This is a genomic window from Candidatus Nanopelagicales bacterium, from assembly GCA_030700225.1.
Taxonomy (GTDB): Bacteria; Actinomycetota; Actinomycetes; order S36-B12.
In genome coordinates, this window is record JAUYJT010000084.1 from 1 (window position 1) to 51,002 (window position 51,002).

Here is a 51,002-nt window from a genome sequence, read left to right on the forward strand (position 1 = left end):
CAGATCACTCCCGTGATCGCTGAGCCTCGCGAACCAGTGGATCCACGCTCGTTGTTGAACCGTTTCGGTTTGACTCAACTACAGCCTGTGGCGGTGGGGCGTTCGGTACGTCTTGCGACCCCAGCGCAGCGCAGGGCCTTAGCTGTGCGAGACGGGGGGTGTGTGATCCCGGGCTGTGATGTGGGACCTGAACACACCCAGCCGCATCACGTCACCGCGTGGTCCCTGGGAGGCGCGACCGACCTGGATTCGTTGGCCAGCGTTTGTTGGCCGCATCATCGTCAACTCGACCTCGGCCGGTGGGAACTGACACGCGACACCGATCCAGGCCAACCCGAGGCGGGCCAACCCGAGGCGGGCCAACCCGAGGCGGGCCAACCCGAGGCGGGCCAACCCGAGGCGGGCCAACCCGAGGTCGGGGAACCCTCTGCGGGCGATCCATCCCAGCCGTGGTGGACCGTCACCCCAACACCGCGACACCGATGGCGAAGACCCCCGCCCTAGCCGCGCGCGGGCGCGACCCCCGCGGGAACCGGGCACGACCGCGATTCCCTCCGTCGGCCTGACGGCGCTGGTCAGGGGACCGCTGAGGAGGGACTGGCGCCGGACAGGCGCTTGCGCAGTGCCACGACGACTGGCATACCGAACGCCAACGCGATCACGGCCATCAACAAGAACGCCGAAGCGGGTGACTCCACCAACGTTCCGACCAGCGCCGAGACCGCGACCCCGCCGGCGTTACCGGCCAGCCACACCAGGGCTGTGGCTGTAGCGGCCGCCTTGCCCGCACGTTTCTCGACCAGATCCAGCACGATTGGCAGCATCGCGAGCAGGAGGAACCCGATGAGTGCCGAGACCGTGAATCCCGCCCAGACCGTGGGTGAAATGGCCAGCGCGAGGCAGGCCAGCACGACCACGGTGATTGCCAGGAGCATCCACGTTGTCTGATTGCCGCGCTTCGCGGCCATGGGGGGCAGAACAACAGCGCCGACCACTCCCGCCGTCACCATGATGGCCAGCATCAGGTCTGCGGAACTCGCCGCGACTCCGGCCGGGCTGAGCAGCGGCTGAACCCACGTAGTCAGCGCCACGAAGACCCCGTTGCCGACGGCGATCAGCAGCACCAGCAGCCGGATGACCGGATCGGCCCAAGCTGTGCGCAGCGGACGCCCGGCCGCCGACTCGATGCTTCCGATGTCACTAGAGTCGAGTTCCGCAGCGAAACGACCAGGGCGCGACAGCGCGACGACCATGACCGCGACCGCCACTACGGCGAAGGCGGCCTGTATCCCGAGCAGCAGCGGGATGTCGGTTCCCCAAACCGCTCCGCACACGAAAGCGAGCAGCATGCCGACGAAGAGCGCAGCCGAACCCACCGCTATACCAGTCGCGCGCTGCCGACGGGGCAGGTAGCTGATGCTGAGTTTGGCAACCGCGTTCAGCACCAGCGGTTGTCCGAGCGAAACGGCCACTTGGCCCAACATGGCGAACGCGAAACTTCGAGTGTCCAGAACGCGGATCAACCCACCACCCGCCGTGAGTAAGCCGCCCGCGATTAGGGCGGGCCGAAGCCATCGATCCAGCAGCAGCCCGGATGGGATCGCGACTACCACGTACACCAGCGGGAAGATGATCGACAAGAACCCCACGGCGTCTGTGCTTACCCCGTAGAAACTCGCCGACTGAGTTGTCACGGGCGCGAAGGACAGCCACAGCATCTGGGTCGACGCGGCAACCATCGCGTAGCCACCGATGGCGAACCAGTCGCCACGAGCAGTCAGCCCTGCCCTGGGCGTCACAGCGCCCCCGTCGCGTTCATGGTCGCTCAGGATAGCCGCAGGAGGTGCGCCAAAGGCGGTTCTCTAGGGCCTGCCCCCATCTGGACGAAAAGCTCGCATCAGCAACTCGGCGCCGCGCCCCGGAGCAACCGCCCCAGACGCGACTTGAGCCTCCACGTCGCCGAGCAAGCCCCGGACAGCTGGATCGGCGTGGAAGTCGCTGTCCAGTCGGTCGCGGATCGTCGCCCACATCCACGACACGGCCTGCTCGCGGCGCTTGATATCCAGGAGGCCTTCGGCCTGCATGTAGCTTCGATGCTCCAGGACGGCCTGCCAGACTTCCGCGAGCCCGCGCTCCTTGAGGGCACTGCATGTCAGGACCGGGATCCGCCATCCACTCCCCGGGCCTCCCAGAATGCGTAGCGCACCGGAAAGTTCGCCCGCGGCGTGCCGGGCTTCGGCCTCATGAGCGCCGTCGGCCTTGTTGACCGCGATGACATCGGCCAACTCGATGATCCCGCGCTTGATCCCCTGGAGCTGATCACCCATGCGTGACATTGCCAGCAGCAGGAACGTGTCGACCATCCGCGACACAGCGACCTCGGACTGGCCCACTCCAACCGTCTCAACAAGAACCACATCGAAACCGGCCGCCTCCAGCACAACAATCGACTCTCTCGTCGCTCTGGCAACTCCCCCGAGGGTCCCAGCGCTGGGTGACGGCCGGATGAAGGCGCCCGGGTCAGCGGCTAACCGATCCATCCGCGTCTTGTCACCGAGCACGCTGCCGAATGTCCGAGCGCTGGACGGATCCACGGCCAGCACGCCCACCCGCTGGCCCTCCGCGGTCAACAACACGCCCATCGCGTCGATGAACGTCGACTTGCCAACTCCTGGCACTCCCGAAATGCCCACTCGGATCGCGCTACCGGACGAAGGCAGCAGGGCCGCGAGCAGCTCCTGACCGGCCAACTTGTCATCGCGCTGGGTCGATTCGAGAAGAGTGATCGAGCGTGCGATGCAATTGCGGTCGCCGCCACGCACGCCCGCGACCAACTCGTCGAGCGGCGGCCGCTCACGCGCACCCGAAGGACTGCCGGTCACTCGGGGGCCCGGCTATCCAAGTCTGAGAGCAGTTCCTCGGCCGCCTTCGGAACGACGGTCCCAGGAGGGAAGATCGCGGCCGCACCCGCCTCCTTCAGCGCCTCGAAGTCGCCCGCCGGAATCACTCCCCCGACGACGATCAAGATGTCGGGCCTGCCCAGCTCCTTCAGCGCATCTCGCAGTTCGGGAACCAAGGTCAGGTGGCCAGCCGCCAATGATGAGACGCCTACCACGTGGACGTCAGCTTCGATGGCCTGGCGGGCGACCTCGGCTGGCGTCGCGAACAACGGCCCGACATCGACATCGAAGCCTAGGTCGGCGAACGCGGCTGCGATGACCTTCTGCCCCCTGTCATGGCCGTCCTGCCCGATCTTCGCGACCAGGATCCGTGGCTGGCGCCCTTCCCTCTCAGCGAATTCGGCCACTTCATCACGCACACGCTCGATGTCAGCCGTGCGGCCAGCCTCTTCTCGGTACACGCCCGTGATAGTACGGATGCTGGCGCGGTGACGACCAAACACACGCTCGAGCGCGTCGGACATTTCCCCCACAGTCGCACCGCCGCGTGCGGCCACGACCGACAATGCCAGCAGATTCTGGTCGAGCCCAGACCCTCTAGTGCCGTCCTTGACGGCCTGCGCCCCGGCCGTGAGCGCGTCGAGCGACACCGCCAGCCCCGCCTGGTCCCGATCCGATCGCAACCGCTCCAGCTTAGCCAGCTGCTCCGCCCGGACCGCGGTGTTGTCGACCTTCAGAACCTCCACTGGACGGTCATGCTCAGAGCGGTAAAGATTCACGCCGATGACCGGCTGCTTCCCGGAGTCGATCCGGGCTTGAGTCCTGGCCGCGGCTTCCTCGATACGCAACTTCGGCGTACCCTCGGCGATCGCCTTGGCCATACCGCCGACCGCCTCAACTTCCTCGATGTGGTGTAGTGCCCGCACCGCCAGGTCGTACGTGAGCCGCTCCACGCAGTACGACCCCGCCCATGGGTCGATCACCCGCGTCGTGCCCGACTCCTCCTGGAGTAGCAGCTGGGTGTTCCTGGCGATCCGCGCCGAGAAGTCCGTAGGCAGAGCCAGCGCTTCGTCCAGCGCATTGGTATGCAAAGACTGTGTCAGCCCCTGCGTGGCGGCCATAGCTTCGATCGTCGTGCGCCCGATGTTGTTGAACACGTCCTGAGCCGTGAGCGACCATCCCGAGGTCTGGCAGTGCGTACGCAGCGACAACGACCGGGGGTCCTTCGGCTCGAAACCCCGCATGAGCCTTGCCCACAGCATCCGCGCGGCACGCAGCTTGGCAACCTCCATGAAGAAGTTCATCCCGACACCCCAGAAGAACGAGAGCCGAGGGGCGAACTTGTCGATCGGAAGTCCGGCAGCCAGGCCGGCCCTGACGTACTCAACCCCGTCGGCCAGCGTGTACGCCAGCTCGAGATCAGCGGTAGCACCAGCTTCCTGAATGTGATAGCCCGAGATCGATATGGAGTTGAAGCGCGGCATCTTCGCCGAGGCGTACGCGAAGATGTCGGAGATGATCCTCATGCTGGGGTCAGGCGGATAGATGTAGGTGTTCCGGACCATGAACTCCTTGAGGATGTCGTTCTGGATCGTGCCGGCCAGCTGCTCCGGCTTCACCCCCTGCTCCTCGGCCGCGACGATGTACAGCGCCATGATGGGAAGGACCGCGCCGTTCATCGTCATCGACACGCTCATCTTGTCCAGTGGGATCGCTTCGAACAGCTGCCTCATGTCCAGGATCGAGTCGATGGCGACCCCTGCCATGCCAACGTCACCGGCAACCCGTGGGTGATCGCTGTCGTATCCCCGGTGCGTCGGCAGATCGAACGCAACCGACAGCCCCTTCTGCCCCGCGGCCAGGTTGCGGCGGTAGAAGGCGTTGGATTCCTCAGCCGTGGAGAAGCCCGAGTACTGTCGAATCGTCCACGGGCGCGTGACGTACATGGTCGGATACGGACCGCGCAAGAACGGGGGCAGCCCCGGATAGGTGTCTAGGAAGTCCAAGCCTTCAACGTCCTGCGGGCCGTATTCGGACTTGACATCGATCCTCTCGGGCGTCTGCCACACTGCGCGCGAGTCGCCAGAGGCATCGGTTCGGCTTCCGGAATCTGTCCACAGCGGGACATTCGAAAACGATGGGATCGTGGCCATCACCGCACCCCCAGCGCTGACATCGCACGTCGCAGAGTCGCGACGCCGTCACAGTGCGCGAACACGTAGGCGTCGATACCCGCAGCGCCGTCCACTTCCACCCGGTCTCCGGGTTGACCGGTCAACCAAACCAGCCTTGCCCCAGCCTCCCGGCAAGCCAGCGCCGCCGCCGTGACCTGTTCCTGATAGACGGTGTCGGACCCGCACAAGCACGCGACGACAGGAGAACGCCGGGGGAATCCCAGCCGTCTGCCGGGTGCGAAGGGGACTACTACGCACTCGATCCCGCCCGCGACGAATAGGTTCGCGGCGAACGACTGCCGGGCCTTGTGAGAGGCTCGCGACCCGAGCGTGACTAGGTGGACCTTCGGCCGAGAGCCTCGCGCGGCAGCCGCGTCGCTGCGGTCCCTCAACTCTTCCCACTCCTGCGAATACCGAGTCTGCGGCAGCCCACCCGATGGGCGCCTCAAAGCTGGGCCTGGTGACTTCGGCACAAGATCATCGCCAGGAAACTCGCTCACGCCGGTGATAGGTGACCGACGCTGCGCGACCCGATCGGCGCGCAACCCTCTAGTCCTGGAGATCCGCGAAGCGACAAGACCAGACTCGATGGCGGCGCGCAGCCCGCCGACTCCTTCGACGTCCTGCAAGATCGCCCAGGCGGCTTCAGCCATCTGCCTCGTGCGGCTCTCCACGTACCAGGAGCCAGCGGCGGGATCCGAGACGAACCCGACTCGGGATTCGCAGAGCAGAAGATGTTGAGTGTTCCTGGCAACGCGCCGTGCGAACTCGTCAGGCCTGCCCACCGCTGTGGTGTGGGGCAGCACCGTCACCGCGTCGGCGTTTCCGACGCCCGCGGCGAAGGCGGCTACGCAATTCCGAACCACGTTCACCCATGGATCCCGCTTCGTCAGCATCGCCCACGACGTCACAGCGTGGAGACGCAGTCTTGAGCTGCCCCCCGCCCCAAGGACCTGCAGGACCCGATTCCAAATCAAGCGCGCGGCGCGCAGCTTGGCGATCGTGGCGAACTGGTCGTCGGTGGCGGCTACTCGAAATTCCAGGAGCTTGGCCGCATCGTCAACCTTGAGCCCGGAGGCCAGCATGAGTCGCATAGCCTCCAGACCCGCCGCACACGTTAGGCCCAACTCGTCCCCAAACGACGCACCCGCGTCGTGGTAGACGGTGCCGTCGATCGAGAACGCCAGGATCCCGCGAGCTTCCGCCTCTCGCGCGAGATCCGCCACCCTATCGAGGTCGCCCGTCCGTCCGGTCCCCGCCAGCAGACCATAGGGATCGAGCCCCAGTGACGTGCCGTCAGCGAAGTCACCGCCTGCCGGAACCGCGCCTAGCAACTGGCGGGCCGCCTGCTCCCCACGGTCGAACCCCTCCAGAGTCACGGCCGTCCGGCTCAAGTCAATCTCACGCAGGATCTTGCGGAGTCTTCGCGGAGTCGGCCCGGCGCCTGACAAGGTCAGCCAGATCTGCTGCACACCGTTGGACAAGTCGTCAGCGACCGCTTCCGCCACTTCCGAGCTGCCCCAGTGACGCTGCCTGATAGTCCAGCGCGATCGGCCGGACGACAGCCGCTGCGGGGGTGGAGCGGGTCGGAGGGTCAAGGGCGCGAGGTCAGCGGCGGTGTAGAGAGCTTGGACGACGTAGCCGTCATCAGTGGGCGTCATCATTAGGCGCTCGACTTCGTCGGCGTCGACCGGGCCACCGTCCCCGCTCAGCGTGGCCGCAGCCAACTCCCGCCAGTCAGCTCTGCCGAACCTCGGGAACCCCGCCAGCAGCGGGATTCGGTCCGATGTCATACCCACACTCTAGAACCGCGACCCGGCGCGGAGCATCACGGATCAGACCCTGCCCCAAGCGGTGCGAAGAACATCGCGCCATGCCGTTGACGGGAATGCGACCGGCACGTGGCTACGATGGCGGCGATACTTCTAGTCATTTCGCGAGTGGAGGCGCCCGTGGCATTCGCCAATTCCGGCACGTTATATAGGGGCGGACCTGGCATGTGGTCGTGGGTCGCCCACCGCATCACGGGCGTCGCAGTCTTCCTGTTCCTTCTGGTTCACGTGCTTGACGCGGCGCTGCTGCGTGTGTCTGCGAACTCCTACGACGATGTAATCGCCACATACAAGACGCCCATCGTCAACCTCCTGGAAGTCGGGCTAGTGGCGGCCGTGCTGTTCCACGCGCTCAACGGCCTGAGGATCATCACGATTGACTTCTGGTCAAAGGGCCCCCGATATCAACGTCCAATGCTGTGGTCGATCGTGACGATCTGGGTTTTGGTCATGGCGCCCGCCGCGTACTTCATGCTCCGGCACACCGTTGAGACTTTGTTCGGGAGTGTTTCATGAGCGTCCAAGCTGCTTCAGGGCTTTCAAAGAGCAACCGCGAGATGACCTCCTGGGTCTTCATGAGGATCTCGGGGATCGTCCTGGTGTTCCTCGTGCTGGGACACCTGCTGATCATGAACGTCCTCGACGGAGGGGTTCAAAGAATCAACTTCGCTTTCGTGGCGGGGCGCTGGTCCAACCCGTTCTGGCAAATGTGGGATGTGACGATGCTCTGGCTCGCCATGCTCCACGGCAGCAACGGAATGCGAGTCATCATCAATGACTACGCCACCAGCGGCAGGGTCCGCTTCTGGCTACGAACCGTGCTGTACGTCGCCGCGATCGCGACAGTCGCGCTCGGGACGCTTGTGATCTTCACTTTCGACCCGAACCTGGCCTGAGGGAGCTCGCATGCAGATCCACAAGTATGACGTTGTCATCGTCGGCGCCGGCGGCGCCGGGATGCGCGCGGCCCTTGAGTCATCACAGCGCACTCGCACCGCGGTACTAACGAAGCTGTACCCGACCCGGTCGCACACTGGTGCGGCCCAGGGAGGGATGTGCGCGGCGCTGGCCAATGTCGAGGAGGACAACTGGGAGTGGCACACCTTCGACACGGTCAAAGGCGGTGACTACCTAGTAGACCAGGACGCCGCCGAGACGATGTGCCGAGAGGCGATCGACGCGGTACTCGACCTGGAGAAGATGGGCCTTCCCTTCAACCGCACCCCGGAGGGACGCATCGATCAGCGCCGGTTTGGCGGCCACACCCGCGGACACGGAGAGGCCGCCGTGCGCCGGGCCTGCTACGCGGCAGACCGGACGGGTCACATGATCCTGCAGACCTTGTTCCAGAACTGCGTCAAGCAGGGAGTCAAGTTCTTCGACGAGTATTACGTGCTGGATCTGTTGCTCTCAGAGGGGCGTTGCGCCGGTGTCGTCGCCTATGAACTGGCCACAGGCGAGCTGCACGTCTTCCAGGCCAAGAGCGTCATCTTCGCCACAGGCGGATTCGGCAAGGTCTACAACGTCACGTCCAACGCGCACACGCTCACCGGAGATGGAATGGCCATCGTCTACCGGCGCGGGCTTCCACTGGAAGACATGGAGTTCTTCCAGTTCCACCCAACGGGCTTGGCCGGGCTCGGAGTCCTGCTGACCGAAGGCGCGCGCGGCGAAGGCGGCATCCTTCGTAACTCAACCGGTGAACGGTTCATGGAGCGCTACGCGCCGACGATCAAGGACCTGGCCCCAAGGGACATGGTTTCCAGGGCGATGGTGCAGGAACTGCGCGCGGGACGCGGTGCCGGCCCGCACAAGAACTACGTGTTCCTGGATCTGACGCACCTGGACAAGGACCTGATCGAGGAGAAACTGCCCGACATCACCGAGTTCGCCCGGACATACCTGGGCGTTGACCCTGTGACCGAGCTCGTGCCGGTGTGCCCAACCGCTCACTACGCCATGGGCGGTATCCCAACCAACGTCGAGGCGCAGATCCTCAGCGACAACACCAGCGTTGTTCCCGGGCTCTTCGCCGCCGGGGAGTGCGCGTGCGTCTCGGTACACGGCGCCAACCGCCTTGGCACCAACTCGCTGCTCGATATCAACGTCTTCGGCCGCAGGGCCGGGATCGCCGCGGCAGAGCATGCCCTGGCGAGCGACTGGGTTGCTCTGCCTGACGACCCCGCGTCAGCGGTTGAATCGATGCTGGATCATCTTCTGAACGGTGGCGGCTCCGAACGCGTCGGCGAGCTGCGCCACGCGATGCAGACAACGATGGACCTCAACGCCGCGGTCTACAGAACCGAGGAAACCCTGCGACTTGCCCTCGCGGAGATCGATGAGATCAAGAGCAGGTACCGCAACGCCACGGTGGACGACAAGGGCAAGCGCTACAACACGGACCTACTGGAGGCTGTCGAGCTCGGCTTCCTGCTCGACCTGGCCCAGGTGCTGGTCACCGGGGCGCTGGCCCGGAAGGAGAGCCGCGGCGGTCACGCCCGCGAGGACTACCGGTCACGCGATGATGTGAACTTCATGCGGCACACCATGGCCTACCGGGATACCTCGGAAGGCGAGGCGGCATGTGTTCGCCTGGACTACAAGCCCGTGACCGTGACCCGCTACCAGCCGATGGAGCGTAAGTACTGATGACAACACAAACACCCGCACCAGCCGAGGAAGCCGAAGAGGCCCAGAGCCTGCACGAGACAAACATTCCGGACCAGGTCGCCTACGACGTGCGATTCCGGATCCGCAGGTTCGACCCAGACGTGTCGGACAGTCACTTCTGGCAGGACTTCACAGTTTCGGTCTTCCCGACGGACCGGATCCTCGACGCACTGAACAAGATCAAGTGGGAGCAGGACGGCACGCTCACGTTCCGCAGATCATGTGCCCATGGGATCTGCGGATCCGACGCGATCCGAATCAACGGCCGCAACCGCCTGGCGTGTAAGACGCTCGTGAAGGACCTCAACACGGGCAAGCCAATCAAGATCGAGGCAATCAAGGGCCTGACTGTCCTGAAGGACTTGATCGTTGACATGGAGCCGTTCCTGGCCGCCTACCGTTCCGTGAAGCCCTTCCTGATCACGACTGGGGAAGAGCCGACTATGGAACGCCTGCAGTCGGTGGAGCAGCGCGCTGTCTTTGACGACACGACCAAGTGCATCTTGTGTGCGGCGTGCACCACGTCCTGCCCCGTCTATTGGCTCGACGATCAGTACTTCGGTCCCGCCGCCATCGTCAACGCCCACCGCTTCATATTCGACAGCCGCGATGAGGCTGGCGCCGAACGCCTGCGGATTCTCAACAGCTCCGAAGGCGCCTGGCGCTGCCGGACTACCTTCAACTGCACAGACGCGTGCCCCCGTGGCATCGAAGTCACCACAGCGATCCAACAGGTCAAACGCGCCCTGATGTTCAGCGATTAGCCACTGGGACTACTCGGCCGGTGGAAGAAGTCCAATCCTGACGTAGGCCTGCCGAACTGTCGGTCCGGCCACGGTCCGTGCCCGGCTGGCGCCTCGCAGCATCATCCGATCAAGCTCGGCCGGATCCTCTAGGTATCCGGCAACGCGCTGCGCGAACGGCTCCGCGAACCCGATCACGGCTTCAGCCGCGGCTCGTTTGAGCTGGCCATAGCCCAAGTCCGCGTACTCAGCCGCCACCGCGGCGACCGTACGACCCGAGAACGCCGCAAGTATGGTCAGCAAGTTGGCCACGCCAGGCTGATTGACAGGGTCGAGGTTCACCACGCCAACGGAATCGGTCACAGCGCGCTTGATCTTCTTCTCAATCGTCCCTGGCGGATCGAGTAAGAACAGGCACCCAGAAGGCAATGACTTGCTCATCTTCGATGTCGGATCTTGCAGGTCCAGGATGCGAGCGGCGTGCTTGGCGATGTGTGGCTTCGGCACCACGAACAGCTCGCCGTACCTGGAGTTAAACCGCTGCGCGAGGGTTCTGGTCAACTCCAGGTGCTGCCGCTGGTCCTCGCCCACGGGGACGTACTGGGCCTTGTAGGCGAGGATGTCAGCCGCTTGAAGGATCGGGTAGGTGAAAAGGCCGACTGTGGCCCGGTCCAGACCGCCCCTGCGCGACTTGTCCTTGAACTGGGTCATCCGCGCCGCTTCGCCATGCCCCGTCAGGCATTGCAGCACCCAGCTCAATTCCGTGTGCTCGGGCACCTGGCTCTGCGCGAAAACAGTCGAGACGCCCGGATCCAGTCCCAGAGCCAACAGCTGCGCATAGGCACCACGTGTGCGACGACGTAGGACATCGGGCTCATGCGGCATCGTTATCGCGTGCAGGTCAACCACGCAGTAGAAGGCCTCATGGTCGTCCTGCATGCTGACCCAGTTAGCCAGCGCCCCAAGGTAGTTGCCGACGTGGAACGAGTCAGCGGTCGGTTGAATCCCTGACAGCACGCGTGCTCGCTCCCCTGCCGCTGGCGGAGGCGGACCGGGGCTCATGACGGCCATTCTGCCGAACCGCCGCCTGGGTCAGGTTCGGGCCCTTCCAGGTCATCGGACTCGACCGGCTCCACGAGCACCAAGTCCACTCGGCGGCCGTCAAGACTCTCGACAGTGAACTTGTGGCCAAGCTCCTGGACCGAATCACCCACCTGGGGCACGTGCCCAAGGCGAGCGACCAGGAAGCCCGCCAGCGTCTCGAAGGGTCCTTCGAGAAGCTCGATGCCTGAGGCTTCTTCGAACTCGTCCAGGTTCATCAGTCCATCGAACTGCCGCGCGCCCCCTGCTTGACTCGGCGCCGAGTATGCGGCTTCGTCGTACTCGTCGTGGATCTCCCCGACAAGTTCCTCTACAAGGTCCTCCAGAGTGACGATTCCGTCTGTGCCCCCGTATTCGTCTACGACGATGGCCATGTGGTGTCCGGCGGTGCGCATTTCGTTGAGAGCCGGGATCACACGCTTGCTGGAGGGGAACCTCATGACCTCTCGGACCAACCCGCCAATGCGCTTCGACTGTGTCGTCAAGGCGGGATCCAACAGGTCCCTGACGTGAATGAACCCGACGATGTCGTCCGCGGATCCCCGGATGATCGGGTAACGAGAATGCGGCATGCGCGCGGCCATCTTCGCCGCCTCGCCGATCAGCGTTGTCTCGGGCAGGAACGTGGCCTCCGTCCTTGGGACCATCACTTCCCTGAGCTCACGATCACCCGCCGCGAAGACGTCGTCGATGAGCTCGCGCTCCTGGTCAGTCAGATCAGTGTGCGCGGCCACCAACCCGCGCAGTTCCTCTTCTGTTATCAGCGCTTTGCTGGCCTTGGGATCGCCCCCCGCCAGTCGGACCAAGCCATCCGTTGACACCGACACCAGCCAAATGAACGGCCGCGCGATCCGGGCCACCCAGTCGATAGCGCCGGCTACTCGCAGGGCGACCCGTTCAGCGTTCTGAAGGGCGATCCTCTTAGGCACGAGCTCGCCCAGGACCATCGACAAGTACACGATCAGGATCGTCACAGCGACGAAGGCGACCGTGCGAGCCACCGTGTCAGCCATTCCGAGGTTCTCAAGGACCGGACTGATAGCGGGCGAGATCTGAGATGCTCCGAACCCCGCCGACAGGAAGCCCGCCATCGTTACGCCGACTTGAACGGCTGCCAGGAACCTGTTGGGATCATGCACGAGACGCTGAAGGCGCGCACCCCGGCGCGGGTCCTTTTCAGCGAGTCTGGGGATCTGCCCCTCGCGCAGTGACACCAGCGCCATTTCCGACATGGCGAAGAAACCGCCGACCAGGACGAAGACCATGACGACAGCGATATCGCCCAGAACGTCAGACATCGCCCGCAGCGCCTCTCATGAGTCCGACCCTAGTGCGGCGGGCGCGTGCAGTGGCTGCGATCCGCGCGTCCGACTACGTCCGTGCCATAGCCTTCCGCAAGTTGGAGTCGATGGAGGCCAGGAACTCCTGCGTAGTCTGGTAGGGCTGATCGGGGCCGATCAACAGGGCCAGGTCCTTGGTCATCTTCCCGCTCTCCACGGTTTCCACGCAGACCCGCTCGAGTGTCTCCGCGAACGCCGTGACCTCCGGGGTACCGTCCATGCGGCCCCTGTGGGCCAGGCCCCGGGTCCAGGCGAAGATCGACGCGATGGGGTTAGTCGATGTCGGGTTCCCGAGCTGGTGCTGCCGGTAGTGGCGGGTAACCGTGCCGTGAGCGGCCTCGGCCTCAACAGTCTTGCCGTCTGGAGTCATGAGAACACTGGTCATCAGCCCGAGGGAACCGAATCCCTGCGCGATGGTGTCAGACTGCACGTCTCCGTCGTAGTTCTTGCACGCCCAGACGTAGCCCCCTTCCCACTTCATCGCGGCAGCCACCATGTCGTCGATCAACCGGTGCTCGTACGTGAGTCCAGCGGCACCGAACTCTTCCTTGAATTCCGTGTCGAACACCTCGGCGAAGATGTCCTTGAACCGTCCGTCGTACGCCTTGAGGATCGTGTTCTTGGTGGACATGTACACCGGGTAACCCCGGGTCAGCCCGTAACGCATGGACGCTCGCGCGAAATCCCGGATCGAGTCATCCAAGTTGTACATGCCCATGGCTACTCCAGAACTGGGGTAGTCGAACACGTCGAACACCATCGGCTCGGACTCATCCGCCGGCGTGAATGTCATCGTCAACTTGCCAGCCGAAGGAACCCTGAAATCCGTCGCCTTGTACTGGTCACCGAACGCGTGACGGCCGACAACGATCGGCTTTGTCCACCCTGGAACGAGCCGCGGAATGTTGCTGATCAGAATCGGCTCACGGAAGATCACGCCGCCCAGGATGTTCCGGACGGTGCCGTTTGGTGAACGCCACATCTTCTTCAGTCCGAACTCGGCCACTCGTGCTTCGTCAGGAGTAATGGTCGCGCACTTGACGCCGACCCCGTACTCCTTGATGGCGTTGGCGGCGTCGACGGTGACTTGGTCTTCCGTGGCGTCGCGACTCTGAATCGACAGGTCGTAGTACTTCAGGTCGATGTCCAGGTACGGGAGCACGAGTTGCTCCTTGATGAACGACCAGATGATTCGAGTCATCTCGTCCCCGTCCAGTTCAACGACTGGGTTGGCGACCCTTATCTTCTCCACGAACCTACTCAGCTCCCTACAGATCTTTCACATCGGCTTGCTTGGCGCGAACGGCCTCGGCCGCGGCTAGTAACCCAGCGCGCTCCGAGTCCGTCAACTCCGTTTCAACGACGCTTCGGACCCCCACCCGACCGATCTCGGCCTGCACTCCCAGGTACACCCCGGAAATCCCGTATTCGCCATCCACCCACGCGCACGCGGGCATCACATCCCCTGAGTCTTCGATAACGGCGCGCGCCATGCGGGCAGCCGCCGCGGACGGCGCGTAGAACGCCGACCCGCTCTTAAGTAGCGCGACAACTTCGGCGCCGCCATTGCGGGTCCGAACCACGATGTCCTCAATCTCGTCGGCGCTGAGGCATTCGCTCAGCGGGCGACCATCTACCGAGCACGCCGAGGGCACTGGCACCATTGTGTCTCCGTGCGACCCGAGGGTAAGAGTACGAACCGCGGCGACAGGAACACCCAGCCTCTCGGCCACGAAGTTCGAGAACCGGGCCGTGTCGAGCATGCCCGCCTGGCCCATGATCCGGTTCTTTTCGAAGCCTGTGACCATCTGAGCCAGCGCGGTCATCTCATCGAGCGGGTTGGCCACGTTGACCACAACGGCGTCCGGAGCGTGGGCCGCGACGTTTTCCGCGACACTTCGCATGATGCGCGCGTTGGTTTCGATCAAGTCCATGCGGCTCATGCCCGGCTTGCGGGGCAGCCCCGCCGTGATCACGACGATGTCGGAGCCCTCAATGGCCTCATATCCCTCGCCGTTCGGCCCGGTGCTGGCGCCGATGACCCTCGTCTCGAAGCCCTCGATCGGCCGCGATTGGTTCATGTCGAGCGCTAGGCCCTGCGGCCGACCCTCAATGATGTCCGTGAGCACGACTTCCTCGAATATGTCGTACTCCGCGAGTCGTTGGGCCGTCGTGGACCCGTAGAACCCAGCTCCAACAACAGTGACCTTGCCCTGTCGGGACATCCGCTCACCTCCGGTTCGGCAACGGCCCAACCTTACCGAGGTGCCCGAGCCCGCACGCCGATGGGGATGCGGTCGCTAGGGCGCGGGAACGATCACAGCCAGCACCAGCAGTGAACCAGCGAGCACCGCGAGAATGACGAGATCAACTCTGGAGGATCGGACCACGAGCAGCCCAGCATCGGAGTCGGACATCACCATGCGCAAGATGAACGCGACCAACACGGATGCGGCAAGCCCCACTACGCCAAGCCGGAAGTCCACGAGCAGTAGGCCCAAACTCACGGCGGCTCCGGCCACGACTAGCGTCAGCGGCAGGTACTTGGGCACGACACGCTTGCGCCGGAAGTCCACGAGTGTGGGCTCAGAGGCCTGTCCTGACCGCGCGGACGAGCTCACGGCAACCGCAGCTCAGCGGACTCGACGACGTTCCGCAGAAGCATCGCCCGTGTCATCGGCCCGATACCACCCGGCATGGGCGCGATCCACCCAGCGGCCTCCCTCACGTCGGGACTGACGTCGCCGACCAGGCCAGCGTCGGTACGCGTTATCCCAACATCCAGGACGACCGCACCTGGGCGCACCAGATCCCGAGTGATCAGCCCGGGAACCCCCGCAGCCGACACGACGATGTCAGCGTCGCGGACGTGTCTGCCCAGATCGCGAGTACCTGTGTGGCACAGGGTCACGGTCGCACTCTCCGAACGCCTCGTCAGCAGCAGCCCCAGGGGACGCCCCACCGTGACTCCCCGCCCAACGATGCACACTTCCGCCCCACGGATCTCGATGTCATGCCTGCGCAAGATCTCCACGATTCCGTTGGGCGTGCACGGCAGGGGGCCCGCTATCCCAAGGACGAGACGACCTAGGTTCACCGGATGCAACCCGTCCGCGTCCTTCGCCGGACTCATGCGCTCCAACGCCCTCCCCTCATCGAGGTGACTCGGAAGCGGAAGCTGGACGATGTACCCGGTACAGGCAGGATCGCCGTTCAAAGCGTCGAGCTTGGACTCGAGCTGGTCCTGCGTCGTGTCGCCGGGCAGATCAACTCGAATCGACCTGATACCGACCTCCGCGCAGTCGCGGTGCTTGCCTGCCACGTAGGCGGAACTGCCGGGATCGTCGCCAACCAGAACGGTCGCCAGACCGGGCGTGATTCCCAATGCCGCGAGCTTGGCCACGCGTTCCCGGATCTCACCTTTGATCGCAGCCGCGGTCGCCTTGCCGTCGAGGATCTTGGCCGTCACAGCCGGATTGTGTCACGCCCGCTCACCGGCGCGGAAGACTCCCGCGAGACTCGGCTACTCCCACTCGATTGTCGCCGGCGGCTTGCTCGTCAGATCCAGGACCACACGGTTGACTTCCGATATCTCGTTCGTGATCCTGCCCGAGATCTTCGCCAGCACATCGTTTGGCAAGCGCGCCCAGTCGGCCGTCATCGCGTCGCTTCCCGCCACGGGGCGCAGGACTATCGGATGCCCGTAGGAACGCCCATCGCCTTGGACGCCGACCGAGCGCACGTCCGCGAGCAGCACAACTGGGAACTGCCAGATCGCGCGGTCCAGCCCAGCCTGAGTGATTTCCGCCCTAACGATCGCGTCGGCCGCTCTGAGTATCCGCAGGCGGTCTGGGTCGACTGTACCGACTATACGGATCGCGAGCCCTGGGCCGGGGAATGGATGCCGCCACACGATGTCACTCGGCAAGCCCATGCTCTCGCCGATGCTGCGGACCTCATCCTTGAAGAGTCGCCTCAGAGGCTCGATGAGGGTGAACGCCAGATCCTCGGGCAGTCCCCCGACGTTGTGATGACTCTTGATGGTCGCCGCTCCAGCACCGCCCCCGGATTCCACGACGTCTGGGTACAACGTTCCCTGCACTAGGAACTGGATCGGAGCCTCGCCTTCACCCGACGCGGCCACGAGGTCCCGCTCGGCGGCCTCGAAGACGCGGATGAACTCGCGGCCGACTATCTTCCGCTTCTTCTCCGGATCGCTGACCCCGGCCAACGCGGCCAGGAACTGCTCGGCGGCGTCCACTACGACCAGCCGGACGCCCGTCGCGGCTACGTAATCCTGGACGACCTGCTCGCGCTCTCCCTCGCGCAGAAGACCGTGGTCCACGAAGACGCAAGTGAGCTGGGAGCCGATCGCGCGCTGGACCAAGGCCGCGGCCACAGCGGAGTCCACACCACCTGACAATCCGCAGATAGCCCGGGCGCCGCCGACCTGGTCGACGATCGCAGCCACTTGTTCCTCAACGAATCCGACAGTGGTCCAGTTCTGCTCCAGGCCCGCGACTTTGAATAGGAAGCGCTCCAGCATCTCCTGGCCGTACCGCGTGTGGCCCACCTCTGGGTGGAACTGGACTCCAGCGATCCGGCGCTTTGGATCTTCAAACGCGGCCACGGGCGAACCATCCGAATGAGCCGTTACCACGACCCCGTCGGGAGCACGCGTGACCGCGTCGCCATGGGACATCCATACCGTTTGCTGGTCGGGCAGTCCCCGCAGGAGCACCGAGTCGGCTTCGGTGACGAACAACAACGTGGCACCGTACTCACGCCCGCCCGTCTTCCCCACCTCGCCGCCGAGGGATCTTGCCATTAGCTGGAATCCGTAACAGATCCCCAGCACGGGCACGCCCATGTCCAAGATGGTGGGATCGAAGTCGGGTGCCCCAGGCTCGTAGATGCTGGCGGGGCCGCCGGACAGGACGAGCGCCAACGGATCCAGCTCTGCCAGGTCCCTCGCCGACATCGTCCCGGGCACGATCTCGGAGTAGATGCCCGCCTCCCGCACGCGCCGGGCGATGAGTTGCGCGTATTGGGCGCCAAAGTCCAGCACGAGGACAGGACGCGGGTCGAGTCGGGTCATTTGGTTCCCTGCGGCTATGTAACTCCGAGGCTATCCAACCGCCATGTCCGTCCGCTAGGACGCACGACACGGAGGCTTCATGGAGATCGGCTCAGTGTCAGCACGGCTCAGTGTCAGCACAGTCCGACAGCGGGCAACCGCGCACCCGTCAGCCTTCGCCCATGGTCGCTACGAAGGCCTACTCATGGCGTCCGTGACTCGCACAGATAACGCAACCCGATGCCTGGCAGCGTCACGGCAAGCCGATCGGCGCCACATGCCCTCTCGGAAGAGAGCGGTGGGGGGGACCCCAGAAGTGGATCTCCCCCCGCCGAGTCGTCAGGCCTTGCCGAGAATCCGGGCGATCGTAGTCCCGCATTCGGGGCACTTGCCCTTTGCCATGCGTGTGCCCTTGGCGTTGACCGATACCTCGCCAGTGAACGAACGCTTGTTCTTGCACTTGACGCAGTACCCCTCGCCGCTGTACTCCTCCGCCACGCGAACCTCCTCGATATGCCGCCGACTTCTCGCCGACTGCCTTGGCCCGCACAGCGTAGTTCCGAGATCCGAAGGCCCCGCAGGCGGGTCACCCCCTGTCACCTTCAGATCCGCCGCGACTGTCCTCGGCAGCTTGACGGCTTGGGCGCGGGCCTGTGGATACCCGACTTCACAAATCCGCGAAATCGGGCACGATCGCGGGATGAGACCACGATTGCACCCCTGGATACCACTGTTGCGCCTTCACGACGGGGCAGTCCAGGTTGGTACCGACCCACAGCGCCGCGTGAGGCTCGCAAGTGAGGCCGCAGCCGCAGTCCTCGCCGCCGCTGCAGCCATGGACGGGCGACTCCTCCGTGAGGACCTTGACCAAGATCCGCTCGTCGCCAGGGGTCTAGCGCTGCTGTGCGAGTCTGGAGCGCTGATGGATGCCGATGAGCACCCGCGAGGATGGCAAGCGCTCCATCACCGTACGCGCCAGGATCTGACGCGCGGTGCCCTTACGAGGGCCGTGAGCACCCAGGGCCGACTGTCCAGCGGGACTGTCACCGCACGAACCAGCGTCGAGGTCACCGTTTGGGGCCCGCGACCCCTGGCCGCGGCTGTCACGACCGCCCTAGCGTCCGCTGGCTTCAACAGGACCGTCTGCATCGACGCCGAGGCGGCTGCCATCGGCCAAACAGATCGCGTGATCCTGATCGGGCGCCCCAAGTGGGCAGTAGTTTCCGGCCTGATGCGGAACTCGATCCCGCACGTGGCACTGTCTCCCCGGGCCGCGTCCATCCGGATCGGCCCATTCGTCGAACCGGGTCGCTCGGCGTGCCTTAGGTGCCTGCATCTGGCTCGGGGGGACCGAGATCCTAACTGGCCACTAATCAGCGAGCAACTCGACCGGCTCGTTGTTCCTGAGCCGGATCCAGCGCTGGTGACACTAGCCACTGGGCTCTTCGCGTTGTTGTTCACCGAGTGGGCGGACTCAGCGCCACCACGCGTGCTGAATCGTGTTGTGGAGGTCAGCGCTCCGCTGGGGCTGCGGGCTGAACGCGAGATCGCCGTTCATCCAGCCTGCGGATGCACTTGGCCGGAAGCGCTGCCAGACTCGGGTTGATTCGATCCGGCTACTCCCAACGTCAGAAACCATATTCACTCTCCTGCCCGAATTCCCGCCAGTCACGCGCGACAATGAGACATGCCGGATCTGCCGTACCACGCCGCTTCCCGGGGAGCGCGACTCGCGACCCTCCCGCTCGGGCACGCCGGGCGGGCAGCGTGGGGACTGGGGAAGAGGTTGGGGGGAAAGCCCGCCGAGGCAGTGACACTGGAACTGCAGCAGCGCACCGCTGAGAGCTTGTTCAGGGTTCTTGGGGAACTCAAGGGCGGCGCCATGAAGGCTGGGCAGGCCATGAGTGTCTTCGAGGCGGCTCTGCCCGAGGACCTCGCCGGTCCATACCGGGCGACGCTGACGAAGTTGCAGGAGGCCGCTCCCCCGCTGCCCGCTCAGACCGTCCACGCCGTGCTTGAACAGGATCTCGGCGCCGATTGGCGAACCCGGTTCCGGTCCTTCGACGATGTCCCGGCTGCCGCCGCGTCGATTGGACAAGTCCACCGCGCGGTCTCGGCGGACGGCCGAGTCGTCGCCGTGAAGATCCAGTACCCCGGAGCGGCCCATGCGCTGCGATCCGACCTAAATCAGATGGTGCGCATGGGACGACTGTTCGGTTCGTGGCTGCCGGGCCTGGACGTCAAGTCACTACTCAATGAACTTCGCGACCGGGTTATCGACGAACTCGACTATCTGGCTGAGTCGGATTCCCAGCGTAAGTTCGCCGCGGCCTACGAGGGCGACCCGGAGTTTCTCGTGCCGCACGTTCTGGCCGCGTCGCCCCGCGTACTTGTCAGCGAGTGGGTGGATGGTACCCCTCTGTCTTCCATCATCGTGAACGGAAGCCCTGCTGAGCGGGACCGCGCGGGCCTGCTCTACCAAAGGTTCCTTCTGTCAGGGCCAGCGCGAGCGGGCCTGCTGCACGGAGACCCGCATCCGGGCAACTTCCGGATCACACCCGACGGACGCCTGGCTGTCGTGGACTTTGGCGCGGTCGCGCATCTGCCGGACGGCATGCCCTCCGCCGTAGGGAGTCTGATGCGCATCGCCCTCGCCGGGGACGCCGAGACAGTAATGGAGGGCCTGGAGGCCGAGGGATTCATCAAGCCTCACATGACGCTCGACGCACAAAGGCTTCTGGACTACATGCTGCCGTTCATCGAACCGGCGAGCGTGGAGCGATTCCACTACTCACGAGCGTGGATGCGCAGCCTGTTCATGCGCGTCAAAGACCCCCGCAGCCCCGACTTCACCATTGGCCTCAAGCTCAATCTCCCCCCGTCCTACGCGCTCATCCACCGCGTCTGGGTTGGCGCGATCGGAGTCACGTGCCAGCTGGACGCGACCGTTCCTATCAGGGCTGAGCTGATCCGCTGGATTCCGGGGTTCGCTGACGAAGCTGGGTGATCTCGGCTTCGCCGGCGAAAGGCTCATCCGGTCCGCTACTAGCTAGGACCCGCAGAAGGTCCGGGCCGAAGTCTTCGATCTTATGGCGGGCCATCCCGGGCAGGGCCTCCAGATCAACCAGAGTCGCGGGCATCGCTTCGGCGACACGCACGATGCTGGCGTTCGTCATCACGACATGCGGGGGCACACCACGAGACTCGGCGCAATCGTCACGCCACTGCGTCAGCCGGGCCAGGACTTCACCGTCCCCGTCACCAGGACAATCGCGACACCGACCCAGCACGCGCTCATGCCCGGTCACCAAGCCCTTTCGACAGACCCTGCAAGTCGCGAGCCCGCTTGAACGCTCAGCCTTGCGACGCTCCGGCTGCCCTGGACGCCATGCGGTCGGGGCCGGTTCGACGATCGGAGCACCAGCCCCGGAGAGATCCGCCAGGAAGCGCGACGGTGAACGCACCTGGGAGTGCCTGCCGCCCGCTCCTGGGCGGCGGCGGGACCACGAGACGATCAGCCGGTCACTCGCCCGCGTCACTCCCACATAGAGCAGGCGCAGTTCGTCCAGCAGAGCCGCTTCGTCCGTCGCGTGCGAGATCGGCAACAACCCGTCCGCTGCTCCGATGATGAACACCGTTCCCCATTCGAGCCCCTTGGCCCCATGCAGCGACGCGAGCATCACACCGGCCGGATCCGGGGGGACACGATCCGCGATCCGCGCGTCGAGGTCCGCGACGAGTTCTGAGGCATCCGTTGCGCCCGGATGCTGGGCGGCAAGCTCGCCCAGCGCCGCCAGCGATTCCCAACGGTCTCGGGCAGGCCCCAGGCCGCTCGGCGCATCTGGCGTGTGCCCCATAGCTGTCAGAACCGAGGCCATCGCTTCTGCGGCAGTCGACGCGGGATGTGCCCGAGCTTCACCCCGCAGTCGCGTCACAGCCTCCTTGACCTCGGGGCGGCTGAAGAAGCGATCGGTCCCACGCACCGAGAACACAACGCCTGCTTCGTCCAACGCCTCCTGCAGCGCGATCGATTGGGAGTTGGCCCGGTACAGGCAAGCGATGTCGCGCGGAGCGGTGCCAGCCGCCACCAAGCCGCTGATCTCCTCTGCCACACCTCGCGCTTCGCTGAGATCGTCCGGAAACTGCAGAATGCGCACCGCCGGCCGCCCGACCCCCGGACCTGGGTCCCGGGGTCGGAGCCCGCGGCGTGAGGCTTGAAGCCGCGGGGCCGACCCTGGGACCCGGGACCGGGTCACTAACGCCGCGGTGCGGGCGCTTGTCAGCCTGCGAGCCCCCGGTATCCCGACAGCCAAGCCGTTCGCCGCCGCGACGATGTGCTCCGCGCACCGGTAGGACCGAGTCAGCTCCACAGCGGTCGCACCCGGATACCGCTGCCTGAACCCGGTCAGCAGATCTTGATCGGCCCCGGCGAATCGGTAGATCGTCTGAGCAGGATCCCCGACGACGCACAGGTCGTCACGGTCCCCGAGCCACAAATCCAACAACCTCTGCTGAAGCGGGGAAACATCCTGATACTCATCGACGGTGAACCATCTGTAGGCGCGACGCACCCGGTCCCGGATCTGCGGGCGTGTCTGAAGCATCCCGATCGTGACCAGAAGTACATCTTCGAAGTCCATGACCGCTCGGGAGGTCTTTGCTTCTTCGTAGGCGACCATGACCCTGGCGACTTCAGGCCTGTCCGCCCCTTCTATCGGCGAACGGCCCGCCTGTTCCGCGCGGCTGACGTACCCGTTCGGGTCCACTCCGACGGACTTGGCCCATTCGACTTCGGTCGCGATGTCGCGCACCAGCGAGTCAGCCGCGGCCAGTCCGCACTGCGCGAGGGCCTCCTTGACCAGCGGCGTCTTGCTCGCCTGAATGCGCGGCGGCCTCCCGTCCGCGACGTCCGGCCAGAAGTGGTGCAGCTGCCGCAGGGCCGCGGAGTGGAACGTCCGGGTCGCGACTCCCGGTGCGTCCAGAGCAGCTAGTCTTCGACCCAGCTCCCCGGCAGCCCGGTCGGTGAACGTCAGTGCCATCGTGCGGTGCGGTTGATACGTACCGGTTGCCACACCGTGGGCTATTCGGGCTGTGACGGTCTTTGTCTTGCCCGATCCAGCCCCGGCGAGAATCACGACCGGACCAAGCAAGCTCCGCGCGGCGGCGGCCTGCTGCTCATCCAGTGTCGACAGCGGATCGATCATCGCTCGCGAGTCTCACACGCCCATGTCGGAATCTCCGACGCGGGTGCCCGTCCACCGGCCAGCTGCTCGATGATCTGCTCCGGTCCGGGAAGTCGCTCCGGCCTTTCGACCCTGCCGGCCGGGAGGAACACGAACGCCCCCGAGATTCTGTCCAGCGGCACTTCCTTCGACAAGGACAACGCATACCGGTAGATGGCGAGCTGAAGCGGATCGGCATGCCGGGGGTCGCCGGTCTTCCAGTCGATGACCTCCCAGTCCACATCCGCGCCGGAGCCGGGCGGTACCGGAAACACAGCGTCAATCCGTCCGACGACAACCAGATCGCCCAGCGGAACGGCGAAAGGCACCTCGACGCCCTCCGGTACCCGGTCGGCGAACTCCGTGGCCTCGAAGGCCTTTGCCAACGCTCTGACGTCATCCGGCAAGTCGGGAACCTCCGGCAGCTCACAGAGATCGAAGAGCGCCTGCTGTCCGAACCTTTTCTGGACCCACTCGTGGAACTCGGTACCCAACCGCGCGGACTGGGACGGGCGGCGCGGCATCGGCCGAACCAAGCGTCGGCGAAACTTCGGATCCCTGATGGAACCAACGACCTGGCTAGCGGACAGCAGCCCAGGGCCGTTCCCGACGTCTGTCCCAGCTGTCGCGTCCGCGATGAGTTCGGCGACTCTCATGCTCAGCGCTTGGACCGGGATCCCTTCGGCATGAGGCTCTGTCGGCTCTGACGCATTGCTCCTCAGGCTCGCCACGGCCTGTTCGACGAGGAGCGCGGCAGCCCAGGCATCTGATTTGGCCAGTGGTGGCGGCCAGCAATCGTCAGCTCGCCCCTCCTCCGCTACCGGCTGGCCGTGCCCCGACGGTCCCCCCGGCGAGTCGGGCTCGGCAGCCCATTCCAGAATCTCCTCCGGCGCGCATTCGGCTCTGACTGCCAACAGGTACGGCGACGGTCCCCTCGGGCGCTTCTGAGTGGGTCCAAACCAGTGCCCACTCGCGATCAGGCGCTCCTTCGCACGAGTCACCGCCACGTAGGCGAGGCGGTCTTCGTCCCTGAGGTCCTCGGTCTTGCAGGCCTTCACATACTCGTCATGACGCTTGCGCGTCACCGGGTCATCGGGAAACTCCGCGTCGTGAGCGGGATCGGGTTCGTCAGCGCAGACGGGCGGCAACGCCAAGGAAGTCGTGGGCCACCGCTTGCGGCCCTGCGAGGACGGGAACACCCCGCCGGACAAGAACGGCAGAATGACAGTCGGAAACTCCAGTCCCTTCGAGCTATGGACCGTCATCGCGATTACCGCATCAGCGTCCATAGCCAGCGTCTGAGACTGGGGTTGAACGTCGAACCGGCGGCAGTCGTCCAGGTAGGTGATGAAAGCCGGCAGCCCCCGTCCGCCGGATAGATCCACGAAGTCACTGGCCAGGTCAAGCAGCCCGTCCAGCGACTGCCGCGCGGCCAGGCCCGAAGCGCCACCGGCTTCCCACTCCAGAGCTAAGGCCAGCCGATCTGCCACAGCTTGGATGACCTCGGCGACCGAGCGGTGACGCCAGGTCTTCAAGTCGTCGATGAGCTGCTTGAACTCCCAGAACCGGTCTTTGGCTTCCTGGGAGAACTTGTAGGACGCGGCATCACCGGGGTCACAAACCGCGTCCAGGAGGCTTATCTCGACCGGCGCGCTGCGCTGGTCGGGCTGAGCGGACCGGGCCAGGTCAGCGGCTCGACGACCCAAGATCGCCAGGTCCCTGGGCCCGATTCTCCACCGGGGGCCGACCAAGTGATACAACACGGCCGGGTTCGCCGTCGGATCGACAAGCAGACGCAGCAACGTTGTCACCTCGACGACTTCCGGCGAGTCCAGCAAGTTACGTAACACGGGAAGCTGCACCGGTACGTCCAATCGACGCAAAGACTCCGCGATGGCCGAGACGTCGTCATTCGTGCGGCACAAGACGGCGAAGTCCGACCATCGCTGAGCGCGGCCGGCCTCGGCGACCCGATCGGCTACCCAGGCCAGCTCGTCGTCGTAGGTGCGCAGAAGAGCGCAACTCAGACGCCCGGGACCCGCATCGCCACGCGGTCTAAGCGTCGGCACATCCCTGTGGAACGCGCGCAGATCCGTGGAGATCCTGTTGGCGAGGTTGACCACCGCATGGGATGAACGCCGGTTCACCGACAGCGGGTACACGTCCGCGCGGTCACCCTCCACCGCGGGGAACTGCTCAGCGAACTGGTCAATGTTCGTCACGCTCGCACCCCGCCAGCCGTAGATCGCCTGGCATGGATCCCCGACAGCGGTGACGGCATGTCCGCCCCCGAACAGCGCCTGCATCGTGCGGCGCTGCACCCGGGACGTGTCCTGGTACTCGTCCAGCAACACGACGCGGAAGCGGTTTCGCATGGAAGCCGGGACCGCTGGGACAGTCTGGGCGAGCTGGGCAGACAGGCGGACTTGGTCTGAGAAATCGATGACATCGCGCTTGGACTTGGCTTGCCGGAACTGGTCCACGATGTACGACAGGGCGATCCGTCCGGATGCCGCGCCGATCATCTTGTCGCTGGTGGCGTTGAGCCCCTGGTCCAGCGATGCCACAAGATCCCGATCCCAGTGGCGAAGTGCGTCGGTGGAGATGTCCAGATCAGCTAGGGCGTCGTCCATCTTGAGGATCCGCTCTGCCAGGTTAGTGGGCAGTACGCGGACGTTCGGAACGTCGCGCTCAGGCACCTCCGGGCCGCAAGCGACCGAGTAGGCCAATCGGCTGCGGTGTGCGTCGCCAATCAGCCGCTCGCCGGAATCCAAGCCGAGCAACAAACCGTACTCAGACAGCAGTCGGCCCGCGAACGCGTTGTACGTCAGAACCGTCGGGTCCCCCGGTTCCGCGTCGTTCCCAGGGAATCGGCGAAGACCGAGTCTTACTCGTGAGCGCAGCTCAGAGGCGGCCTTGTTCGTGAACGTGAGCCCGAGCACCTCATCAGGTCTGACCGAACCGGTCGCGACAAGCCAAACCACTCTGGCGGCCATGACTGTCGTCTTCCCCGATCCAGCCCCAGCGACTATGAGTTGGGGCCGAATCGGGGCCGTCGCGGCGGCGATCTGCTCGTCACTGAGAGGGATACCGACCAATCCGGGCAAGTCAGCGGGCCGCATGGCGCTCATCTGGCGCCGCCGGACTGCTTCGGACACGCGCTGACGAAATCGCAGTACCGGCACCAGGAGCCAAGGCGAGCATCAAACCGCTCCTCGCGCACGACCGCTGCGACTTCGCCGAGCATCTTCCGCGCCCACGAACCGCCGTCGGACTCCCCAAGACTCGGTTGCACGCGAACCGCCGCGCGGTCATCCTTGGTTCCGGTGGCAACGCACAAGTGGACCAGTCCGGCTCCGCCGCAACGCTCGGCTCCAAACTCGGCCGCAGCGCCACTTTGGATCGCGATCTGGTAGACAGCAAGCTGAGCGTGCGATTCAGCTTCCGCGGTTGAAGTCTTGGAGCGCTTGGTCTTGAAGTCCCAGACCAGGGCACAGCCCTGATCATCCACCTCAACGGCGTCGAACGACCCTCGAAGTCGGACTCGCTCCGCCTGTGAGCCGCCGACCCCGGCCGGGGAGCCTTCGAGAGGAACCTCCACCTCGAACTTCAGCTCAGAAGTGACGCCGCCGCCGCGCTCGGACAGCCAGGCCTCCGCCCGGCCGAGTGCCTCCCGCGCGAGCCCGCGTTCTGATGCCGCGCGCCAGGCCGCCTCGTGCCCTCCGTCTATCCATTTGCGCGACAGGAGTTCATCGAGGTCCGTGCGTTTCCCCGCTTGGGAATCGGTGATCATCTCCGCCACAGCTTCATGCACGATGAGACCAAACTCCAACGCCTCTCCCCCCGGCGGAGCCCCTTTCGCTTCCTTTCCCAGGAACCAGCGGAAGGGGCATTCAACTACCGCGGCCACCGCGGACGCAGACAGAGCCAGCGGCTCGTCCGTGGGCCTCATCGGCGCTTCCGCAACCGTCCAATCACGTACCCCAACCCAGTTACGTGGATCCGCTGCCGCGAACACCGCGCGTCCCGCCGGATCGGTCACCTCACGCAGAATCGCTAGCTTGCGCGCGGCCCATGCGCCAGCTTCGGGATCGGTGGCCGCTTCCCGCAGCGCTACAACCACGGACTCCACGGCCGGGCCCTGCTCCGGGTACCCGCGAACCGAGCGGACTTCCATGGGGATGTTGTCGATGAACCTTGATCTGTCGCTGCCATCGGCGCGGTACGCGCACAGAATCGCCCGCCGAGACGCACGCGTCAGCGCCAGGTACAGCAGACGCCGCTCCTCGGCCGCGCCGACGGATGACACGGGCCCGTCCGCGAGGCCGCTGCCCGTGAGGCGTTCCAGCCCGATCAACCCCGAACCCGGCCGTCCCGCGGGCCAGTTGCCCTCTACCAAGCCACACACGACTACAACCGGCCACTGCAGCCCCCGCGACCTAAATACCGACATGACGCGCACGGTGTCCTGGTAACTGGTCGTCTGTACGTCAGGTTCCGCCGGGATCTCCTGGGCGCGCAAGTCGGCGACGAAGCTCCTCAGATCGGCGCCAGTTCCGGTTCGTTCGTCAGCCCGATCCGCCAGCCTGAACAGGCTGACAAGGGAATCCAGGTCGCGGTTGGCGACGGCGCCGAGTGTGCCCGCGCGCTCCGCCTGGCGCTCGAGCCGGTCTGGCCATGAGCCACCGAGCTGGCTGCGTTGTGCCTGCCCGAACCACAAATGCCACAACAGGTCAGACGCGGGACGGCGGTCGGCCACCATCGACAAGGCCCGAGTCAGTGTCTGTCCAACCGCCGCGACCTGCCGAGCCACTTCGCGCAGGTCTCCCGGAACGTCGGCCAGAGCCTGCGGATCGCGCAGCACCTCGCCCCAACACACTGTGGCACCCGGTTCTGCCGACTGCCGATGTGCCAACCAGCGACCCAACCTGCTCAGGTCGGTCTCTAAGACTCCTCCAACTGGGGAAACCAGGATCTGTCGAGCGGCTTCTGAGCCAAGGACCGCGGATTCGGAATCAGCGATCAGCTGGGCAGCGCTAAGAAGCGCGTCGACGGCTGGCTGCTGCGACAACGGCACGTCGTTCGCGGGCACGTTGACCGGTATCCCCGCGCGCGTCAAGTGGCGTACGAGCACAGGGATCTCTCGTGCCGGAGAACGGACCAGCACAACCATGTCTGACCATGCGGCACCGTCGCGCCGCTCCTGCCGCAGCAACGCGGCCACATGCGCTGCCTGGCAGTTCTCATCATCGAATTCAGCCACATCGACACGGCCATCGCCAACCACTGTCGCCGGGACGCGCAACCGCGGGCACGGCGGAATACCGGGGTACCAGCGACCTCCCATCAGCGCTTCGGCAGACCTGCGCACTTCCGCCGGACACCTGTACGTGACGGGCAGGACAAGAGGCGGAACCGCTCCAGCGAGCTCCGCGAACCGACTGAGCACGCTCATGTCCGCCCCACGGAAACCGAACACCGACTGGTCTGGATCAGCCGTGGCTATCAAGAGGCCGCCCTCGGCCACCGCCCCCGCGAACAACCTCAACTGCAGCGGATCAGAGTCGTGCAGATCGTCGACAAGCACCGCGTTCAGACCAGGACCCCCCGCGCCCGCAGCACCCGCCATGACCGCGCCCGGACCGGACGACTCAACGATGGCCACTGCCTTATTGAGCGCCTCGGTGTAGTCCAAGCAGCCTTCCCAGTCCAGAACTCGCAGGTACTCGCCGACGAACTGGCCCACGGCCCGCCAGCCTTGGTCGCCGACCCGGTTGGCTTCCGCGACGATCTCGTCGGGGTGCCACCCCATGCCGCGGACCCTGGCTGCGGCCCTGCGCAGTTGCAGCGCGAAGCCGCGCGTTGTCAGCGCGGGCAGCCACTCCCGTGGCCAATCAACACTTCGAGCTCCGAGTGAGCCGTGGAGCATCTGACGGATGCGAGACTCCTGCTCCGGTGCCGTCAGCAGCCGCGGAGCACCGTGCGGCCCCGGGTGCCGGTCGAGGACCCTCCAGGCCAATCCGTGAGCGGTAGTCACTGGCGGCGCGGCTCCGCCCAACAATCTGGCTGCCGAAGCCTGCCATGACCGAGCCGCCATGCGACCCGTCGTGACACCGAGGACACCGTCGGTCCCCATCCGCCGCGTCAGCCGCACGCTCGCATGAATCAGGCACGCGGTCTTGCCCGTCCCCGGTGCACCCAACGCCAGCAGCGGACCCGAGCTGTGGTCCACGAGCTTGAGCTGAACGGGGTCGAGGAGCTCAAGTGACGCGATCTCGACCATGGGAACATGGAATCACGGCCCTCCGACACAGAACGCGGCGTCCAGGCCCGGGTCGTGGGACGATCACCATGTGGCAGATCCCGATGACGCGAGCCGACACCATGAGTCCGGCTCCAGCAGGGAAATCATCTCGCTGAAGTCGGAGGTGGACCAGCAGACCGTCGTGATTGAGGGCGGAGTAGTCAAGAAGCGCTTACGGCGGCCCCTTGACCTGCTTCGACTCGTTGTCGCCCTGGGATTGATCGTTGTCTTTGGCGGTGCCGCCTACTTCGCCACTGGCACAGCCATAGGAATCGGCGAAGACATAACCGAGGCGTCGCGCAAACTGCCGGACATGATCGTGGCGGTACTCAACGGAGTTGGTGGCCTCGGACTTCTCACGCTGCCCGTCGCGGCCGCGGTCGACTTGCTGATCAGGCACCGGGGTCGGCAGCTACTGGACGCGGTCGTGGCCCTGATCGCCGCGATCGCGGTGCTGACAGCGGTGAAACTGATCCTCGAAGACCAAGCCGGGCAGATGTTGTTGGCGCTGTCGGGTGGCAAGAGCCCACCTGGCACGCCCTTACTGCCGCTACTGGGAGGGCTGGTCGCCTTCATCACGGTCGCCAGGTTGATGGGCAGATCCCGCTGGAACATCGCCGCGGGTGCCGTCGTGATTTCCCTCGTCGTCTTCACGATTATCACTGGCGGCATCGCTATCGCCGGAATCGCCGAGTCGCTCTTGGTCGGCTGGGCGACCGGTCTTGCCATGAGGTATGTCTTCGGCACACCGACTACGCGACCAAGCGGCCTGGAAGTGGCCGCGGCGTTGGCGAAGGCTGGTCATCCGATCAGCCTGCTCCGGGCGCAAGAGATCACTGAGGTGGGTCGCAGGTACTCCGGAGTGGAACCGGACGGCACTGAGCTCGAAGTGTTCGTCTTGGACCGCGATCTTGAGGGGGCGGGGGCAGCGCAGGCCGCATGGCGCTCGCTGCGACTCAGGGACGACGTGACTCGGGGCGCCGTCAACATGCGTCACACACTGGAACACCGAGCCCTGCTGGCCTATGCCGCTGAGGTCGCTCACGCGCCCTCCGCGAAGCTCGTCGCCGCCCGGGAGATCGGACCGGACTCCAGTCTGCTCGCCTATGAGCGGGTCCTGGGTAAGCGCTTCTCCGCCCTGGCGGTCGAGGAAATCACCGATGACATCTTGGACGACACCTGGCGCGTACTGCTGGCCCTCAGAAACGCTGGCATCACTCACCGCCGACTGACTGCCTCCAACCTGGTGCTGACCCCAACCGGCCAGGTTCGGTTGCTCGGGATCGGCAGCGGCTCGGTGGCTTCCAGCGACGTCGCGCTGCGCATCGACCTGGCGGAGATGATGTGCACTCTGGGACTGCTCGTCGGCCCGGACCGCTCGGTTGCCTCCGGTCGGCGCGTGCTGGGAAGCGACACGATGGCCACTGCCCTGCCCGTGCTGCAACCTGTCGCGTTGAGCCCGCAAACCAAGAAGGCGATCCGCAAGAACAAGGACGTGATGATCAGCTTGCGGGACGCCATCGTCGAGATCCGACCAGACGCCGACGCCGAGCACATCGAGCTCGAACGCATCAAGCCTCGCGTGCTCATCATGATCATCCTGGGGTCGATCGCCGCCTACGCCCTGCTGTCCCAGCTCGGGCAGGTGGATCTGGTCACGCTGCTGACCAACGCCAATTGGGAATGGATGATCGTCGCCGTCATCGCCTCGCTCATGACCTACCCCGGAGCAGCGTGGTCACTGACCGGGTTCGTCCCGGAGAGGCTGAAGTTCCATCGCACGATCGCAGCGCAACTCTCCGCCGATTTCGCGACCCTCGTCGCGCCGCCGACGCTTGGCACTGTCGCGATCAACCTGCGGTATCTGCAGCGCTCGGGCGTGCACCCGGCCCTGGCGACAGCCTCGATCGGGGTGTCTCAGGTGGGAGCGTTCTTGGTCCACCTCATACTGCTGACGGGCTTCGGTATCGCCGCCGGATCGCAGCAGGATTTCAAGCTTCTCGATGAGGCCCCGCCAGGGCTGCTCCTGGCCGGGGCCGCGGCGATCGCCATAGTCGGCGGACTCCTGCTGCTGCCACCGATCCGCCACAGGATCAAGTCCAGGTTCGGGCCGATGCTCAAACAGGTAGGTCCCAGACTCATCACAGTCGCGCAACGACCGGGCAAGTTGGCCGAAGGGATCGGCGGGATGCTGCTTCTAAACCTCGGCTATATCGTGTGCCTCGCGGCTTGCGTCAAGGCGTTCGGCGGCGAGATCGGGTTCTCGGCTGTGGCCGTTGTGTATCTGACCGGTTCCGTGGTGGGTCAAGCAGCCCCGACGCCCGGTGGGCTGGGCGCGGTGGAGGCGGCCATGGCGGCGGGACTCACGGCTGCGGGACTCAGCGGCGGCCTCGCGGTCTCAGCGGTCCTGTTGTACCGGCTGATCACCTTCTGGGCACCTACAGTCCCCGGGTGGTTCACGTTCAACTGGCTGCAGAGGTCCGGCTACCTATGACCGGAGGCGGTCGGCCGAGCTCGCGCGGACGTACAAGATCACGTCAGCATGACGATCGCTCCACGTCCACTCCGGCACGAAGCCCGCTTCGGCGAGTGCGGCGCGAGTTCGACTTGGCCCGTCCTCGCCGAGGACCTTGTACTCAAGAAGCCAGACCCGATCGACTCCGGCCAGGCGGTCGGGCAGTTCTCCGAGCGGGTACTGGACGCCGGTCAAGGTGTCGGACTCCTGCGGCGTGGCCTCCAGGAGCACGTCGTTGAGCCCGGCGAAGCCTTCCGCGTAGGCGGCCTCCATCCGGCGCCTCGCAGGTGGCCGGAAGATGATCGCGTCACCTGCCTGCTTGTTGTCGCTGATGATGGATGCGACCACTCTCAAATCGTCCTTCGCCTCCATCTGCCGATCGGCCACCAGGATCGGAAGCACCAGCAGCGCCAGAGCCACAAGGGCCGTCGCCACGTATGCGCGCCGGGGAAGCAGCGACAGCGAGAAGCCGACCAGGATCGCTAGAGCCGGCATGCTGTAGAACACGTAGCGGGACGCGTACATGGGCTGAATCAGCGCCGACGCGTTGACCAGCGTTACCGCTGGCAGGAAAAGCCAGGGCAGCGTCAGCGAAACGAGACCAACCGAGCCCGGGCTCCGGACCGGGGAGTCCGCGGCACGCGTGCCACGAAGCCATCGGGCGACCGCGTAGGCCACGGCTGACCACAGCAGAACCGCTATTGCCACGACAAGCACGGTGAACAGATTCTGCGGGTCGAACAACCGCGGCGTGATCCAGACGAACGGCGCTAACCACGGCGCTGTCGGTAGCGTTCTGGCCAGATACGACACCTGACTCGCCTGACCATGCGCGATCACGACTAGGGGGGCCAGGGCTAGCGCCACAGCGGCCATCGACGTGACGAATCTGAGCACCGGGCGCCGCGACTGTCCCGAAACGAGCAAAGTCACCGCGTGCGCGGCCGGGATCAACAGGCTGTAGATGAAGACCACGCCCGCGACGAAGACCAGGGCGCCGTAGAGCACCCAAAGCCACCAGGAGTCGTCATGCTCGTCGTTGTCCACGGCCCTGATGAACACGTAGGTAGCCCAGGTCGTCAAGGCACACACGAAGGCATAGGAGCGTGCCTCCATCCCGAAGTGACTCGCCACAGGAAGCAGCGCGAAGACTAGGCCCGCGCCGACCCCCGCCGTGAGACCGAGAAGGCGATTGGCGATTACGGTGACGCCGAGCGCGGCCGCGGCGATCGCGACGGCGCTGGGCAGGCGGATCGAGAACTCCGAAGCCCCGAACAGCCACACCCAGGGATGAAGAAGCAGGTAATAGGCCCCGTGAACGGAGTCAACATTGCCCAGCAGAGCGAGGAGTTTCGGCAACGGGCGAACTACCGCGGAGACAGTCGCGGCCTCGTCATGCCAGAACGACGGCACCCACGATGCGGTTATCGACAGCGCGAACGCTACGACCGCTGGAAGTGCCATGATCCCGCGCCGGCTACGCGGGCTGTCCGACATCTGCCGCTCCTATGCTCAGCGCCTGCGCACCGTCAGTAGAGCGGCTTGTGCGGCTCCACTTCCTTCACCCACGCCAGCACGCCTCCGCCCACATGTACCGCGTCCGCGAAACCTGCCGACTTCACGACGGCCAGGACTTCCGCCGAGCGGCTGCCGACCTTGCAGTGCAGCACGATCTGACGGTCCTGGGGCAAGAGTGCCAGAGCCGCCCCCGTCAGGAAGTCCCCCTTCGGAATCAGCTCCGCACCGGGAATGCTGACTATCTCAGCCTCCCCGGGCTCGCGGACGTCAATCAGGACGAAGTCCCTTGAGCCGCGTTCGCGCTCGCCCAGCATCTCGCTGAGCTGTCCCACGGTAATCGTGGAGTCCTTGGCCGCCTCCGCGGCGTCGTCCGAGATCGCACCGCAGAACGCGTCGTAGTCGATCAGTTCGGTGATCGACGGGGTCGCGCCGCAGAGGGGACAGTCTGGGTCCTTGCGAACCCGCAGGGTCCGGTACTCCATGTCGAGTCCGTCGTACAGCATGAGTCGCCCGATCAACGGGTTGCCGATTCCGGTGAGCAGCTTGATGGCCTCGGTCACCTGGATGCTGCCTATGGAAGCGCACAAGACTCCCAGCACGCCACCTTCGGCGCACGACGGAACCATCCCGGGCGGCGGGGGCTCTGGGTACAAACACCTGTAGCACGGGCCCTGATCCGCCCAGAACACCGTCGCCTGGCCCTCGAACCGAAAGATTGAACCCCACACGTACGGCTTGCCCAGCAGGACGCAAGCGTCGTTGACCAGATACCTGGTCGCGAAGTTGTCCGCGCCGTCGACGATCAGGTCATATCGGCTGAAGATGTCGAACGCGTTGTCAGAGTCCAAGCGCTCGTTGTGGATCACAACGTTGACGAACGGGTTGATCTGCGCGATCCGGTCTCTGGCGGATTCGGCCTTGGGGCGTCCCACGTCAGACTGCCCGTGGATGATCTGGCGCTGAAGGTTGGACTCGTCCACGACGTCGAACTCGACAATGCCCAACGTCCCCACGCCAGCGGCCGCCAGGTACATCAACGCGGGGCTGCCCAAACCGCCAGCGCCAACGCAGAGCACCTTGGCGTTCTTCAGCCGCTTCTGTCCAGCCATCCCGACGTCGGGGATTATCAGATGCCTGCTGTATCTGCGCACCTCATCTGCGGATAGCTCCCGTGCGGGCTCCACAAGCGGCGGATAGGCCACGAGTTCTCCTCATCCCTGGACCTTCGACACGCGAGCGGTGCCAGAGACGGTCGATCGTTGGGCCGCCGACTACAGCTGCGCTGCGACCCGGCCCCTGAGCCGATCGGCCACTATCTCAGCAACCGTTCGTAACGAGTGTCGCTGCTTGTCGGTCAGTGGGTCAAACAGGACCTCGCGGACGCACTCGGCGTGCCCGGGCGTAGCGCTCTCCAATACGTCCCGGCCGACCGTCGTGAGTGCCGCGTACCAGCAGCGCGCGTCTTCTTCGCACCTGGTCCGCGCGACCCATCCGCGGTCCTGAAGCCGGTTGACGGCGTGGGACAGTCTGCTCTGCGAACCATCCAGCGCCTCCGCCAGGGCGGTCATGCGCAGTCCGCGGTCCGGCGCTTCAGACAGCGCGCGAAGAATCGCGTAGTAGGCGACTGGCATCCCCGAATCCCTCTGCAACTGACGGTCAGCCTCCCGGCACACCAGCCTCATCATGTCCGTGAGTGCGCACCAAGTCCTCTGCTCGTCAGCTGTCAGCCCCCCTGTCACACCTATGAGTGTAAGTCGGGACTCGAGCCTGGCCTAACCCTTGACCATTCATGTAACTCGTCGCGCCGCTCTAGCCACGCCTCGCCAGATTCCGGCCGCCCCCCCGTCGCATAGCCTCCGCCGTCGGCGATCGACCCGTAATGGTTGCTTCCCGGCCCGGAATCGCATTCTTAACAACCAAAGCGGGCAGATCCGCCACCCCAGCTCCAGCTCCCCTCTCAGACGCGGCTTGCGCAAGGGCGACTCGGAGTCGGTTGATTACAAGCATCGGCCGCCTGCGGATCTCGGAACCTGTCCACCTGACCACCGTCCAGCCAGCTCGCCGCAAGTCGTCTTCACGCAGCTTCTCTTGGATCAACACGCCCGGCTGGTCGTACTTGATCAGGCCATCAACCTCGGCGATCACTCCAAGATCGGACCACACGAGATCTCCGTAGTAGCGCACGCCGCTAGCGCCAAGGACCGCCAGTCCCACACCCGGAAGCGGCAACCCCGCCGCGATGATCCAACCTCTGGAAACAGACTCGGCCGGTGACTCGGCTGCGGGATCAGCAAGCGCCGCCAGCAGCTTCGCTTTCGGTGGGACGTGCTGCCACTTCACCCGCCCGAGGGCCTCGGCAAACTGCTGGCGCACACACTCCCTGTTGGCGGTCCTCAGCAGTCCGTCCCTACTCTGGTCCGGCGACAGGAAGCGAGCGGCTGCGTCGGCACAAACCATCGCCTGTGGGAGCGCGAGCGTTCGACCTAGGTCGACGGCTGTGCGCGCCAGGTTCGTAGCCCGCCCCCATGGCGTCTGAATGAGGTCTATGCCGTCCAGGGGCTGTCGGAAAGTTCGGACACCGTGTCGCAGTCGCGTGACTCCATCCGGCTCGGTGAGGACTACCGACAAGGACGTCCACCTGGCCGCCCACGGGTGGGGCAATCCCAACGCTGCGGCTGCCGATTCGTGGGAAGCAACTCCACCCGCGCGGCGGGCGAGGGCAGCAGCTACGCGTAGCAGGTAGTCGGCGCGCAGCCCGTCGGACTCAGCAGGGGGAACGGCGTACCCTCCGCGGGCGACGCGCACGACCAGGCCTCGGTCAACGGCCGCGCGCAATCGGCCCAGGGACACCCCGACGGCAGCGGCTTGATCACGCCGAAACACGCTGGCGCCGAAGGCAGCGGCGATCATTCGGGCGGTCTCAGAAGGTGAGCTGGTCCGTGGCATCCGACGATGCTGCCTCACTTCGCACAGTCCCCGCTCACGCTATCCACAGGCCTGAGCGGGGGGGCTCAGCGCGCGGAGCCCCTACAAGTGCGCGATCGACCCGAAATGGGGGTACCCCCTCTGGGGGAGTCGCTACCCGGCCGGGATCCGCGTTCTTAACAACACAATCGGGCAGATTCGGCCTCGAACCCAGACATTTCGGACATGCGCAGCGAGCCGGAGCACACCAGGGTCAACCCTGCTCGGCGGCCGGGTGCGGCGATCCGATGAGGTCGCGCCAAGTCCGGGCAACGAGCTCAGGGTGCTCCATCTGTGCCACATGGCCCGCATGGGGAATGACCACTACACGGGCGTCGGGGAATCTGGCGGCGATCCTATGAGCACTGCCGGGGTCAACCAGACGGTCCCGGCGCCCATACACAAGCAACACCGGGCACTCGATTCGTCCGGCAAGTTCCAACAGCCTGTCCGGCCCGGTGTCAACCATCGAGCGCATCAGACCGCGAAGGGATCCTAGGAACGCATCCCCGACATACGGCAGACCATCGCGGCGCTCAACCTCCGCGACCGCCTCGGCGATCCGCTGAGGGCTGAGCTGATCGGGGTCAGCGAAGCAGGCCTCCATCGTTGTCTTCACGCGGAAGTCCGCGGTTGCGCGCGCGTATCGCGCCAGCACCCGCTCCCCTACCCCGGACACAGCGATCACGGGAAGGTGAGCGTTCATCCGCGTTGGACGCGAGCCCGGCAGCGCCGGCGATATCAGGGTCAAGCTCCGAACGATCTCCGGGCGCTGCGCCGCGAGCAAGACGCTGACGGCTCCGCCCATCGAGTTGCCGAATAGGTGGACCCTGCGCCCGATCTTCTCGTCAATCAAGGCGGCCACCGCGTCGGCATGTCCGGCCAGAGAGTAGTCACCGTCGGCTGGAGGCGGCGAAACACCGAAGCCGGGCAGGTCCACTGCCCAGGAGGACAGCCGCCCGGCCATCTCGTACGCCAGGTCAGTCCAGTTCAACGACGAACCGCCCAGCCCGTGGATGAACACCGCAGGAGTGCCGACCTGATCCACGCGCCGCACACCAAGCAGGCGCCCGGTCAGCACCATCTCCTCGATGTGGGGCGCCGTCCGCTCATCCAACATGCCCTCTAACGTACCGACCCGAAGCCCCGCGAGCATCTCCGCGCGATCGGACTCCGCCCCCCAACTGAGTTACCTTGAAATCAGGCCCGCAAACCCAGCGGTCTGGAACCGAGGAGATACCGTGGCCAGTCAACCGGGCGAGCACGAGGACTTCGAAGCTCCTAGCGCCGACGTCAAGGAGCAGTCCCAGGACGTAGTCGACGAGCACGACGCCGAGGCGTCGGCGGACTGGGAAGCCAACCCAGCCGACACCAAGGAGCAGTCGCGCGCGGTGCCAATGGCGGACGACGAATACCGCTGAACGCCCACATCGACGCGACTCTTGTTACTCGCCGGTAAGATGCATGCGTGGCTTCGGAACTCACGCGCGCGGTTCGGCTGCCTCGGAAGCAGCGGCGCCTGCAACTGCTTGAGGCCGCCAGGAGCGTCTTCGTCGCCATGGGCTTCCACTCAGCATCAATGGACGACATCGCGGCTCGCGCCGGAGTAACCAAACCAGTCCTGTACCAGCACTTCGGGTCCAAGCGGGACCTTTACCTGGCGGTGCTCGACTGCGAAGCGACATCGTTTCTGAAGTTCATGAGTTCTGCGTTGCAGTCCACGAAGGACAACCGCGCGCGCGTCGCAACAGCGGTGGACTGCTACCTGACCTTCATCAGCCATGACGACGCCGCCTATCGACTGTTCTTCGAGTCTGACTTGGTTGCCGCGCCGGATGTGCGCGAAAGGGTCGAGAGAGTCGACGACGAATGCGCCGGCATGGTTTCGCAGGTGATCGCACAGGACACTGGCCTGTCGGACGCGGAGGCGACGCTGCTGGCCAATGGGCTACTCGGCATGGCGCAGTCCGCGGCCCGGCGCTGGCTGCGGGACCGAGAAGGCATAGACAAGCCGACGGCTGTGCATCTGCTGACCGCGCTGGCCTGGAGGGGGATATCCGGATTCCCCAGGAGTCACCCGCCAACTGGGCCGGGGGGCGAGGACCAACCAGCGCCCCGGCAGTAGGGTGAATCCGCGCAACCAGGGAGGCTACATGGAGGTCAGGATAGGGGTCCAGGACATCTCGCACGACATCGTGTTCGAGAGCGACTCGGAACCACAGGATCTCGCGGAAGTGATATCGACCTCCTGGGCCAACGAGGAGATGATCACACTCCACGACTCAAAGGGGCGACGTATTCTCGTGCCCAGCGACAAGATCGGCTTCATTGAGCTTGGACCCCCAACCCGCGAGCAAGTCGGATTCGGCGTCGGCTGATCCTGGGCTAGCCCAAACCGCCGGGCTTCACGAAGCCAGGCCGAGCTTCTTCATTCGCGCAGTGTGCGCGTCCGTCATCCTGGCTAACATCCGCGCGAACTCGGCCAAGTCTCCACGCCCGGGCTGATCTGGAGTCCCAACGAGCAAGACTGACAGCTCCTCCCTATCGGCTGTGAGTCGCTGCGTCTGGGCAAGCGCCTCCCCGATCAGCCTGCGCCCCCAAAGCGCCAACCTGCCCTCCAGTCCTGGATTCTTCGACAGCGCCTTTCTGACGAACGGCACGACGAACTCCGCCTGACCGGTCTCCTCTAGCAGCTCGGCGACGAACTCGCGCGTACCGGGATCCGCGTAGTTGGACAGCTCCCGACCGAAATCGCTCGTGATGCCATCCCCCACATACGCCTTGACGAGCCCCTCATACAGATCCCGCGGAGCAGTGTGCCGGTGGAATTCAGTCATGGTAGGGACGTAGGCACCGATGGCCGCGTCTGGATCGGCACCCATCGCTCTCAACCGGTCGGCGACCTTCTCGAAATTGCGGAACTCCCGGCACGCCCGACTACCCAGCGCGGCCTTGATCTCCAAGATGCTCGTGCGTGTCGCGTCCGCTGCCAAGGTTTCGAACGCGAACAGCTCTCCGCAGCCCACGAGTCCGAGCAGCTCGCACGCGATGGGCGAAGCCTCCAGCGGCTCCGCAGCTTCCTCATACGGCACTAGGGCAGCGTAGCGGCGAGCGGCGGGACTGTGGAGTTGGGAGCACAGCTGTATGAGTCCCAGCGCCCATCTGCGCTCGTGACAATCCGCGAATACACTCAGCGATAGCTGTCCGCGAGATACGCTGCGCGGATGGTGCCGCACACCCCATCAGTGGGTCTCAGAAGTATCGCGGCTGTAGTCGCGGTCCTCCTGGTCGCGGTCGGTTGTTCCAGCGATCCAGACGGTGCGGGCTCCCCCAGCCCAAGCGCTCCGTCCAGCGCTCTGCCGACACTGAGCACCGACGGCTGGGCGCCAGAAACATACCAGCGTTTGACAACGCTGATCGAAGCCAATGCGAACCAGAACAAGGTGATCACGTTCGACTGGGACAACACCATCCAGGCTCGCGACGTGAGTGAGGCGACACTCGCTCAGTCGGAGGCGAATGGCACGTTGACACCCGGGGACGTGCCCAAAGCGCTAGCACCGACGTTTGTCGCGGATGGGAAGACGCACTCGATCAAGAATGGGATCGTCGACTACTACGAAGCGTTGACGAAGGTCACGAAAGGCGACCAGGGCGCGTATCCATCCTTGGCTTGGGCGGTGCAAGCATACGCGGGATGGACCATCGAGCAGCTCGTGGACCAGACAGCCAACACGTATGCCCGCGGGTCCGGGGCGACGGACCTCGCTACTGGCAAGACGACCTTGATCGGCAAGTCGGATCAGGCGCGCCCCTTCGTGTACCCGCAGATGGCCGATCTCCTCGGCTACCTGGAATCCCGGGGGTACGACGTGTGGGTCGTTTCGGCCGGAAGCGCCTGGGCGGTCCGCTGGATGGTGATCAACGCGCTCAACCCGGCCATACGTGAGAAATACGGTGACTCCGCCATCCACGATCCCGAGAAGGTCGTGGGAGTTTCGGACTTGACGCAGGACACACGCACGCTGGAAATGCGTAGCGATCAATCGATGCGTTTGACGGGGAACGCGCGCTACTTCAACCTCGATCCAGCCATCACTTCCAAGCTGAAGATCACTCAGATCGTGGACAGAACGGTCTCCTGGTCCGGAGGCAAGGTCAGCGCCATCCTGGAAACCATCGGCAGAAATGACCTGTTCATGGCGGCAGGTGACAGCGACGGGGATCTCTACATGCTGCGGTTCGCTGACAATCAGCTACTCATCGGCCGCCTCGACAAGCCGGATCTCGAGCAAGTTCTCGCGGAAGGGCTGAGTGGCGGCCAAGACACAGTAATGGTCCAACCAACCTTCTCTCGCGATCACGTCGGGTTCCTGCCGAACAGCTGCGAAGTGAGGAACCGTACTCAGTCGGATCCGGAATTGGCTACGAAAGCCGAGGCGTCGATCAACACCCTCAACTCCAAGGGCTGGCTGCCTGGCTTCAGCTCCTGCTAGCGGGCTGGCTCCGCGGCGTGTGGGCCGATCCGGGCTTGGCAGCGTACAATCGAATCGAGCATCGGAGCCCAATAGCTTATGACAGAGTCCCCCAGCACAACTTCAGATACGAAGATTCAGCCGACATTTCGTGAGCTGGGAGTTCTGGAACAGACCGCCCGCGCCCTCGCTGACGATGGCATTGAGCGGACCTTCCCGATCCAATCGATGGCACTGCCGCTGGCCCTAGCTGGCGGCGACATCATCGGCCAAGCCAAGACCGGAACCGGTAAAACACTGGGCTTCGGGGTGCCGCTGCTGCAGCGGATCGCGGCGCCCGGCGAGGAGGGATCCACAGGGGTACCTCAAGCGCTTGTGGTCGTGCCAACGCGCGAGTTGGCGATACAGGTCGGCAAGGACATCGAGCGAGCCGGACGCTACCGCAGGGTTCGCGTCATAACCATCTACGGCGGCAGAGCCTACGAGCCGCAGATCGAGGCACTGGTCAAGGGGATCGAGGTCGTCGTTGGCACTCCGGGCCGACTGATCGACCTCGTGGGGCAGGGCCATCTGAACTTGCGAGAGGTTCGGGTACTGGTGCTGGATGAAGCCGACGAGATGCTGGACATGGGCTTCCTGCCCGATGTCGAGAAGATCGTGGCCGAGATCCCGGAAGCTCGCCAGACGATGCTCTTCTCCGCGACGATGCCTGGGAAGATCGTCGCCCTGGCCAAGAGCTACATGGAGCGGCCCACTCACATGCGCTCGCACGAAGACGGGGACTCCGCGACCGTCGACGCGACCGAACAGCATGTGTGGCGCGCCCATCCGATGGACAAGATGGAGATCATCGCCCGTGTGCTTCAGGCCGATGACCGTGGTCTGACCCTGATCTTCAGCCGCACCAAGCGCAGGGTCCAACGCATAGCCGACGATCTTGTGGACCGCGGGTTCGCGGCAGCCGCGATCCACGGCGACCTCGGCCAGGGCGCACGCGAGCAAGCAATGCGGGCGTTCCGCCATGGCAAGATCGACGTTCTGGCCGCCACGGACGTCGCCGCGCGCGGCATCGACGTCGAAGGCATCACACACGTCATTAACTACGAGTGCCCCGATGATGAGAAGACGTACATCCACCGCATCGGGCGCACTGGCAGGGCGGGCTCGTCGGGGGTCGCTGTGACCATGGTCGATTGGGCCGACGTCGCTCGCTGGCAGATGATCGACCGCGCCCTGAAACTGCCATTCGCCGAGCCGCTGGAAACCTACTCGAGCTCAGACCACATCTACGCCGGACTGGGCATCCCCCGCAGCGCCGTCGGAACCTTGCCCAGGTCGGCACGTGTCAGGAAGGGTCTGGCAGCCGAGGAACTTGAGGACATCGGCGAGACCGGAGTCGCGGGCGGCCGAGCCAGGAAGGGCAGCCGCCCCCCACGCGGCCGAAACAACTCACGGCCGCCAGCGAAGGGTGGTGCGCGGGACGGCGGCGGTGGTTCGCGTGAACCGGCCGCATCCGCCGAAGGGGGTCAAGCAGGGAAGCGCCGTCGGCCTAGGCGCCGACGCCGCGTCGGCTCAGGCGAGCCGACCCGACAGGTCAACAGCTAACGTCCACCCAAGTCCGGTCGCGGCAGGCCGGGCAGCGCATCCATACCCGAACTCCCGTCCCAGGGATAAGCGCGGGAATCCCGGGTAAAGCCAAACGGATCGCCTTCGTCCAAGAAACCACGGACCTCGAGTCGCACTTGGTACAGGTGAGCGCGACCGAGCCGAAGGTCGGAGGGGCTGACGACGAAGAGAACAGCGCGCGCTTGCCCTCGCTGTCCGGAATCCTCAGTTCGCCGTCAACGAATACGATCTGGTCTTCCTGCTCGGAACTTCGGGGACGAACTCGGTCGAAGGACTGCCTACGAGTCGTCATGCGACCAGCTCCCCTTCGTGGATGCGGCGGGCCAGATCCCGGTAGCTGTCGGCCCCGCGAACCTTTCGGGCCGTCGCCAGGATCGACCGTCCAGCGGCCGGAGCCTCAGCGAACCGGATCGACTTCGCGATCGGCGGTTCTAGCACGGGCAAGGAGTACCGCTTCCCGATGTCAGCGAGGACCGCGCGGGCATGGGTCGTGCGGCCGTCGTACAACGTTGGCAACACACCGAGCACGCGGAGGCGTGGGTTCGTCAGGCGCTGAACATCCCGCACGGTGTCGAGTAGGTGGCCGACGCCGCGGTGGGACAACGTCTCACACTGCAGCGGGATAAGCACTTCGTCGGCTGCCGTCAGCGCGTTGATCGTCAGCACCCCAAGAGACGGCGAGCAGTCGAACAGGACGTAGCCATAGTCGGTGGCGACATCCTCTAGAGCCAACCTCAGCGCGTGCTCGCGACCTGTCTTGGTCAGCAAGTGCGCCTCGGTCCCCGCTAGGTCGATGGTCGCTGGCAACAAGTCCATGCCATCATCGGTCGGCCGGATCACCATGCCCGCTGGTACGCGTTCGAGCAGCACGTCATGCAGGCTCATGTCCAGCGTCTCGGGATCGAGTCCGAGCGAGAATGTCAGGCACGCCTGCGGGTCAAGATCGACCACGAGAACCTTCTGGCCGAGCTCAGCCAGAGCGGCTCCGATGGAAGCCACGGTGGTGGTCTTGGCGACGCCACCCTTCTGGTTGGCAACCGCAATGATTCGCGCCACGTGAACCCCCACTGTCCTTCGTTCGCTGTCTCCACGCACATCATAGAGTGCTTTGGTGAGCACGCCTCCATTCGTCCGCCTGCCTGTCGGCGTCGAACGTGTCGAGATCGCGACCAGACGCGGCAAGCTTGCCGGCTTGCGCGCTGAGACGGACGGCCCGTCAGTCATCCTCGTTCCCGGCTTCACCGGTAGCAAGGAGGATTTCATCGCCGTGCTGGAGCCGCTGCGGGATCTTGGCTGGTCGGTTCTGGCCATCGATCAACTCGGGCAATTCGAAAGTACCGGGCCAGATGACGAGAGCGCCTACAGCTTGGACGCCCTGAGCGAGGATCTTGCCGCGGTAGCCGAGCGTCTCGACGGCCCTGTGCACTTGGTCGGCCATTCGCTTGGAGGCGCTGTGTGCCGACAGGCCACGATCGCCAGGCCGGAGCTGTTCGCGAGCCTGACGTTCCTCGGCACTGGACCCGGACCGCTGCCGACCAGCAATCACCACATGCTCAATGCTCTGCTCGGCACTATCCCCCGGCTGTCACTGGAGCGGATCTGGCAGATCAAGCTCAAGCAAGACGTGGCAGCGGGCATCCCCCAGCCACCCCCGGCCATCCTCGACTTCCTCCACGAACGCTGGATCCGAACGAACGGCTGGGCCCTGTCCGCGACGGCACGACTACTGATGGAACTGCCGGACCGCACCGCCGAGCTGCTGCACGCGGCTCGGACCGCGGATGTGCGCATCATGGTCGCGTTCGGGTCCGGGGATACCGACGCGTGGCCAGTGCACGAGCAGAGCGAAATGGCCGTGCGGCTGGACGCGACCTGTGTGGAGATCCCGGAAGCCGAGCACAGTCCAGCGGCGGAGAACCCGGCAGATACCGCTGCGGTGCTGGATAGGTTCTGGCGGAACCACCCCCAGTGAGGGATGCCAAGCCAGCCTGCGTGAGGAAGTCAACTCGGCGCCGAATGTGTGAAGCGACCGGCGCGGGGTATCCAGGGCGCGTGGACTTCCTTCTGCCTTTGGAGAGCGACCCGCAAGCAGCGGGGCATGCGAGGCAAGCCGTCAAGCACAAGCTGACGGAATGGGGTCACACCAAATGTCTCGATGACGCGCTGCTTGTCGTATCCGAACTCGTGGCGAACGCCATCCGGCACGGGGGAAGTCCTGTAGCTCTGCACCTGATGGTGCGCACGCCAGTGGTGTTGATCGGCGTGCAGGACGGAAGCCCGACGACGCCCCCAACGCCTCGCGCCCTAACCGACACACACACTGGCGGGCGGGGCATGCACCTGATATCCGCTGTGTGCAAGCGCTGGTGGTGGTACCAGTGCGAGAAAACCAAGATCGTCTGGGCCGAGATCCCCCTAGCGGCGTGACCTCGGCGGCGTGACCTCGGCGGCGTGACTCAGGCTGCCCTGTCTCTGGCGAGCTGTTCCAGCATCGCCAGCACGTCCCGCGGGTCCGCCAGCCGGTAGGTCGCCTTCGACTCACCAGGGCCGACCTTGATCCCGACATCGCCATCGCGCAGCCGGGCGAACCCCTTCTCGTCGGTGACGTCATCCCCTATGAACATGACGCGACTCGCGGCGAAGGACTCCCGCAGGATGTCCAGGGCCCGCCCCTTGTCCGTGTCGATCACCGCGAGCTCAATCACTTCCTTGCCGGGAGTCGCCTGGACCCCCGGAAGTGAAGCGGGCCCGGCCGTCACGTTCGAAATCACCCGGCTGGCGTCGGGCCGCGAGCACCGGCGCACATGCACCGCGACGCTGGCTGGCTTGGCTTCGACGGACGCGCCTGGCACACCCGCCGCAATCTCAGTGACCTCCGCGACGAGACGCCGCAGCAGCTGTCGTTGAGCACCCGTGACATCGAACGAGTCATCGAGCTCGCTTCCGTGGCTACCCACCAGAACAATCGGGTCGGCGAAGCCTGACAACGCCGTTAGGTCGGCCCTGGATCGTCCCGACACGACAGCAACGGTTGTCCCGGCGGTAGCGGCCAACCGCGCCAAGACCGCGGCGGCATCGGGTAGAGGGACCGCCTGAGACGGATCGTCAACTATCGGGGCGAGAGTGCCGTCGTAGTCAACGCACACCAGCAGGCCTTTCTCGGCGGCGACCTTGTGGACTGCGGCGCCCAAGCCCGCGGAATCCCCATCGTCGGCGATCGTCACCGATCGCCCTCGAGTCGACGTAGGAACTCCGCGGCCCATCGCGCGACGTCGTATTCGAACACCGAGTGACGCAGGGCGCTCATCCGCCGACCAGACTCTTCCGCCGGCGAACAAGCGGCATCCACGATGCTGGTCTTCAGGCCAGCGATGTCATACGGGTTGACCAGCCATGCCTCCGGCATCTGCTGCGCCGCACCGGTGAACTCGCTCAGTACCAGGGCTCCATCGTCACCCTCGCGGCAAGCCACGTACTCCTTCGCGACCAGGTTCATGCCGTCCCTGAGCGGCGTCACGAGCATCACGTCCGCTGCGACATACATCGCCACGAGCTCGTCGCGTGGCATCTGCTGATGAAGGTAGTGAATGGGAGTGACGCCGAGTTTGCCGATGTCACCGTTGGCGCGGCTGACGAGCGACTCGATCCCGTCGCGCATCCGCCGGTACTCCTCCACGCCCTCGCGGCTCGGAGTGGCGACCTGCAGAAAGACCGTCTTCTCCGGGTCGAGGTCGCCGTCCAGCAACAGCTCGGTGACTGCTTGGATCCGTACGTCGATGCCCTTGGTGTAGTCCAAGCGGTCAATGCCAAGCAGCAGCAGTTCCGGTTCGCCGAGGTCGATCCGGATCTGCCGGGCACGCTCGATCACGTCCGGGTCGGCAGCCAGGTCCGCGTAATCCTGTACTCGGATTCCGATCGGGAAGTCGTCGACCCGCACAATCCTCGTGCCGGACAACTCATCGACCACAACCCGGTCGCCGCCGGTCTTGAGCGCCAGGAACTTGCGGACCAGACGCATGAAGTTCAACGCGCCCTCATTGGTCTGGAAACCGATCAGGTCAGCGCCGAGGAGCCCCTCCAGGATCGTGCGCCGCCATGGGAGCTGGCTGAACAACTCCGGCGGCGGGAACGGGATGTGAAGGAAGAAGCCGATCTTCAGGTCCGGGCGAAGGAGCCTGAGCATCATCGGGACCAGCTGCAGCTGGTAGTCATGGACCCACACCACCGCCCCGCGCGGCGCCACCTGGGCGGCCCTGCGCGCGAACTTCTCGTTGACCCTGCGATACGCCTCGAACTGCTTGCGGTGGTAGGCCGGAGTGGCGATGACGTCGTGGTACAGCGGCCAAATCGCCCCGTTGGAGAAGCCCTCGTAGTAGGCACTGAATTCGGACGGGGTCAACAGCAACTCGTCAAGCGCCATATCCCCGGCACCTTCGGGCGGCGGCGGCGTTTCCTGGGTCCTGCGGTCCTCGAAGCGGCCACTCCACCCGATCCAAGTCGACACCCGATCCCGCAGGACAGATTCCATCGCCGTGACCAGGCCACCGGGAGCCTTGCGCCAGCCCGTATCCTCATCGTATTCCAGCGGAAGGCGGTTGGCCACGACGACCAGCGCCCGGCCGTTGTCCCGGTCAAGTCCAGGTCCAACGGCACGCTGCCAATCGAGATGCTCAGTCATGCCAAGCCCCGCCTAGGCGCCTCCATTCGGGCGCTCACCGACAGGACCACTCCCTGGCACCGCACCGGATCCGGGCTGGGCCGCAGGAGGCCAGGCGCTGGCGAGACCGAGGATATCGCGGGCCTTCGGAAGCTGTTCGGTGTCACACAAGACGTCATAGCGGGCGGCTTGTAGAGCCTGGCGGCTGATGAAGTCGCGCTTCCCGTGCGTGAACGCGTATGACACTAGGCCGAACACGATGCCGAACCCGGCGCCGTACAGCAATCCGAGCAGCACTAGCTGGGTCGGCGCCATGTCCTGAGATGCGAAGAAGCTGACGAACAGGCCAACGAGTACCCCGAGCCAGGCGAACGTAGCCATGCCACCCACAGCGGCGCGGGCCCAGGACATGCGTCCGAGGACCGACTCCACTAGGCGCAGGTCAACGCCAACGATGGCGACATGCTGAACGGGAAAGTGGTTGTCGCTGAGGGTGTCCACTGCCTTCTGCGCGCCCGCGTACTCGTCAAACGACGCCAGGACAGGCCGTTTCGTGATCTCGGCACCGAAGTCAAGAGGCGGCATGGCTGCCACCGTACACGGAATTCGGGCGCCGAGGCTCTTCGGTCACTGCCGCAGGCGGTACTCCTCGAGCAGTCGGCGACCAATGACCATGCGCTGGATGTCGGCCGTTCCCTCACCAATGAGCAGCATGGGCGCGTCCCTATAGAGCCGCTCAATCTCGTACTCCTTGGAGTAGCCGTAGCCGCCGTGGATCCGGAAGGAGTCCTGGACGACCTCGTTGCAGTACTCCGCGGCCACCATCTTGGCCATGCCGGCCTCGACGTCGTTGCGCTCGCCCGAGTCCTTGGTGCGCGCGGCGCGGACCATCATCGTGTGGGCGGTCTCGACCTTGGTCGCCATCTCCGCGAGCCGGAACAAGATCGCCTGGTGCTCGGCGATCTGCTTGCCGAAGGTCTCGCGGGTCTGGGCGTAGGCGACGGCGAGCTCGAAGGCCCGGTTGGCGATCCCGCAGGCACGCGCGGCGACGTTGACGCGGCCCACCTCGACGCCGTCCATCATCTGGTAGAAACCCCGGCCCGGTTCCCCACCAAGCAGCCGATCCGCGGGCAGGCGGAAGTTCTCCATGACCAACTCGGTCGTGTCCACGCCCTTGTAGCCCATTTTGTCGATCTTTCCGGGAATGGTCAGACCGGGCAGGACCTCCCCGAAGCCGGCCGGCTTCTCGATCAGGAAGGTCGACATCTTGCGGTAGATCGACGTATCGGCCGAGGCTTCGGCGTCAGTCCGCATGAGCACAGCGCACAAAGTTGACGAGCCACCGTTCGTCAACCACATCTTCTGCCCGTTGAGCACGTAGTCGTCACCGTCGCGGACGGCGCGGGACGTGATCGCGGAAACGTCGGAGCCGCAATTGGGCTCGGACATGGAAAAAGAACCCCGCACTTCACCTGTGGCCATCCGCGGCAGAAAGTGGGCCTTCTGCTCGTCGGTTCCGTGCTGTTTGAGCAGGTAGGCGACGATGAAATGCGTATTGATGATCCCCGAAACGCTCATCCACCCGCGAGCGATCTCCTCGACGCACAGTGCGTAGGTCAGCAGACTCTCACCGAGCCCGCCGTACTCCTCCGGGATCATCAGGCCGAAGATCCCCATCTCTTTGAGACCCTCGACGATCTGCGTCGGGTACTCGTCGGCGTGCTCCAGTTCCTGCGCGACGGGGATGATTTCGTTGTCGACGAACTCCCGCACCGCACCCAGGATTTCCTGCTGAATGTCGGTCAGTCCGTCTGTTTGCGTGAGTCGTGCCATGCGGCCGATAGTCCAATCCGAGTCAGGGCCATCGGGCGCCGGCGCGACGGCAAGTTGGTCGTTGGCGGTGACTACTTCTTGAGTGGACGAAGTCGCTCGCGCAGATTGTCCGTCTGAGCAGTGACCCACTCCACGAGTTGCGAGGCATTGACTGTGGATCCGCGAACGTAGTCGTCCAAGTCCAGCAGATAGTACGTCCGCGCGTTCACCGTGTTGAGCTGATGGTTGACCCGCACCTCGCCGGCGACCGGCATCTTGAATAGGTTCGCGAGATCAGTACGCCACATCGTGGCCAGGTCATCGGGGTCGGTGATTTTGTGGCGCATTTCGGCGGTCAGCCCGATGACGGTCTTGCTGCCAAGGGACTGCGAGATCGCGCCGGAGCCAGTCTTGCGGTCGACCGTCACGAAGACCGACGAGAGAACCGGGTCACCCGGCATCTTGAACCCGATCGTCTGTCGGCCGGAGTTCGCCGTGATGCGGAAGCACCGCCATCCCCGATGAGACAAGCCGCGAATCAACTCCCCGCAAACAATCTCGTCCTTCGATTCGCGCAATTCCGACTTGTGCGCGTAATTGGTCATCGCATTGAACAAGCCCATGGTCGCCCCTCAGCTTCCGAACCGTGATTGGACGAATGTCTGCATCGTGTAGACCACGGAGGCCAGATGCCGTCTCAGCAAGTCGTTGTCGACGGCAAAATGCTCATCGACATACCGCCCCAAGTCGAGCAACAGATCTACCTGCGCGTACACGTACCCCGAGGACAGGTCGGCATCGAACGTCACCGTCCCGGGCTCAGGGGAAACGATGAACGAACTCTGGACCTCCTGCCGAAGCGCCTGGCCGACCCGAGTGAAGTTGGGTACCCGTTGGCCGTATCCGATCACCACCTCCGCCCGATGACCAATCATCTTGGCGACGGCCGGATCGGGGGTCAGGTGCTTCAGGGTCAGCGTTACCCGCGAATGGGTCTGCGGCTCCTCGAAGCGCAACTCATGGCAGTTCGGGATGACGGGAGCTGCGCCGGCTCCAGTGGTGGTGGTTGTGGTCGCCGCCGGTGTCCCGGCCGTGCCCAGGTCAATCAGGGCGAACCCGCAGTCAACCAACGCCGTCACCACTCCACCGAGCATGACTTCATCGATCGAGGTGGCGAATTCGGTCTCCTTGTACATCACCCAGCTACGGTCGATCAAGTCGATGAACTGGTCGTCGAGCTCCTGATCCGTCAACCCGCTCATCAAGGCCGCCGACGCCGCGGTCGGGGCAACGGCAGCCGACGCACTTGCGGTCGACGTGAGTTGGGCAACCGAACTCAAGGGGGTCCAGCCACTAGCCCCTTCCCACCAGATGACAGTGGTGGCTGGAATCTGCCCCGCGTTGGCGCGCTGGACGACTGTTTCCAGTGGCTCGGGTCCGACTTGATTGCCCTGTTGGTCAACCCAACGGACCTGCTCGGTCAAATCCGGCATTCCATGTCTCCTGCCCTTGGCGCTCCGTACATGTGCTGGCTATTCGGCATCTACTTGCTGTCTTGTCTACTCGGCGGGTGGCTCGAACTTCGAAGTCCGTTGCATCCCCGCCGCCCGACCCTTGGCCGCAATGACCAGCGCCATCTTGCGCGAGGCCTCGTCGATCATCTCGTCACCCAGCATGACCGCACCTCGGGCACCGCCCTCGGCAGACGTGAAGTATGCGTAAGCATCGAGGATCAACTCGGAATGGTCGTAGTCGTCCTGGCGCGGGGAGTAGACCTCGTTCGCCGCCTCGACCTGACCGGGGTGAAGAACCCACTTGCCGTCAAATCCCAGGGCCGCCGAACGCTCGGCCACCCGGCGGTAGCCGTCGACATCGCGAATCTGCAGGTACGGGCCGTCAATGGCTTGTTTGCCGTACGCCCGGGCCGCCATCAGGATCCGCATGAGGATGTAGTGGTAGGCGTCACCCTCCGTGTAACCGGGGGGCTGCTCCCCCACGACCAGCGACTTCATATTGATGCTGGCCATGAAATCCGCCGGGCCGAAGATGATCGTCTCCACCCGATCGGAGGC

The 51,002-nt window shown here is 65.0% G+C and carries 44 protein-coding genes; 14 read left to right on the forward strand and 30 right to left on the reverse strand.

Annotation, left to right across the window (positions count from 1 at the left end; all coding sequences use genetic code 11):
* Positions 1-575: 575 nt before the first annotated feature.
* From Q8P38_12610 to Q8P38_12625, 4 genes are all read right to left on the reverse strand, one after another.
* A complete protein-coding gene (locus Q8P38_12610; GenBank protein MDP4015442.1) occupies positions 576-1,799 on the reverse strand; it encodes an MFS transporter in 1,224 nt (407 codons plus the stop codon).
* A 63-nt stretch (positions 1,800-1,862) separates the two neighbouring features.
* Entirely contained in the window at positions 1,863-2,882 is a 1,020-nt protein-coding gene (meaB, locus tag Q8P38_12615; GenBank protein ID MDP4015443.1) for a methylmalonyl Co-A mutase-associated GTPase MeaB, read from the reverse strand.
* A complete protein-coding gene (scpA, locus tag Q8P38_12620; protein MDP4015444.1) occupies positions 2,879-5,053 on the reverse strand; it encodes a methylmalonyl-CoA mutase in 2,175 nt (724 codons plus the stop codon). The genes meaB and scpA overlap by 4 nt, the downstream gene beginning before the upstream one ends.
* Complete coding sequence (locus Q8P38_12625) at positions 5,053-6,867, reverse strand: methylmalonyl-CoA mutase family protein (protein ID MDP4015445.1); 1,815 nt, start codon at positions 6,865-6,867, stop codon at positions 5,053-5,055. The genes scpA and Q8P38_12625 overlap by 1 nt, the downstream gene beginning before the upstream one ends.
* 159 nt (positions 6,868-7,026) lie before the next feature.
* Between Q8P38_12625 and sdhC the strand changes: the two genes are divergently transcribed.
* The 4 genes from sdhC to Q8P38_12645 are packed head-to-tail and all read left to right on the forward strand — an operon-like array spanning position 7,027 to position 10,340.
* Positions 7,027-7,422: a succinate dehydrogenase, cytochrome b556 subunit gene (gene sdhC, locus Q8P38_12630; protein ID MDP4015446.1), complete on the forward strand. Its 396-nt coding sequence runs from the start codon at positions 7,027-7,029 to the stop codon at positions 7,420-7,422.
* Complete coding sequence (locus Q8P38_12635) at positions 7,419-7,802, forward strand: succinate dehydrogenase hydrophobic membrane anchor subunit (protein ID MDP4015447.1); 384 nt, start codon at positions 7,419-7,421, stop codon at positions 7,800-7,802. The genes sdhC and Q8P38_12635 overlap by 4 nt, the downstream gene beginning before the upstream one ends.
* 10 nt (positions 7,803-7,812) lie before the next feature.
* The gene (sdhA, locus tag Q8P38_12640) at positions 7,813-9,555 is read left to right on the forward strand and encodes a succinate dehydrogenase flavoprotein subunit (protein MDP4015448.1); all 1,743 of its coding nucleotides are present in this window, start codon (positions 7,813-7,815) and stop codon (positions 9,553-9,555) included.
* Positions 9,555-10,340 carry a succinate dehydrogenase iron-sulfur subunit gene (locus Q8P38_12645; protein MDP4015449.1) on the forward strand — a complete coding sequence of 262 codons (786 nt, stop codon included), beginning with the start codon at positions 9,555-9,557 and terminating at the stop codon, positions 10,338-10,340. The genes sdhA and Q8P38_12645 overlap by 1 nt, the downstream gene beginning before the upstream one ends.
* Positions 10,341-10,349: 9 nt before the next feature.
* On the opposite strand, the gene trpS is transcribed toward Q8P38_12645, so the two are convergent.
* From trpS to Q8P38_12685, 8 genes are all read right to left on the reverse strand, one after another.
* Positions 10,350-11,381, reverse strand: a complete 1,032-nt coding sequence (trpS, locus tag Q8P38_12650; GenBank protein ID MDP4015450.1) for a tryptophan--tRNA ligase — start codon at positions 11,379-11,381, stop codon at positions 10,350-10,352.
* Positions 11,378-12,718 carry a hemolysin family protein gene (locus Q8P38_12655; protein MDP4015451.1) on the reverse strand — a complete coding sequence of 447 codons (1,341 nt, stop codon included), beginning with the start codon at positions 12,716-12,718 and terminating at the stop codon, positions 11,378-11,380. The genes trpS and Q8P38_12655 overlap by 4 nt, the downstream gene beginning before the upstream one ends.
* A 73-nt stretch (positions 12,719-12,791) precedes the next feature.
* Positions 12,792-14,012 carry an NADP-dependent isocitrate dehydrogenase gene (locus Q8P38_12660; protein ID MDP4015452.1) on the reverse strand — a complete coding sequence of 407 codons (1,221 nt, stop codon included), beginning with the start codon at positions 14,010-14,012 and terminating at the stop codon, positions 12,792-12,794.
* 16 nt (positions 14,013-14,028) lie between these two features.
* Positions 14,029-14,985: a malate dehydrogenase gene (locus Q8P38_12665; GenBank protein MDP4015453.1), complete on the reverse strand. Its 957-nt coding sequence runs from the start codon at positions 14,983-14,985 to the stop codon at positions 14,029-14,031.
* Positions 14,986-15,060: 75 nt separating this feature from the next.
* Complete coding sequence (locus Q8P38_12670) at positions 15,061-15,381, reverse strand: DUF3017 domain-containing protein (GenBank protein MDP4015454.1); 321 nt, start codon at positions 15,379-15,381, stop codon at positions 15,061-15,063.
* Positions 15,378-16,229 (reverse strand): bifunctional methylenetetrahydrofolate dehydrogenase/methenyltetrahydrofolate cyclohydrolase, encoded by an 852-nt coding sequence (locus Q8P38_12675; GenBank protein ID MDP4015455.1) that lies wholly within the window; start codon positions 16,227-16,229, stop codon positions 15,378-15,380. Before Q8P38_12675 ends, Q8P38_12670 begins: the two co-directional genes overlap by 4 nt.
* Positions 16,230-16,283: 54 nt before the next feature.
* Positions 16,284-17,858, reverse strand: coding sequence for a glutamine-hydrolyzing GMP synthase (gene guaA, locus Q8P38_12680; protein ID MDP4015456.1), 1,575 nt, complete (start codon positions 17,856-17,858; stop codon positions 16,284-16,286).
* 318 nt (positions 17,859-18,176) lie between these two features.
* Entirely contained in the window at positions 18,177-18,335 is a 159-nt protein-coding gene (locus tag Q8P38_12685; GenBank protein ID MDP4015457.1) for a DUF5679 domain-containing protein, read from the reverse strand.
* Positions 18,336-18,537: 202 nt separating this feature from the next.
* On the opposite strand from Q8P38_12685, the gene Q8P38_12690 reads away from it, so the two are divergent.
* Positions 18,538-19,443 (forward strand): hypothetical protein, encoded by a 906-nt coding sequence (locus Q8P38_12690; protein MDP4015458.1) that lies wholly within the window; start codon positions 18,538-18,540, stop codon positions 19,441-19,443.
* Between the two features lie 81 nt (positions 19,444-19,524).
* Entirely contained in the window at positions 19,525-20,844 is a 1,320-nt protein-coding gene (locus Q8P38_12695) for an AarF/ABC1/UbiB kinase family protein (GenBank protein ID MDP4015459.1), read from the forward strand.
* Here the strand turns inward: Q8P38_12695 and Q8P38_12700 are convergent.
* From Q8P38_12700 to Q8P38_12710, 3 genes are read right to left on the reverse strand one after another with little or no spacing between them, the layout of a single operon-like run.
* Entirely contained in the window at positions 20,792-23,041 is a 2,250-nt protein-coding gene (locus Q8P38_12700; protein ID MDP4015460.1) for an ATP-dependent DNA helicase UvrD2, read from the reverse strand. The two genes, Q8P38_12695 and Q8P38_12700, sit on opposite strands and share 53 nt — an antisense overlap.
* Positions 23,038-26,217, reverse strand: coding sequence for an ATP-dependent DNA helicase (locus tag Q8P38_12705; protein MDP4015461.1), 3,180 nt, complete (start codon positions 26,215-26,217; stop codon positions 23,038-23,040). Before Q8P38_12705 ends, Q8P38_12700 begins: the two co-directional genes overlap by 4 nt.
* Positions 26,187-29,342: an ATP-dependent DNA helicase gene (locus Q8P38_12710; protein MDP4015462.1), complete on the reverse strand. Its 3,156-nt coding sequence runs from the start codon at positions 29,340-29,342 to the stop codon at positions 26,187-26,189. Before Q8P38_12710 ends, Q8P38_12705 begins: the two co-directional genes overlap by 31 nt.
* 70 nt (positions 29,343-29,412) lie before the next feature.
* Between Q8P38_12710 and Q8P38_12715 the strand changes: the two genes are divergently transcribed.
* Positions 29,413-31,857 (forward strand): lysylphosphatidylglycerol synthase transmembrane domain-containing protein, encoded by a 2,445-nt coding sequence (locus tag Q8P38_12715; GenBank protein MDP4015463.1) that lies wholly within the window; start codon positions 29,413-29,415, stop codon positions 31,855-31,857.
* On the opposite strand, the gene Q8P38_12720 is transcribed toward Q8P38_12715, so the two are convergent.
* The 5 genes from Q8P38_12720 to Q8P38_12740 form a co-directional block, all read right to left on the reverse strand.
* Positions 31,852-33,375 (reverse strand): glycosyltransferase family 39 protein, encoded by a 1,524-nt coding sequence (locus tag Q8P38_12720; protein ID MDP4015464.1) that lies wholly within the window; start codon positions 33,373-33,375, stop codon positions 31,852-31,854. The two genes, Q8P38_12715 and Q8P38_12720, sit on opposite strands and share 6 nt — an antisense overlap.
* A 32-nt stretch (positions 33,376-33,407) precedes the next feature.
* On the reverse strand, positions 33,408-34,598 hold the full coding sequence (gene moeZ, locus Q8P38_12725) for an adenylyltransferase/sulfurtransferase MoeZ (protein MDP4015465.1): 1,191 nt from the start codon (positions 34,596-34,598) through the stop codon (positions 33,408-33,410).
* A gap of 69 nt (positions 34,599-34,667) precedes the next feature.
* Positions 34,668-35,135: a MarR family transcriptional regulator gene (locus Q8P38_12730; GenBank protein MDP4015466.1), complete on the reverse strand. Its 468-nt coding sequence runs from the start codon at positions 35,133-35,135 to the stop codon at positions 34,668-34,670.
* A gap of 70 nt (positions 35,136-35,205) precedes the next feature.
* Positions 35,206-36,342 (reverse strand): type IV toxin-antitoxin system AbiEi family antitoxin domain-containing protein, encoded by a 1,137-nt coding sequence (locus Q8P38_12735; GenBank protein MDP4015467.1) that lies wholly within the window; start codon positions 36,340-36,342, stop codon positions 35,206-35,208.
* Between the two features lie 232 nt (positions 36,343-36,574).
* Positions 36,575-37,480, reverse strand: a complete 906-nt coding sequence (locus tag Q8P38_12740; GenBank protein ID MDP4015468.1) for an alpha/beta fold hydrolase — start codon at positions 37,478-37,480, stop codon at positions 36,575-36,577.
* A gap of 121 nt (positions 37,481-37,601) precedes the next feature.
* Here Q8P38_12740 and Q8P38_12745 point away from each other — a divergent pair, with 121 nt between their 5' ends.
* Genes Q8P38_12745 through Q8P38_12755 form a run of 3 tightly spaced genes read left to right on the forward strand, consistent with a single transcriptional unit; the run spans position 37,602 to position 38,738 of the window.
* Positions 37,602-37,781: a hypothetical protein gene (locus Q8P38_12745; protein MDP4015469.1), complete on the forward strand. Its 180-nt coding sequence runs from the start codon at positions 37,602-37,604 to the stop codon at positions 37,779-37,781.
* Between the two features lie 47 nt (positions 37,782-37,828).
* Complete coding sequence (locus Q8P38_12750) at positions 37,829-38,485, forward strand: TetR/AcrR family transcriptional regulator (protein ID MDP4015470.1); 657 nt, start codon at positions 37,829-37,831, stop codon at positions 38,483-38,485.
* Between the two features lie 28 nt (positions 38,486-38,513).
* On the forward strand, positions 38,514-38,738 hold the full coding sequence (locus Q8P38_12755) for a DUF3107 domain-containing protein (GenBank protein ID MDP4015471.1): 225 nt from the start codon (positions 38,514-38,516) through the stop codon (positions 38,736-38,738).
* Positions 38,739-38,765: 27 nt separating this feature from the next.
* Here Q8P38_12755 and Q8P38_12760 read toward each other — a convergent pair whose 3' ends face one another.
* Complete coding sequence (locus tag Q8P38_12760; GenBank protein ID MDP4015472.1) at positions 38,766-39,452, reverse strand: ferritin-like fold-containing protein; 687 nt, start codon at positions 39,450-39,452, stop codon at positions 38,766-38,768.
* A 132-nt stretch (positions 39,453-39,584) separates the two neighbouring features.
* Between Q8P38_12760 and Q8P38_12765 the strand changes: the two genes are divergently transcribed.
* Together Q8P38_12765 and Q8P38_12770 are read left to right on the forward strand one after the other, a co-directional pair.
* Entirely contained in the window at positions 39,585-40,856 is a 1,272-nt protein-coding gene (locus Q8P38_12765; protein ID MDP4015473.1) for a hypothetical protein, read from the forward strand.
* Positions 40,857-40,934: 78 nt separating this feature from the next.
* Positions 40,935-42,440: a DEAD/DEAH box helicase gene (locus Q8P38_12770; protein MDP4015474.1), complete on the forward strand. Its 1,506-nt coding sequence runs from the start codon at positions 40,935-40,937 to the stop codon at positions 42,438-42,440.
* Here the strand turns inward: Q8P38_12770 and Q8P38_12775 are convergent.
* Together Q8P38_12775 and Q8P38_12780 are read right to left on the reverse strand one after the other, a co-directional pair.
* On the reverse strand, positions 42,430-42,753 hold the full coding sequence (locus Q8P38_12775; protein MDP4015475.1) for a hypothetical protein: 324 nt from the start codon (positions 42,751-42,753) through the stop codon (positions 42,430-42,432). The two genes, Q8P38_12770 and Q8P38_12775, sit on opposite strands and share 11 nt — an antisense overlap.
* Positions 42,750-43,517: an AAA family ATPase gene (locus Q8P38_12780; GenBank protein ID MDP4015476.1), complete on the reverse strand. Its 768-nt coding sequence runs from the start codon at positions 43,515-43,517 to the stop codon at positions 42,750-42,752. Before Q8P38_12780 ends, Q8P38_12775 begins: the two co-directional genes overlap by 4 nt.
* A 55-nt stretch (positions 43,518-43,572) precedes the next feature.
* Here Q8P38_12780 and Q8P38_12785 point away from each other — a divergent pair, with 55 nt between their 5' ends.
* Both Q8P38_12785 and Q8P38_12790 read left to right on the forward strand, forming a co-directional pair.
* A complete protein-coding gene (locus tag Q8P38_12785; GenBank protein MDP4015477.1) occupies positions 43,573-44,433 on the forward strand; it encodes an alpha/beta fold hydrolase in 861 nt (286 codons plus the stop codon).
* Between the two features lie 80 nt (positions 44,434-44,513).
* A complete protein-coding gene (locus Q8P38_12790) occupies positions 44,514-44,888 on the forward strand; it encodes an ATP-binding protein (GenBank protein MDP4015478.1) in 375 nt (124 codons plus the stop codon).
* A 29-nt stretch (positions 44,889-44,917) separates the two neighbouring features.
* Here the strand turns inward: Q8P38_12790 and otsB are convergent, their stop codons facing one another.
* From otsB to Q8P38_12825, 7 genes are all read right to left on the reverse strand, one after another.
* Entirely contained in the window at positions 44,918-45,685 is a 768-nt protein-coding gene (gene otsB / locus Q8P38_12795; protein MDP4015479.1) for a trehalose-phosphatase, read from the reverse strand.
* Positions 45,682-47,139 (reverse strand): trehalose-6-phosphate synthase, encoded by a 1,458-nt coding sequence (locus Q8P38_12800; GenBank protein MDP4015480.1) that lies wholly within the window; start codon positions 47,137-47,139, stop codon positions 45,682-45,684. The genes otsB and Q8P38_12800 overlap by 4 nt, the downstream gene beginning before the upstream one ends.
* Positions 47,140-47,151: 12 nt before the next feature.
* Positions 47,152-47,703: a magnesium transporter gene (locus Q8P38_12805; GenBank protein ID MDP4015481.1), complete on the reverse strand. Its 552-nt coding sequence runs from the start codon at positions 47,701-47,703 to the stop codon at positions 47,152-47,154.
* 42 nt (positions 47,704-47,745) lie between these two features.
* On the reverse strand, positions 47,746-48,951 hold the full coding sequence (locus Q8P38_12810) for an acyl-CoA dehydrogenase family protein (protein ID MDP4015482.1): 1,206 nt from the start codon (positions 48,949-48,951) through the stop codon (positions 47,746-47,748).
* 71 nt (positions 48,952-49,022) lie between these two features.
* Positions 49,023-49,553: a hypothetical protein gene (locus tag Q8P38_12815; protein MDP4015483.1), complete on the reverse strand. Its 531-nt coding sequence runs from the start codon at positions 49,551-49,553 to the stop codon at positions 49,023-49,025.
* A 9-nt stretch (positions 49,554-49,562) separates the two neighbouring features.
* Positions 49,563-50,423 (reverse strand): DUF4339 domain-containing protein, encoded by an 861-nt coding sequence (locus tag Q8P38_12820; protein ID MDP4015484.1) that lies wholly within the window; start codon positions 50,421-50,423, stop codon positions 49,563-49,565.
* Between the two features lie 66 nt (positions 50,424-50,489).
* The coding region (locus tag Q8P38_12825) for an aldolase/citrate lyase family protein (GenBank protein MDP4015485.1) at positions 50,490-51,002 on the reverse strand (513 nt) is incomplete at its 5' end.

Bases quoted from the DNA above. Each gene is read 5' to 3' on its own strand.
- scpA (MDP4015444.1), bottom strand. From the start codon at position 5,053: ATGGCCACGATCCCATCGTTTTCGAATGTCCCGCTGTGGACAGATTCC.
- Q8P38_12625 (MDP4015445.1), bottom strand. From the start codon at position 6,867: ATGACATCGGACCGAATCCCGCTGCTGGCGGGGTTCCCGAGGTTCGGC.
- Q8P38_12635 (MDP4015447.1), top strand. From the start codon at position 7,419: ATGAGCGTCCAAGCTGCTTCAGGGCTTTCAAAGAGCAACCGCGAGATG.
- sdhA (MDP4015448.1), top strand. From the start codon at position 7,813: ATGCAGATCCACAAGTATGACGTTGTCATCGTCGGCGCCGGCGGCGCC.
- Q8P38_12645 (MDP4015449.1), top strand. From the start codon at position 9,555: ATGACAACACAAACACCCGCACCAGCCGAGGAAGCCGAAGAGGCCCAG.
- trpS (MDP4015450.1), bottom strand. From the start codon at position 11,381: ATGAGCCCCGGTCCGCCTCCGCCAGCGGCAGGGGAGCGAGCACGCGTG.
- Q8P38_12655 (MDP4015451.1), bottom strand. From the start codon at position 12,718: ATGTCTGACGTTCTGGGCGATATCGCTGTCGTCATGGTCTTCGTCCTG.
- Q8P38_12665 (MDP4015453.1), bottom strand. From the start codon at position 14,985: ATGTCCCGACAGGGCAAGGTCACTGTTGTTGGAGCTGGGTTCTACGGG.
- guaA (MDP4015456.1), bottom strand. From the start codon at position 17,858: ATGACCCGACTCGACCCGCGTCCTGTCCTCGTGCTGGACTTTGGCGCC.
- Q8P38_12690 (MDP4015458.1), top strand. From the start codon at position 18,538: ATGAGACCACGATTGCACCCCTGGATACCACTGTTGCGCCTTCACGAC.
- Q8P38_12695 (MDP4015459.1), top strand. From the start codon at position 19,525: ATGCCGGATCTGCCGTACCACGCCGCTTCCCGGGGAGCGCGACTCGCG.
- Q8P38_12700 (MDP4015460.1), bottom strand. From the start codon at position 23,041: ATGATCGATCCGCTGTCGACACTGGATGAGCAGCAGGCCGCCGCCGCG.
- Q8P38_12710 (MDP4015462.1), bottom strand. From the start codon at position 29,342: ATGGTCGAGATCGCGTCACTTGAGCTCCTCGACCCCGTTCAGCTCAAG.
- Q8P38_12720 (MDP4015464.1), bottom strand. From the start codon at position 33,375: ATGTCGGACAGCCCGCGTAGCCGGCGCGGGATCATGGCACTTCCAGCG.
- Q8P38_12735 (MDP4015467.1), bottom strand. From the start codon at position 36,342: ATGCCACGGACCAGCTCACCTTCTGAGACCGCCCGAATGATCGCCGCT.
- Q8P38_12740 (MDP4015468.1), bottom strand. From the start codon at position 37,480: ATGTTGGATGAGCGGACGGCGCCCCACATCGAGGAGATGGTGCTGACC.
- Q8P38_12755 (MDP4015471.1), top strand. From the start codon at position 38,514: ATGGAGGTCAGGATAGGGGTCCAGGACATCTCGCACGACATCGTGTTC.
- Q8P38_12765 (MDP4015473.1), top strand. From the start codon at position 39,585: ATGGTGCCGCACACCCCATCAGTGGGTCTCAGAAGTATCGCGGCTGTA.
- Q8P38_12770 (MDP4015474.1), top strand. From the start codon at position 40,935: ATGACAGAGTCCCCCAGCACAACTTCAGATACGAAGATTCAGCCGACA.
- Q8P38_12775 (MDP4015475.1), bottom strand. From the start codon at position 42,753: ATGACGACTCGTAGGCAGTCCTTCGACCGAGTTCGTCCCCGAAGTTCC.
- Q8P38_12800 (MDP4015480.1), bottom strand. From the start codon at position 47,139: ATGACTGAGCATCTCGATTGGCAGCGTGCCGTTGGACCTGGACTTGAC.
- Q8P38_12805 (MDP4015481.1), bottom strand. From the start codon at position 47,703: ATGCCGCCTCTTGACTTCGGTGCCGAGATCACGAAACGGCCTGTCCTG.
- Q8P38_12810 (MDP4015482.1), bottom strand. From the start codon at position 48,951: ATGGCACGACTCACGCAAACAGACGGACTGACCGACATTCAGCAGGAA.
- Q8P38_12815 (MDP4015483.1), bottom strand. From the start codon at position 49,553: ATGGGCTTGTTCAATGCGATGACCAATTACGCGCACAAGTCGGAATTG.
- Q8P38_12820 (MDP4015484.1), bottom strand. From the start codon at position 50,423: ATGCCGGATTTGACCGAGCAGGTCCGTTGGGTTGACCAACAGGGCAAT.